57 protein-coding genes, 2 tRNA genes, 1 rRNA gene, 1 pseudogene and 2 riboswitches are annotated in these 57216 nt (G+C 41.2%); of the genes and pseudogenes, 53 read left to right on the top strand and 8 right to left on the bottom strand.

Annotated features, from left to right (window positions below):
* Positions 1 to 217: 217 nt before the first annotated feature.
* Positions 218 to 1972 (bottom strand): IS1634 family transposase, encoded by a 1755-nt coding sequence (locus tag JQM81_RS09355; protein ID WP_235233246.1) that lies wholly within the window; start codon positions 1970 to 1972, stop codon positions 218 to 220.
* Between the two features lie 302 nt (positions 1973 to 2274).
* Here JQM81_RS09355 and JQM81_RS09350 point away from each other — a divergent pair, with 302 nt between their 5' ends.
* From JQM81_RS09350 to JQM81_RS09305, 10 genes are all read left to right on the top strand, one after another.
* A complete protein-coding gene (locus JQM81_RS09350) occupies positions 2275 to 3435 on the top strand; it encodes a double-cubane-cluster-containing anaerobic reductase (RefSeq protein WP_235233245.1) in 1161 nt (386 codons plus the stop codon).
* 244 nt (positions 3436 to 3679) lie between these two features.
* Entirely contained in the window at positions 3680 to 4681 is a 1002-nt protein-coding gene (locus tag JQM81_RS09345) for a methionine ABC transporter ATP-binding protein (RefSeq protein ID WP_235233244.1), read from the top strand.
* Positions 4681 to 5349, top strand: coding sequence for a methionine ABC transporter permease (locus JQM81_RS09340; protein WP_235233243.1), 669 nt, complete (start codon positions 4681 to 4683; stop codon positions 5347 to 5349). The genes JQM81_RS09345 and JQM81_RS09340 overlap by 1 nt, the downstream gene beginning before the upstream one ends.
* A 74-nt stretch (positions 5350 to 5423) precedes the next feature.
* A complete protein-coding gene (locus tag JQM81_RS09335; protein WP_235233242.1) occupies positions 5424 to 6257 on the top strand; it encodes a MetQ/NlpA family ABC transporter substrate-binding protein in 834 nt (277 codons plus the stop codon).
* A gap of 111 nt (positions 6258 to 6368) precedes the next feature.
* The gene (locus JQM81_RS09330; protein ID WP_235233241.1) at positions 6369 to 7286 is read left to right on the top strand and encodes an AEC family transporter; all 918 of its coding nucleotides are present in this window, start codon (positions 6369 to 6371) and stop codon (positions 7284 to 7286) included.
* Positions 7287 to 7298: 12 nt separating this feature from the next.
* Entirely contained in the window at positions 7299 to 8384 is a 1086-nt protein-coding gene (locus tag JQM81_RS09325) for a uroporphyrinogen decarboxylase family protein (protein WP_235233240.1), read from the top strand.
* 68 nt (positions 8385 to 8452) lie between these two features.
* A riboswitch (cobalamin riboswitch) is annotated at positions 8453 to 8629 on the top strand.
* 82 nt (positions 8630 to 8711) lie between these two features.
* The gene (locus JQM81_RS09320; protein ID WP_235233239.1) at positions 8712 to 9647 is read left to right on the top strand and encodes a CobW family GTP-binding protein; all 936 of its coding nucleotides are present in this window, start codon (positions 8712 to 8714) and stop codon (positions 9645 to 9647) included.
* Between the two features lie 17 nt (positions 9648 to 9664).
* On the top strand, positions 9665 to 10315 hold the full coding sequence (locus JQM81_RS09315; protein ID WP_235233238.1) for a corrinoid protein: 651 nt from the start codon (positions 9665 to 9667) through the stop codon (positions 10313 to 10315).
* Between the two features lie 14 nt (positions 10316 to 10329).
* Positions 10330 to 11355 (top strand): uroporphyrinogen decarboxylase family protein, encoded by a 1026-nt coding sequence (locus JQM81_RS09310; RefSeq protein ID WP_235233237.1) that lies wholly within the window; start codon positions 10330 to 10332, stop codon positions 11353 to 11355.
* Positions 11356 to 11365: 10 nt separating this feature from the next.
* Positions 11366 to 12235, top strand: coding sequence for a uroporphyrinogen decarboxylase family protein (locus JQM81_RS09305; RefSeq protein ID WP_235233236.1), 870 nt, complete (start codon positions 11366 to 11368; stop codon positions 12233 to 12235).
* 94 nt (positions 12236 to 12329) lie between these two features.
* Here JQM81_RS09305 and JQM81_RS09300 read toward each other — a convergent pair whose 3' ends face one another.
* Positions 12330 to 12941, bottom strand: a complete 612-nt coding sequence (locus JQM81_RS09300) for a peptidylprolyl isomerase (RefSeq protein WP_235233235.1) — start codon at positions 12939 to 12941, stop codon at positions 12330 to 12332.
* A gap of 189 nt (positions 12942 to 13130) precedes the next feature.
* Between JQM81_RS09300 and JQM81_RS09295 the strand changes: the two genes are divergently transcribed.
* The 14 genes from JQM81_RS09295 to JQM81_RS09230 all read left to right on the top strand — a co-directional run bounded on the left by JQM81_RS09295 (position 13131) and on the right by JQM81_RS09230 (position 28343).
* The gene (locus JQM81_RS09295; RefSeq protein WP_235233234.1) at positions 13131 to 14180 is read left to right on the top strand and encodes a uroporphyrinogen decarboxylase family protein; all 1050 of its coding nucleotides are present in this window, start codon (positions 13131 to 13133) and stop codon (positions 14178 to 14180) included.
* Positions 14181 to 14284: 104 nt separating this feature from the next.
* Positions 14285 to 15586, top strand: a complete 1302-nt coding sequence (locus JQM81_RS09290) for an ABC transporter substrate-binding protein (protein WP_235233233.1) — start codon at positions 14285 to 14287, stop codon at positions 15584 to 15586.
* A 49-nt stretch (positions 15587 to 15635) separates the two neighbouring features.
* The gene (locus tag JQM81_RS09285; RefSeq protein WP_235233232.1) at positions 15636 to 16523 is read left to right on the top strand and encodes a carbohydrate ABC transporter permease; all 888 of its coding nucleotides are present in this window, start codon (positions 15636 to 15638) and stop codon (positions 16521 to 16523) included.
* A 10-nt stretch (positions 16524 to 16533) separates the two neighbouring features.
* Positions 16534 to 17355, top strand: a complete 822-nt coding sequence (locus tag JQM81_RS09280; RefSeq protein WP_235233231.1) for a carbohydrate ABC transporter permease — start codon at positions 16534 to 16536, stop codon at positions 17353 to 17355.
* A gap of 23 nt (positions 17356 to 17378) precedes the next feature.
* Positions 17379 to 19046, top strand: coding sequence for a DUF4091 domain-containing protein (locus JQM81_RS09275; RefSeq protein ID WP_235233230.1), 1668 nt, complete (start codon positions 17379 to 17381; stop codon positions 19044 to 19046).
* A gap of 15 nt (positions 19047 to 19061) precedes the next feature.
* Positions 19062 to 21134 (top strand): molybdopterin-containing oxidoreductase family protein, encoded by a 2073-nt coding sequence (locus JQM81_RS09270; RefSeq protein WP_235233229.1) that lies wholly within the window; start codon positions 19062 to 19064, stop codon positions 21132 to 21134.
* The gene (locus JQM81_RS09265; RefSeq protein ID WP_235233228.1) at positions 21131 to 21547 is read left to right on the top strand and encodes a 4Fe-4S dicluster domain-containing protein; all 417 of its coding nucleotides are present in this window, start codon (positions 21131 to 21133) and stop codon (positions 21545 to 21547) included. Before JQM81_RS09270 ends, JQM81_RS09265 begins: the two co-directional genes overlap by 4 nt.
* A gap of 60 nt (positions 21548 to 21607) precedes the next feature.
* Positions 21608 to 22195, top strand: coding sequence for a molybdenum cofactor guanylyltransferase (gene mobA / locus JQM81_RS09260; protein WP_235233227.1), 588 nt, complete (start codon positions 21608 to 21610; stop codon positions 22193 to 22195).
* On the top strand, positions 22188 to 23393 hold the full coding sequence (gene glp / locus JQM81_RS09255; RefSeq protein WP_235233226.1) for a gephyrin-like molybdotransferase Glp: 1206 nt from the start codon (positions 22188 to 22190) through the stop codon (positions 23391 to 23393). Before mobA ends, glp begins: the two co-directional genes overlap by 8 nt.
* Complete coding sequence (mobB, locus tag JQM81_RS09250) at positions 23375 to 23902, top strand: molybdopterin-guanine dinucleotide biosynthesis protein B (protein WP_235233225.1); 528 nt, start codon at positions 23375 to 23377, stop codon at positions 23900 to 23902. Before glp ends, mobB begins: the two co-directional genes overlap by 19 nt.
* Positions 23883 to 24356 (top strand): cyclic pyranopterin monophosphate synthase MoaC, encoded by a 474-nt coding sequence (gene moaC, locus JQM81_RS09245; protein WP_235233224.1) that lies wholly within the window; start codon positions 23883 to 23885, stop codon positions 24354 to 24356. Before mobB ends, moaC begins: the two co-directional genes overlap by 20 nt.
* A gap of 36 nt (positions 24357 to 24392) precedes the next feature.
* Positions 24393 to 25325, top strand: a complete 933-nt coding sequence (locus tag JQM81_RS09240) for an MOSC domain-containing protein (RefSeq protein WP_235233223.1) — start codon at positions 24393 to 24395, stop codon at positions 25323 to 25325.
* 14 nt (positions 25326 to 25339) lie between these two features.
* The gene (gene mutY, locus JQM81_RS09235; protein ID WP_235233222.1) at positions 25340 to 27085 is read left to right on the top strand and encodes an A/G-specific adenine glycosylase; all 1746 of its coding nucleotides are present in this window, start codon (positions 25340 to 25342) and stop codon (positions 27083 to 27085) included.
* Positions 27086 to 27191: 106 nt separating this feature from the next.
* Positions 27192 to 28343 carry a double-cubane-cluster-containing anaerobic reductase gene (locus tag JQM81_RS09230; protein ID WP_235233221.1) on the top strand — a complete coding sequence of 384 codons (1152 nt, stop codon included), beginning with the start codon at positions 27192 to 27194 and terminating at the stop codon, positions 28341 to 28343.
* Positions 28344 to 28401: 58 nt separating this feature from the next.
* Here the strand turns inward: JQM81_RS09230 and JQM81_RS09225 are convergent, their stop codons facing one another.
* From JQM81_RS09225 to JQM81_RS09210, 4 genes are all read right to left on the bottom strand, one after another.
* Entirely contained in the window at positions 28402 to 29070 is a 669-nt protein-coding gene (locus JQM81_RS09225; protein ID WP_235233220.1) for a phosphatase PAP2 family protein, read from the bottom strand.
* A 99-nt stretch (positions 29071 to 29169) separates the two neighbouring features.
* The gene (locus JQM81_RS09220; RefSeq protein WP_331473117.1) at positions 29170 to 29904 is read right to left on the bottom strand and encodes a glycerophosphodiester phosphodiesterase; all 735 of its coding nucleotides are present in this window, start codon (positions 29902 to 29904) and stop codon (positions 29170 to 29172) included.
* Between the two features lie 105 nt (positions 29905 to 30009).
* The gene (locus tag JQM81_RS09215) at positions 30010 to 30930 is read right to left on the bottom strand and encodes a diacylglycerol/lipid kinase family protein (RefSeq protein ID WP_235233219.1); all 921 of its coding nucleotides are present in this window, start codon (positions 30928 to 30930) and stop codon (positions 30010 to 30012) included.
* Positions 30931 to 31123: 193 nt separating this feature from the next.
* Positions 31124 to 31726 carry a TetR/AcrR family transcriptional regulator gene (locus tag JQM81_RS09210; protein ID WP_235233218.1) on the bottom strand — a complete coding sequence of 201 codons (603 nt, stop codon included), beginning with the start codon at positions 31724 to 31726 and terminating at the stop codon, positions 31124 to 31126.
* Positions 31727 to 31905: 179 nt separating this feature from the next.
* On the opposite strand from JQM81_RS09210, the gene JQM81_RS09205 reads away from it, so the two are divergent.
* The 9 genes and pseudogenes from JQM81_RS09205 to JQM81_RS13810 all read left to right on the top strand — a co-directional run.
* Complete coding sequence (locus JQM81_RS09205; RefSeq protein ID WP_235233217.1) at positions 31906 to 34062, top strand: Tex family protein; 2157 nt, start codon at positions 31906 to 31908, stop codon at positions 34060 to 34062.
* 27 nt (positions 34063 to 34089) lie between these two features.
* The gene (locus JQM81_RS09200; protein WP_235233216.1) at positions 34090 to 34971 is read left to right on the top strand and encodes a YitT family protein; all 882 of its coding nucleotides are present in this window, start codon (positions 34090 to 34092) and stop codon (positions 34969 to 34971) included.
* A gap of 50 nt (positions 34972 to 35021) precedes the next feature.
* The gene (locus JQM81_RS09195; protein ID WP_235233215.1) at positions 35022 to 36770 is read left to right on the top strand and encodes an ABC transporter ATP-binding protein; all 1749 of its coding nucleotides are present in this window, start codon (positions 35022 to 35024) and stop codon (positions 36768 to 36770) included.
* 3 nt (positions 36771 to 36773) lie between these two features.
* Complete coding sequence (locus JQM81_RS09190; RefSeq protein ID WP_235233214.1) at positions 36774 to 38678, top strand: ABC transporter ATP-binding protein; 1905 nt, start codon at positions 36774 to 36776, stop codon at positions 38676 to 38678.
* Between the two features lie 90 nt (positions 38679 to 38768).
* Positions 38769 to 40046 carry a serine dehydratase subunit alpha family protein gene (locus JQM81_RS09185; protein WP_235233213.1) on the top strand — a complete coding sequence of 426 codons (1278 nt, stop codon included), beginning with the start codon at positions 38769 to 38771 and terminating at the stop codon, positions 40044 to 40046.
* A gap of 417 nt (positions 40047 to 40463) precedes the next feature.
* Positions 40464 to 40601 carry a hypothetical protein gene (locus JQM81_RS09180; protein WP_235233212.1) on the top strand — a complete coding sequence of 46 codons (138 nt, stop codon included), beginning with the start codon at positions 40464 to 40466 and terminating at the stop codon, positions 40599 to 40601.
* A 58-nt stretch (positions 40602 to 40659) separates the two neighbouring features.
* Positions 40660 to 41658 (top strand): helix-turn-helix transcriptional regulator, encoded by a 999-nt coding sequence (locus tag JQM81_RS09175; RefSeq protein ID WP_235233211.1) that lies wholly within the window; start codon positions 40660 to 40662, stop codon positions 41656 to 41658.
* 310 nt (positions 41659 to 41968) lie between these two features.
* On the top strand, positions 41969 to 43180 hold the full coding sequence (locus JQM81_RS09170) for an ATP-binding protein (protein WP_235233210.1): 1212 nt from the start codon (positions 41969 to 41971) through the stop codon (positions 43178 to 43180).
* 8 nt (positions 43181 to 43188) lie between these two features.
* Positions 43189 to 43296: pseudogene (locus JQM81_RS13810) on the top strand (site-specific integrase); the annotation flags it as partial.
* Here the strand turns inward: JQM81_RS13810 and JQM81_RS09165 are convergent.
* Positions 43267 to 43524, bottom strand: a complete 258-nt coding sequence (locus tag JQM81_RS09165; protein ID WP_235233247.1) for a hypothetical protein — start codon at positions 43522 to 43524, stop codon at positions 43267 to 43269. The pseudogene JQM81_RS13810 and the gene JQM81_RS09165 overlap by 30 nt on opposite strands.
* 513 nt (positions 43525 to 44037) lie before the next feature.
* On the opposite strand from JQM81_RS09165, the gene JQM81_RS09160 reads away from it, so the two are divergent.
* The 8 genes from JQM81_RS09160 (at position 44038) to JQM81_RS09125 (ending at position 49432) form a co-directional block, all read left to right on the top strand.
* A complete protein-coding gene (locus JQM81_RS09160; RefSeq protein WP_235233209.1) occupies positions 44038 to 44946 on the top strand; it encodes an Abi family protein in 909 nt (302 codons plus the stop codon).
* Between the two features lie 152 nt (positions 44947 to 45098).
* Positions 45099 to 45314, top strand: a complete 216-nt coding sequence (locus JQM81_RS09155; RefSeq protein ID WP_235233208.1) for an AAA family ATPase — start codon at positions 45099 to 45101, stop codon at positions 45312 to 45314.
* A 219-nt stretch (positions 45315 to 45533) separates the two neighbouring features.
* Entirely contained in the window at positions 45534 to 46121 is a 588-nt protein-coding gene (locus tag JQM81_RS09150) for a type IV toxin-antitoxin system AbiEi family antitoxin domain-containing protein (RefSeq protein WP_235233207.1), read from the top strand.
* The gene (locus JQM81_RS09145; protein ID WP_235233206.1) at positions 46118 to 46357 is read left to right on the top strand and encodes an Abortive infection protein AbiEii; all 240 of its coding nucleotides are present in this window, start codon (positions 46118 to 46120) and stop codon (positions 46355 to 46357) included. The genes JQM81_RS09150 and JQM81_RS09145 overlap by 4 nt, the downstream gene beginning before the upstream one ends.
* 17 nt (positions 46358 to 46374) lie before the next feature.
* On the top strand, positions 46375 to 46590 hold the full coding sequence (locus tag JQM81_RS09140; protein ID WP_328282610.1) for a nucleotidyl transferase AbiEii/AbiGii toxin family protein: 216 nt from the start codon (positions 46375 to 46377) through the stop codon (positions 46588 to 46590).
* A gap of 372 nt (positions 46591 to 46962) precedes the next feature.
* On the top strand, positions 46963 to 47484 hold the full coding sequence (locus JQM81_RS09135; protein ID WP_235233204.1) for a nitroreductase: 522 nt from the start codon (positions 46963 to 46965) through the stop codon (positions 47482 to 47484).
* A 49-nt stretch (positions 47485 to 47533) separates the two neighbouring features.
* A complete protein-coding gene (locus JQM81_RS09130) occupies positions 47534 to 48472 on the top strand; it encodes a radical SAM protein (protein WP_235233203.1) in 939 nt (312 codons plus the stop codon).
* Positions 48473 to 48527: 55 nt separating this feature from the next.
* A riboswitch (FMN riboswitch) is annotated at positions 48528 to 48653 on the top strand.
* A gap of 149 nt (positions 48654 to 48802) precedes the next feature.
* Positions 48803 to 49432, top strand: coding sequence for an ECF transporter S component (locus JQM81_RS09125; RefSeq protein WP_235233202.1), 630 nt, complete (start codon positions 48803 to 48805; stop codon positions 49430 to 49432).
* A gap of 80 nt (positions 49433 to 49512) precedes the next feature.
* Here JQM81_RS09125 and JQM81_RS09120 read toward each other — a convergent pair whose 3' ends face one another.
* Positions 49513 to 49881, bottom strand: coding sequence for a VOC family protein (locus JQM81_RS09120; protein WP_235233201.1), 369 nt, complete (start codon positions 49879 to 49881; stop codon positions 49513 to 49515).
* A gap of 120 nt (positions 49882 to 50001) precedes the next feature.
* On the opposite strand from JQM81_RS09120, the gene JQM81_RS09115 reads away from it, so the two are divergent.
* The 12 genes from JQM81_RS09115 to JQM81_RS09060 form a co-directional block, all read left to right on the top strand.
* Positions 50002 to 50517 (top strand): YcxB family protein, encoded by a 516-nt coding sequence (locus tag JQM81_RS09115; RefSeq protein WP_235233200.1) that lies wholly within the window; start codon positions 50002 to 50004, stop codon positions 50515 to 50517.
* Between the two features lie 14 nt (positions 50518 to 50531).
* Positions 50532 to 50957, top strand: a complete 426-nt coding sequence (gene tsaE / locus JQM81_RS09110) for a tRNA (adenosine(37)-N6)-threonylcarbamoyltransferase complex ATPase subunit type 1 TsaE (RefSeq protein ID WP_235233199.1) — start codon at positions 50532 to 50534, stop codon at positions 50955 to 50957.
* Positions 50945 to 51670 (top strand): tRNA (adenosine(37)-N6)-threonylcarbamoyltransferase complex dimerization subunit type 1 TsaB, encoded by a 726-nt coding sequence (gene tsaB / locus JQM81_RS09105; protein ID WP_235233198.1) that lies wholly within the window; start codon positions 50945 to 50947, stop codon positions 51668 to 51670. Before tsaE ends, tsaB begins: the two co-directional genes overlap by 13 nt.
* Positions 51663 to 52697 carry a threonine aldolase family protein gene (locus tag JQM81_RS09100; protein ID WP_235233197.1) on the top strand — a complete coding sequence of 345 codons (1035 nt, stop codon included), beginning with the start codon at positions 51663 to 51665 and terminating at the stop codon, positions 52695 to 52697. Before tsaB ends, JQM81_RS09100 begins: the two co-directional genes overlap by 8 nt.
* Position 52698: 1 nt before the next feature.
* Positions 52699 to 53142 (top strand): ribosomal protein S18-alanine N-acetyltransferase, encoded by a 444-nt coding sequence (gene rimI / locus JQM81_RS09095; protein WP_235233196.1) that lies wholly within the window; start codon positions 52699 to 52701, stop codon positions 53140 to 53142.
* A gap of 106 nt (positions 53143 to 53248) precedes the next feature.
* Positions 53249 to 53482, top strand: a complete 234-nt coding sequence (locus tag JQM81_RS09090; protein ID WP_235233195.1) for a hypothetical protein — start codon at positions 53249 to 53251, stop codon at positions 53480 to 53482.
* A gap of 8 nt (positions 53483 to 53490) precedes the next feature.
* Entirely contained in the window at positions 53491 to 54399 is a 909-nt protein-coding gene (locus tag JQM81_RS09085) for a ribonuclease Z (RefSeq protein ID WP_235233194.1), read from the top strand.
* Between the two features lie 17 nt (positions 54400 to 54416).
* On the top strand, positions 54417 to 55445 hold the full coding sequence (gene tsaD / locus JQM81_RS09080) for a tRNA (adenosine(37)-N6)-threonylcarbamoyltransferase complex transferase subunit TsaD (protein WP_235233193.1): 1029 nt from the start codon (positions 54417 to 54419) through the stop codon (positions 55443 to 55445).
* Positions 55446 to 55473: 28 nt separating this feature from the next.
* The gene (ispD, locus tag JQM81_RS09075; protein WP_235233192.1) at positions 55474 to 56223 is read left to right on the top strand and encodes a 2-C-methyl-D-erythritol 4-phosphate cytidylyltransferase; all 750 of its coding nucleotides are present in this window, start codon (positions 55474 to 55476) and stop codon (positions 56221 to 56223) included.
* A gap of 65 nt (positions 56224 to 56288) precedes the next feature.
* Positions 56289 to 56374, top strand: a tRNA-Ser gene (locus JQM81_RS09070).
* Between the two features lie 60 nt (positions 56375 to 56434).
* Positions 56435 to 56524: transfer RNA gene (locus tag JQM81_RS09065), tRNA-Ser, on the top strand.
* A 350-nt stretch (positions 56525 to 56874) separates the two neighbouring features.
* A 16S ribosomal RNA gene (locus JQM81_RS09060) occupies positions 56875 to 57216 on the top strand; the annotation flags it as partial.

Genomic DNA, 57216 nt, shown 5'->3' with positions numbered 1-57216 from the left:
GTTGCGATTGAGAGTATAACATAGTGTGAGTGGAAATGCAAGTCCGTTTGATGAATCAGTAAATAGATTCTCTATCATGTCTGAAATTGTCTTCTGCCTTTTAAAACATCCATTATTATGTTATAATCCCATCTTTGACACTTAAAAGAAGAATAAACAGCCATAATACCTGTAATTACGGGCACTGTGGCTGTTTGTTCGTTTGCATCGATATGTACTATATTTTTGATTTTGTGCTATTTATCTTTTTTGTCTTTGAAATAATCCCTCGCATGGAGGCTTTTGATATAAATTCGAGGTCTGTTCTTAATCCAAATGAACTGTGAAGTTCATCTGTTAGTTTTGTTCGTTTGTAAGATGGAATGTAACCACTGTCTTTGCTTAATAGCGTCATATTCATACCACGCAGTGTTTCCAAAATCTGAGAACATGTAAACTCTTCTCCTAGTTTCTTTTCTAATAGTCTATATACTAAGAGACTGATATAACACGTAAGAAAATGTGCTTTGATACGATCGTCTCTCTGCACATAAACCGGTCTGGCTTCGAAATCGGATTTCATGATTCGGAAGTTCTCCTCGATTTCCCAGCGTCGCTTGTTAATCTTTATGATTTCAGCCGGGTTATCTTCAAGGTTTGTTACAACAGCATAAAAACCATCATACATGGATTCTTCATTTATGCGTTCTTCATCCAATTCATAAACATACTTATCTGCGATTTCGCCATCTGATGTAATGGAGGTTTTTTGAATAAAACGTGCAGGGTCGTTTTGATTCTTTCCTCGTCTGCATTTTCCGGGAGACTGTATCATTTTCAGCGCACGGTCAATCTGACGACTACGAATTTTTTGTTGATAAGCTTTATATTTAGGTGAGTACGTAACAATAATTGTTTCATCCATATCTCCGGTCACAAGAGGTACTTCTTTGTAATAAACCGTATGAAATACATCAGGATCCGTTTCATCAAGGGTTCTTAGATCAATCATTTTATTCGAGCCAGGAACTTTAAACTGAGTTGGATTCAAGGCTATTTCACGATCTTCCTGTTTCATTTTTTTCAATGAGTAAGTAATTACATAAGAACGATTCCCAAAGCTATTTAAAAATCTGTTTTTTACGCTTCCTAATCCAGCGTCCGAACAAAAGATAAATTCGCTGCAATCAAAATCTTTAATTACTTTTGTCTCTAATGGTTTTAGTGTAAGCTGTTCGTTTTGATTTCCGGGGAAAATATCGAAAGCAAGAGGGATGCCATCAGCATCCATAAAAAGTCCCATAGTAACGATTGGATTCGGCCTATGTTCTTTATTTTTGCCGTATTTCTTGTCGCCACTTTCTTCTTCGATTTCGAAATAGTAATTCGTGCAATCGTAATACAAGATTTTTGAATTGCGATGATGCACAAAGTTTGAATTTCGATAAAGTTCTTCTTGGATGTAATCCGATTCCTCTGTCATAACAGAGAGAGCACGATAAACATTCTGCAAAGAATATTTAGGAGGTTCCAAAAGAGAATGACAGAAAGAATAGCTGCTCATCTTACTGGAAGGTGAAAGGATTCTTGCATAAATCAAATCTGTGAGAATGGCATGAAAATCGTAAGTAAATTTATGACGGTTACGAATGTTCCTGCAAATGTTATCCAGTCTTAATTCAGAACATAATTGCTGCAAAAAAAGATAACCTACATTGAAAAAACGTTCCTCTTCCAATGGAATGCGAGCTGTTTGAGAGAAAGTGACAGAAACCTGTTTTTTTTGCTGATTATAAAGAGCGGTTTCTTTAGCAGCTTCTGCTTTGGCCCAAGCCATCATTTTTCCTTCGTCGCCTGAAAACTGTTCTAATAAATCATTTAGTTTGCCGAGTTTTCGATAAATCCGTGAAGATGTTTTACCATCTGATTTTCTATAAGATTGTGTTATATATACATCTTTATTGTTTTTGCTACCCGTGATATTAACATACATGATAAATGCTTCCTTTCTACAGAACAAAATGATTTGAAAACAAAACTAACCATTAATCCTATTATAACATAAATGGCACAAAATAGCACTAATATAAACATATAAATTGACAAAAAAATAAGCCGAAAACGGCTTAAATAAAAGATTCTTTATAATATTTTTAAAAATAAGGTGTCAAAGACCCGGAGAGCATGTGATTGTGCAGTTTGCATAATTGAGAGAACGATGTTTGTATGGAGAATAATTGGAATTTTGGGAAGCATATGCTAAGATAAAAGTGATAATGTGTGAGGAGAGTTAATATGAATATTATTAAAGAGCTTCCTGAGATTTTTGAAGAGTTTGCAGAGCAAAAAAAACAGTCTTTTTTAACTATAAAGGAATTTAAAGAAAAGGGAACTCCTATAATAGGAGCGTATTGCTCTTACTTTCCGCGTGAAATAGCAATTGCTATGGGAGCTGTGCCGGTAGGATTATGCTCGTCATCCGAAGAAACGGTTCAGATTGCAGAGAGTATATTGCCGAAAAATATTTGCCCCTTAATTAAATCTAGCTATGGATATGCAATTTCTGACAGATGTCCATATTTTCATTTTTCTGATCTTGTTGTTGGAGAGACGACATGCGACGGAAAGAAAAAGATGTATGAGATGATGGCAGAATTTAAGGATGTCTTTGTGATGGAACTTCCCAATATTCAGTCTGAAAAAGGACTTGAGTTGTGGAAGCAGGAGATTATCCGCCTGAGACATTATTTGGAAGAAAAATTTCAAGTTGTTATTACGGAAGATGATATAAAGCATGCAATTCAGATTGAAAATCGACGAAGGATAGCGTTGAAACGCTTGTATGAAGTCATGAAATTGGATCCAGTTCCAATTATGGGGATGGAATTGCTTGATGTATTATATGGAAGCAAGTATAAGTTGAATCTGGAGAAAGTTCCAAAAGAATTGGACGCTTTGACGAATCAGATCCTGGAAGAGTATGAAGAGAAACCAAAGAAGGAACATCGTCCAAGAATACTGATAACAGGATGTCCAATTGGTGGAGATTCGAAAAAAGTCGTGAAAGCAATTGAGAATAATGGCGGTGTAGTTGTTGCTTTTGAAAATTGTACAGGTGCAAAAGTAATTGATAAATTAGTAGATGAGAATAATCCGGATGTATATGATGCGATCGCAAAAAAGTATTTTTATATTGGGTGTGCGATTATGACGCCAAATGATAATCGTATTGAGTTGTTAGGCCGGATGATCGATGACTTTAAAGTCGATGGAGTTGTGGAGATGATTTTGTCGGGATGTCATTCTGTTCAGATGGAATCAATTAGTGTTCGTAACTTTGTCAATGAAGAAAAGCATATTCCATATCTTGATATTGTTACGGATTATTCGCAAGGGGATATTGGACAGTTGAACACAAGGATGGCGGCATTTATTGAAATGCTCCGTATGAAATAATAATATAATAGATTTGGATGCTCACCATTTCGGTGAGCATTTTTTTCTTTGGGAAATTGTAGCTTATATAGATGATAAAAATAAATAGAAGAATATATAGATTATATAAATAATATAACCAAATATTAATGCGTAAAATTGTGCGCAATGCACAATAGAATGACAAAATATTGGAATTGTAGATGATGAAACTAAAGGCTTATTTCAATAAAATAGTAAGAGTGTTGTACAAGGAGGAAGAAAATTGATTGAAATAAAGAATTTAAAAAAAGTATGGGAAGATGATGGTAGCAGCGTTCTAGAAGATATTAATCTGACAATTGAAGATGGTGATATCTATGCTTTGGTTGGTCGAAGTGGAGCGGGAAAGTCGACATTGTTGCGCTGTATTAATGGACTGACTTCCTATCAGGAAGGAAGCCTTGTAGTAAATGGATGTGAGATTAATCAATTAAAAGAGAAAGAATTGAGAGAATTCCGCAGACATGTAGGAATGATATTTCAGCATTTCTCCTTGTTGGAAAGAGAAACGGTATATCAGAATATAGCGCTTCCGATGCAATGTTGGAAATATTCAAAAGAGGAAATTGATAAAAAAGTAAAAGAATTATTAGAATTAGTTGGATTGACGGATAAGATGAATGCAAAGCCGAGAAACTTAAGCGGAGGTCAGAAGCAGAGGGTTGCTATCGCAAGAGCTTTGACTATGGATCCGCAGATTCTCCTTTGTGATGAAGCAACATCAGCATTAGATCCGAAGACAACCAATTCTATACTGGATCTTTTGATGGAAATTAATCAGAAGATTGGAATTACAATTGTTATTGTTACACATCAGATGGAAGTGGTTAGAAAGGCATGCAATAAAGCTTGTATTTTGGAACATGGTAAGATTGCAGATGAAGGAACAGTAAAAGATATATTTATTAAACAGCCAAAGTCACTTCGCAGACTGTTGGGTGAAGAAAAAGTAAATTTGCCAAAGACTGGGCATAACCTTCAGATTGCACATATGGTCAATGATCTTCATGACGGAGAATTGTTTGGAAAGATGTCTTCTGATTTAGGATATGTATTTCCAATCTTGAATGGGAAAATCCAGGAATATCAAAATGAAAGTATGGGAATCTTCGTTATCAATGTGGATAATGAGCACTTTGAGAAAATCACAGAGTATTTAGATAAGAAACAGATTAACTGGCGTGAATTAGAAGTCGTTGATGAGGAAGAGGAGGAAGAGGAATAATGTCATTAAAAAATTTTACATTTGCACAAATCTGTCAGATGATTATTGTCCCGGCATTTTTTGATACTTTGAAAATGCTTTTGATTTCAGGCTTTATATCAACAATTTTAGGGTTCGTATTTGGAGTTATCTTAATTGTGACTGAAAAAGGTGGATTATATGAAAATGTTGTAATCAACAGGATCCTGGATTTTATCGTGAATACAATACGCTCTTTCCCATTTATTATCTTGATGGTTTCTATCATTCCATTTACAAGACTGATTGTGGGAAGTTCTATAGGAGATACAGCAGCTCTGGTTCCACTTACCGTTGCATGTACACCATTTATGGCAAGAATTTTTCAAAATAGCTTTAAAGAAGTGGATCCTGCTTTAATTGAAGCAGCGCAGTCATTTGGAGCTTCAAAATGGCAGATTGTTATAAAAGTAATGTTAAAAGAATCTGTACCATCTATTATTTCTGGATTGTGCCTTGCGATTATTAATCTGCTTGGAGCAACAGCCATGGCAGGAGCCGTTGGAGCGGGCGGATTAGGAGCAGTGGCGCTTACTTATGGCTATCAGAATTTTAATCAGCAGATTATGTATTCGATTTGTGCAATATTAATTGTTCTGGTTGCAATTATACAATATTTTGGTGACTGGATTTATAAAAAGTTAAAATAAAGATAATGGAATAAAAACAGAATAATAACAGAATAATTCTGTTTTTAGATATATTAATATTTTAGGAGGTAATTATGAAAAAAAGATTATTAAGTGCCATTCTTGTTATAGCTATGGCAGGAGTAATGCTTGCAGGATGCGGAAGCAAAGAGTCTTCAAGTGAAGACACAGCTGCTGAATCTACAGAAAAGAAAGAAGTTGTGAAAATTGGAATTCGTGCTGATATGGTAAATCAGCTGGAAGCTGTAAGAGATGAGATTGAAGCTCTTGGATATACAGTGGAAGAAAGTGTGTTTGATGACAGCATTCAGCCAGATGTAGCACTTGCAGAAGGAAGCCTTGATATGAACTGGTATCAGCATGGCCCTTATCTGGAAAGTTACAATGCAGAAAATGGAACAGATCTTGTTATGATTGAACCAAAAACTTTCTATCCTTTATTTGCAATGTATTCTAATAAATGGGATTCTGTGGAAGAGCTTCCAGATGGAGCAACTATTGGTCTTTGTAATGACGCAACAAATCAGGCACGTGGTCTGAATATGCTTCAAGCGCAAGGATTAATTACATTGGATGATTCTGTTGAAGTTCCTACAATGTACGATGTGAAAGAAAATCCTCATAACTTTAAGTTTATTGAAGCTGAGATGTCTGTGCTTCCACAGTCATTGGGAGATGCTGATGCAATCTGCCTTGCAGCTGGTCATATGGTAAATGCAGGACTTTCTGCAGAAGGATATCTTTGCCAGTCCGATGATAATGATACTTATGCTGTTGGATTTGCTGTAAGAAAAGAAGATAAAGATGCTGAATGGGCAAAAGAGATTGCAGAAGTTGTTCAGTGTGATGACCTGGCTGAGTATTTTAAAACAGAAAAACAGGGAACACAGATTCCATGCTGGGAATAATGAATTTAAATGATGGTAGGAGGAAAGGGGCAGACAGTTATTGGCTGTCCTTTTCGTCTTCCCAGTTAAATACAGGTGTGTTTGCCTGGGAAGGTGAAAAGGAGGAAGGTTGTGGGATTAGCATCGATTACATTATATAAGACATTGGTTATGGTTTTTCTCGCATTAGTGGGGGTATTCAGCTATAAAACAGGAATTGTTGACGAAGAGATTAATAAAAAATTATCGGATCTGGTGCTTACACTTTTTACACCGATTCTGCTATTTACATCATTTCAAAAAGATTTTACAAGGGAATTATCATCAGGATTATGTATTTCTGTTTTGCTGTCGGTGATTGCATTTGGAATTATATGGTGTATATGTAAGGCAGTTGTATGCAAACAAGAGAAAGATTATGCAGCAGTGGAACACATTGCGCTTATGTATTCTAACTGCGGGTTTATTGGAATTCCGATGGCGCAGGGCATTTTTGGCGCAGATGGAGTCTTTTATATGACAGCATATGTGGCATTGGCAAATTTCCTTTTGTGGTCGCATGGAATTATTGTGATGTCTGGGAAAATGAATCTCAGATCAGTGAAAAAGGTATTCACATCACCCACGATTATTGCGATTGTATTGGGCGTAATTTGTTTTGTTATACAGATCAGGATGCCGAAGATTATTGAGGAACCGTTAGAAATGATTGCAAATATGAATACGCCGATGGCTATGATGGTAGCGGGAATTAATATTGCACAGGCAGACTTAAAGCATACATTTCAAAAAAAAAGGTTGTATTGGCTGAGTTTTGTAAAATTAATCATTATGCCGATGTTATTAATTGGACTATTGAAAATGTTTTCGGTGGAAGATACGGTTAAGACGGTTATTGTATTGGCGACTGCCTGCCCAGTGGGAGTGACAGGAAGCCTGTTCGCACTTCGTTACGGAAAAGATGCCATATATGCATCAGAATTATTTGCAATGTCGACGATTATATCAATTGTAACAGTGCCGCTTATGATGCTGTTTTGTGGTGCGTAGGGAGGAATAAAAATGGAATTGATCAAATTAGAAATGACCCCAAAGGAACGTACAATTGCTTATGCACAAGGAGAGGAAGTAGATAGAATCCCGACCTCTCTTAGCGCAAGTGAGACTGTGTCGCCCTTATATGGAATTCCTATTAGTAAATATTATTTTTCGGCAGATTTGATGGTAGAGGTAGAGAGCCGTCTGGCGGAAGATTTCCATGCAGATAATATGGGAATTGGATTAGGACTAAGAACACTGGTAGAGGCATTAGGGACGAAACTAGAGTATCCAAAGCAAAATGTGTCTTATATTTTAGAACCGGCATTAAAAAGCTTTTCAGATGTGGAGAACATGGAGTTGGTGAATGTGGAAAAAGACGGAAGATTCCCCATTATTATTGAAGCGTTTGAACGGCTACAGGAAAGATTCGGATCAGAACGGGTTCTTGGCAGCGGTCTTGCAGGTCCACTTACAACAGCTGCCAGTCTGATTGGAACAGAAACGTTCTTAAAAGCAACAGTGAAAAATAAAGAAGGTGCACATCGACTTCTTCAATATAGCACAGATTGTATTGTGAAGTGCTGCAGAGATATGAATCAGAAACTGGGAATTAAGTTTATGTTATCAGAGCCAATGGCTTCTCGGGATCTTTTAAGTAAAAGACAGTTTAATGAATTCTTTGTGCCTTATCTGAAACAGGCTGTTAAAAGATTGAACGAATTTCAGGGAGCAACGTCTATTCATATTTGTGGACATACAAAAGACCGGTGGCAGGAAGTGGTTGATGCCGGTGTTTCAGGATTCTGGGTAGATAATTGTGAGAGCTTGAAAGAATTGAAAGAGGGTTATGGCAACAGAATTGCTATCAGCGGTAATCTAATGCCGGTAGATGTACTGAGAAATGGGACGGTTAAAGATATTGAAGAACATGTAAAAAAATGTATTGCAGATGCAGGCGATAATCCTTGTGGATATAATCTGTGCCCTGGATGTACAACCCCGGTAGGAACGCCGAAAGAGAATATGATTGCATTCATGAATGCGGCAGCAATCTACGGAAGAGGGGCGAAAAAAGGCTGTATGCCAAAAGGAATGATAGAAATATAATTCATAGGAATTGTCTATAAAACTATTGGAATTATCAATTGGGATGAAAAGATATTTTATGCTACCATATGAGTAGTAACATATATAGTGATGCATAGGCATTGAAAAGGAAATCTGGTGAGAGTCCAGAACAGCCCGCTCTACTGTATGACAGACGATAACCTGAATACCACTCTGGGATAGAGGAAGGCAGGATTAGAGGGAGAAGTTAAGTCAGGAGACCTGCTATATATGAACGAGCTTATCGGTGGGGAGAAAGCGGTGTGTTTACGCTGCTTTTTCTGCACCGTTTTTTTCTGCTATAAAGCATGTCTTAGGGGTGAGTGAATGGAAGTACAGATTGTATCAGGTTTTTTGGGAGCTGGAAAGACAACTTTTTTAAATAAATATCTACCACTTCTGAAGGGAAAAACGGTAGTCATAGAGAATGAGTTTGGGGATGTGGGACTTGATGGAGAATTGATTCAGGAGGATCTTCCGGTTAAAGAATTGTATGCAGGATGTATCTGCTGCAGTCTGGCGCTGGATTTCCAAAAAGGGATTAAAGAACTTGCAGAGCAGTTCCATCCAGACCGGATTGTTATTGAACCCTCTGGTGTGGGAAGGCTTACAGATGTTGTAAAGGCCTGTGATCGGGCAAGAGAAAAGGAAGGGATAGATCTTAGAATTACCAAATTGATTGTAATATCAGATATTACGGAGTTTGAAGATTATATAGATGGATTTGGTGCGTTTTACCTGGATCAGATTCAAAATGCAGGACTTATATTATTGAGTAATCTGGAACAGGTGTCAAAAGAGGAAAAGAATCGATTGATTTCGGAGATTAGAGAGGTAAATCCCGATGCTGTTATATATGAAGATGACTGGCGTAAGATGGAAGGCGCAGCATTGTTAGAGCTTTTGGATATGACAGAAGATTATGAAAATAATCCGGAAGATGATATGGAAGAGATCATGATGTCGCCGGCTTTCGCAGATAAGATATTTTCCAGTATGTCAATAGAAAATGCCAGAGAAATGACTGCTCATGAATTAGAGAAGGCGTTGTATGGATTAAAGGATAAAAAATATGGAAAAGTCCTGCGTGCCAAAGGAATTGTAAAAGCAGGGGATGGAAGAGTGTTGCATTTTGATTTTACACCATCCATTGTGGAAGTGGCAGATATCTCGGATAACGGCAAAGGAACGAAAGTGGATAAGATTATTATTATAGGATGTAATCTGGATGAAACAGCGATTAGGGAGCTGTTTTCTATATAATGCAAGGAGGAAGCAAGATGCAGGCAAAGGAAGAGTTGTTGCAGAAGTTATCGGACTGTGTGTTTGATATGGAGGATGAGGAAGTTGTAGACGTGGTCAAAGAGTATATTGAATGCGGTTATGATCCACAGGAAGGTATGTTGGAAGGACTGGTTGATGGAATGAAGAGAGCCAGTGCCATGTATGAAGAAGGAGAATACTTTGTGCCGGAGCTGATTGTATGTTCTGATGCAATGTATGCCGGAATCGAAGAGTTCCAGAAATATCTGCCAGACACAGAAGACACAAGTATTGGTAAAGTGTTAATCGGTGTTGTAGAAGGAGATACTCATGACATTGGGAAGAATCTTGTGAGAATCATGATGGAGACCGGAGGATTCGATGTACATGATCTGGGACGAGATGTGCCTTTGGATGCATTCGTGGACTATATCAGAGATAATGATGTAGATATCTTATGTATGTCTTCGTTAATGACTACAACAATGCCGGGCATGGCTACAGTTATTGAGAAATTAAAAGAGGCAGGACTTCGTGATAAGGTCAAGATTATGGTCGGCGGAGCACCGGTATCTCCGGCGTTCGCAGAACGTATTGGTGCAGACGGATATACCAGAAGTGCGATTGAAGCAGTTGAGTTTGCAAAGAAGTTGGTCGGAGCAGCATAAGGAGGAAGAATACTATGATGGGAAAAAGAGAAGCGGTAAAGGCAATTTTGGAAGGAAAAGGCGCCGATAGGATTCCCGTAATTATGAATGCATTTTCACTTCCGGTTGCCCGCTATGGATATACAATGCCAGAGGCATTGATGGATCCAGAGAAGCTTACAAAATGTATGGTCGGTACCAGACGTGAACTTGGATATGATGGTTTGTGTGCTGGTGCATATAGTGGAATTGCCCGGATGATGGGTGGCCATCTTCCGAACAGTGAAGGTAAGATTGTCGGAGATGGGGATGATGTCGTACATTCATTAGAAGATATCAAAAAATTGCGTCCCTTTAAAGCTGAAGAGTGTATGGGATTAAAAGGGATATTAAAGACTATTGAGTTGATGCGAAAAGAAGAACCAGACGAGCCTATATTTGTAATCGTACATACACCGACGGCGGTAGCATTTACCTTAATGGGAGCAAAACCGGCATTTAAAGCGATGGTAAAGAATCCGGAATTGTTCCGTGCAATTTCTGATTATGTAGAAGATGCAGTCGTTGAGTCCTGTAAAGTACTTACGGATGCCGGGGTTGATTTCCTGTGGTTCCCGACACCGAATTTCGGCGGATATTGCATTTCAAGAAGATCCTATGAAAAATGTATTTCGGAAAGTAATATTCGTGCATTAAAGAGAATCAAAGACGATGGAGCACCAATCGTGCTGCATACTTGTGGATTATATGATGACAGATTTGATCTGGTGTTAAATGAGTCTGGAGATGCTTGGCATATTTCTGATACCAGTACTAAGAAAATCAAAGAAGAATATGGAGATAAGGTAGCATTAATGGGAAGCATCCCTTGTGTCTCTGTTCTTCTGGAAGGAACAGAAGAAGAAGTGTACCAGTTCTCTTATAAAGAATGTATGGATGCTGCAAAGGATGGGCGGTTTATTTTGAGCGGAGACTGCGACGTACCGCCGTCAACGCCGGATGAGAACATGAGGGCAGCAATCAGAGCTGCAAAGGATGCAGAAAAAGTATTGTTCGGATAGGAGAATTATTATGGGAGACATCAAAGATTTTCACTGTACCTATGATAATTCAGTAGGAATCAGTGGAGAAGTAACCGATGGACTTGACCTTACGTTCCCGGATGCATATATGCACTGGGATACAATGGCAAAACTGTCAAAAGCATTGAAGGAGCATGATAACGCTTCTTTCTGTGAACTGCCATTTTGCCACACCGTTGAGGCAGAAGCAATGGGCGGCATCATTAATTATGGAAATGAGACGACCGGACCACGGGCAAAAGAATATATCTGTACTGCAGTAGAAGAACTGCTGGAACTACCGGAAATTGATTTTTCTCAGGGAAGAATCCATGAGGTTCTGCTTGCTTGTAAAGCACTCCGCGACCAAGGGGAACATATAGTTCTCCAGATATCTGGACCATTTACGATTCTGAATGTTTTGATTGATGCAAAATATGTGTTCAAAGGATGGCGCAAAAAGCCGGAGATTATGAAAGAAGTGTTCTGGAAATTCGGTAATCAGATATTAAAATTCATGGAAGAGGCGAAAAAGTATGATGTAGACCTCATTAGTTATGCAGATTCTTCCGGTGGTGTAAATATTCTGGGGCCGAAGATGGCGGAACAGGTCGTAGAAGAATTTACTTATGAATTTCTGAAAAAAGCAGAAGCACTTGCGGATGATAAGACCTTAATCTTGTTGTGCCCGAAGACAACATTTGCGCTGCTCGGAATGGATAAGGCAGAGTTGGTTGACCGGAAGTTGACTGGGCCGATGTCATATGGAGCGGCCTGCATTGAGATGACCGGTCAGATAAAATTCGCGGGCCAGATGTGTATTAAAAATGTGGGATATCATATGGATAATGGTATCTTTAAAGAAGTGAAATTGAAGTAGAGTAGGTTTAAGGGTGTGAAAGGCTGTCTGGAATCAGGTAAAGAAATGAACGTTCCATTGACAGCCTTTTTGTTATTATCAAATATAGATGCTTTTATTCATGAGAGTTCGTATCGCCGTGACGTTCCCAGAACTGTGCCCATGAAGGAGTCATGACACCTTCGTTTATGCGAATCGGATCTGGATAAGTGATGCCTTTTAGATCTAATTCTACATGGTCGATGATCTCTGGTTCTACAGGAGTATTCACTATAAGACCAGGAATCGGAAAATCGTCAACCGGACGGATTGCGACGTGCTCCAGGCGGAGAATTTCTTCTATTCCAGATATCACTTTCCCGAAGACTGGATAGTGTCCTTTGTGTTCCGGACAAGGACGTAAGGGGAAGAAGAATTCACAGCCTGCCTGACCAAGATCATCATATCCGCCCATGCATACGCATCCGACCTCGGAGTCCAGAGGTGTGAGTTCTGGATGAAGTTCATATTCAAAAGGAATCAGATATTGCCCTTCTTTTTTTCGAAATCCGGTATAACTGATGTCGACCCAGTGTCCGGGAACGATCCGTTCGATTGGGTGGCCGTCAAAGACACCATGGCTGGCAGCATAGATAAAGCTGGATACTGTATTCGGTGCAGTCTCAGGTAAGAGTTCAATGACGATGCGAGATTGGTTTGCCATATATATCGTAGCAGTCGGATTCATGAGTTTATCTCCTTTTTCGTAAATTTTATGGGATTAAGGATTTTCGTCCCTGATATTAATATTATAAAATGTGAAGGTAAATAATGCAAATCAAGACTGTATATTTGCCAATTGCGAATATGTCTAAAATCATCTAGAATAAAGAAGAATGAAGATACAGATCAATATAAATGAAAAGGCGGAGATGAAATGAGAGCGGTAAAACATAGAGCGGATCAGATGACGCCATTGGAAAGAGCGGAAGCAATCGCAGCCGGAAGAGATTGTGACAGAGTTCCCTGTGTTCCTTTTATGGGTGAACTGAAGTGCAGTCTTGCAGGAATTACAGTCTGGGATTTCTGGCATGATCCACAGAAGATGGCAGATGCCGAGGTTATTGCGTTTAACAGATATGGGTATGACCGGATTACGATCGGACCAAATACCAGGGGAATCACGGAAGCGTTGGGAGGGAGATTTGTATATCCGGAAAAGGGACTTCCTTATGCAGATGAGCCTTTTTTGAAGTCATATGATCAATTGGATGATATAGATCCCATAGATGCAAAGAAGAATCCGAGAATCCAGACATTTGCGAAGGAAGCAGATATTCTGCAGAAAGAGGCAGCAGATATTGTGCCGATTGAAGCCAGTATAGGCGGACCATTTACGATTGCATCGAATCTGCGGGGAGTGGAATTGCTTCTTCGTGATTGCCGGAAATGTTCAGAACAGATTGAACGGTTAATGAGAATAATTACCGATAGTCAGAAAAGCTGTATAGACGTGGCTGCCGAATATGGGATGGGAATTGCAATGGCTGATCCAGTTGCCAATCCGGCATTGATCGGACCACGAATGTATGAGAAATTCATCTATCCGTATACGAAAGAATTAACGGATTATGCGTTGAAAAAGACTGGAAGAAAAGTGTCACTTCACATGTGCGGTTCGACATACAGTATCTGGAAATACCTGCGGCAATATGAGTTAAATGAATTGAGTCTGGATAATATTATTGATCTGGAGAGGGCTGTAGAAGAGTTGGGAGAATATATCCCAATTGCAGGAAATGTTGACCCGGTGGAGATTGTGATGAACGGAAACAAAAAAGAGATATTCCAGGCAGTAGAGCATTGTGTGAATATTGGAAAGCTTGCGAAGAAAGGATTTCATCTGGCAACAGGATGTGATATCCCGGAGACTACGGCGCCGGAACAGGTGGATTATTTTATGGAAGCGGCAAGAAATCATATATAGATTTTTTGAATAAATAAACCCATTCATTGAGATAATGAATTTGCGTATGTCTACCCAAAATGCTAGGATTATATTGTACTAACTATACAAGGGAGGATATGTAAATGAAGAAAAAACTAATAAGCGCATTGTTGGTTGTTTCCATGATTGCGACATTATGTGCAGGCTGTGGAAATAACGGCGGAGATTCAAGTGAGTCAGATTCTGCCGAAAAGACTTTGGAAGTATGGGTTCCGCCACTTGATGATGATACTGAGAATAATTGGGGCGGTCTGATGGGAGACTGGGAAGAAGAGAATGACTGCAAAGTCAACATCACAGTTGTTCCATGGGAAAAATATGAAGAGACTTATACAACTGCTCTGAATGCCGGAGAAGGACCGGATGTTGGTTATATGTATAACGAGATGTTCCCTACATATATTGATGCAGGTGCTGTAGAAGATATGTCTGATTATGTAACAGATGAAGATAAAGAAGAGTATAAGTATCTGAGTAATGGATATATGATGGACGGACAATATGGATGGCCATTAGTTACAGGTGTTCCGTTTGTGTTATACTATAATGAAGATATTCTTGCAGAATTGGGCGAAAGCGCTCCGGAGACATGGGAAGATTTTGCACGTATCTGTGAGAAGGCAACACAGGATACAGATGGAGATGGAGAGATTGATCAGTTTGGACTGGCTTGCGGTATGAATACCAGCGATGTCGGCGCAATGCAGATCCTAAATGCATATTATTACTGGGCATTGTGGCAGAATGGCGGACAGATTTACAATGATGATCTGAAATCTGTTTCATTTGCAGACGATGCAGGTGTAGAGGCTATGACTTGGCTGAAAGATATGACTCAGTATATGAATCCAGACTTCATGTCTTATTCTTGGGCAGATGCATTCAGCACAATCTTTGGAGAAGGAAAATCTGCTTTTGGTATCTATCGTTCTTCTCAGACAGATGGAACAACATTTGCAGAGACTTATCCGGAACTGAATTGGGATTTTGTAACCTCCCTTAAAAATGTCGATTTTGGTACCTTTGGTGCTACAGATTGTCTGACATTGATGTCTGCTGCTGATGACAAGGACCTTGCAATGGATTTCATCAAGTATGTAACTGGTTCTGATTTTATGGAACAGTATCATGCAAAATGCCCGGGTGCTGCACTTACAGAGAGTGAGCCATATGTTGGTGATGAAAAGATGGCTAAGATCTACAATGAAGATAAAGATAAGTGGCACGGACTTCAGGTTGGTCCATGTGGTGTTGATATCCTGACACAGTTATCTGCTGATTTCCAGGGAATTATGTCTGGTGAATTAACAGTAGAAGACGGACTAAGTGAAGCAGAAGAATATGCGAATGGTCTGCTGGATGAATATTGGGCAGATAAAGAATAATTGACAGAAATGCCCGCTTGAATGCGGGCATTTCTTTTGAAAGGGAACTATGGAGAAAAAGAAAAGAAGTATAAAAAAGATAGAACCATATTGTTATATCTTGCCGATTGCATTAATTTTGATCACATTCGTAATTGGTTCGGTAATAGTATCCATTGTACTTGGATTTACCAAATACAACATTATGAGTGAACCGGTATTTCGTGGATTCGAAAATTATGCGAAATTAATGTCGGACAGCAAATTCATAAAAGCATTGAAGAATACAATTAAGTTAATGGTTATGATTGTACCGTTACAGACGATATTGAGTATTGTGGTGGCAACATTTCTGGTGGCGAATCGAAAAAAGTTTCTTGGAAAGCTTGCTAATAGTATTATATTTATTCCGGTGCTTTGTTCTAACGCTGTTGTTGGTGTAGTATGGAGAGAATTGTTGAATGGAAAACTTCCAATCATAGAGAAGTTTTTTGGATTATTCGGAATAAAACCTTCGATGTTGCTGGGAGATGCCAAGACGGCATTGACAGTCGTTGCAATGGTGGCGGTGTGGAAGACGTTAGGATATTATGTTGTTATATATTCTTCCGGATTATTAGGAATATCCGACAGCTTTTATGAGGCAGCAAAAGTAGATGGTGCAAGCAAAACGAAGAGCTTTTTCATGATTACGCTCCCTATGCTGAAGCCGACCATCATCATGGGTGTATTTTTATCCATAACCAGTTCCCTGCAGTGCTTTGACTTGATCTTTACATTAACTGGAGGAGGACCAAACAATGCATCGACAACGCTGGTTGTATATGCGTACTCGAAATGCTTTAGTTCGGGTTCGGCAGGATATGCGATGGCGATATCGAATGTTTTGTTTATTGTAATTTTGATTGTGGCATTACTACAGCGTGGTATGATAAAGAGAGAAGCTTCAGAGATATAGCGAGGGAAATATGGAATTAGTAAAAAAAGGATTAAAAAATATAATATCAGACGCACTTTTGATCGTAATTATTATTGTAAGCATATTTCCGTTTGTATATATGTTCATGATGTCTTTTAAATCTACGATCAATGCCTATGATTTTGATTTTTCGCTGGATAAGTTATCATTAATACAGTACCAGAAGATATTCGCAATGAATAACTTTGAAAGGTATATTTTTAACAGTGTGTTTGTAGCGGTTGCCGGAGTGATTCTGACCGTTACAGTATGCTCATTGGCAGGATATGCATTTGCAAAAATGAATTTTAAGGGGAATGATAAGATATTCCTGTTTTTGGTTTTGACATTAGTTGTTCCGTCAGAAGTTATCATTGTCCCCTTGTTTTTGATTACAAAGGGCCTGGGATGGTTGAATACATATAGGGCATTAATCTTGCCGCTTCCTACGGCATTTGGTGTATTTATCATGCGTCAGGCAATTCTGGATGTCCCGGCTGATTTGATTGATGCTGCAAAGATTGACGGGTGTGGCAATCTGAAAATATTCTTTAAAGTGGTCCTGCCGTTAGTAAAGTCTTCAGTTCTTGCGCTGGCGATTTTTACGTTTGTGGGAGCATGGAACAATTTCCTGTGGCCATTGGTTGCATCTACAAAGCAGGAGATGAAGACTTTGCCGTTGGCATTAAGTATGATGAAGACTCAGTTTAATACAGACGTAGGTCTTACGATGGCATGTGCAGTTGTGAACTTTCTGCCGCCATTTATATTCTATCTGTTTATGCAGAGTAAGTTCAAAGAAGGTATCACTTTAAGTGGTATGAAAGGATAGTAAATGAAACGAGGGGAAAAGAGATGCACAGACAAACAGAAATCAAATATGAAATGAAATTACTTAGTTCTTTAGTGAAGGTCTTTCAGGACGAGACTCCGGTATATCGTCCAGAATGCCAGGTGTTAAGTGCACTCTGGGGTGAGACGGTGTCTTTCCAGGTGGCTTACACAGGAGACTTCTTTATGAGAGAGCGCTTGGCAGTTCAAGTTGTGTCACCAATTGCAGAGCATGTGCGTGTGAGAACCGTAGAACAGGTTCCGGTCGGACGTGCGACCAATGGAATTGTAGATGATAATTATCTGAAGACAACCTCTGGCTTGTATCCGGATCTTCTAAGAGACCTGAAAGATGGTAAAGCAATCGTATGTTCCAATCAATGGAGAAGCCTCTGGGTAGATGTCGAGGTGACAGAAGAGATAGAAGCCGGAGAATATGAGATAGAAGTTCAGCTTGTAAAAGAAGGAAAAGTAGTATGCTCCGTTGTGCAAAAACTGACGGTATATGCTGTCACTCTGCCAAAGCAGACCATTATGCATACAGAATGGATGCATGCCGACTGCCTGGCGGATTATTATCAAGTAGAAGTGTTCTCGGAAGAGCATTGGCAGATTTTGGAGAATTATTTTCATGAGTATGTAAAACGTGGCTGTAACATGTTGCTGACGCCCCTTTTTACCTCTCCTCTGGATACTGCGATCGGACTTGAGCGTACAACGACTCAGTTGATCGAGGTAGAAGTAAAAGATGGAGAATATTATTTCGGCTTTGATAAGATGAAGCGTTGGATTGATCTGTGCAAGAAGTGTGGAATCGAGTATTTTGAGATGTCACATTTATTCTCCCAGTGGGGAGCAAAGTATGCACCGAAAGTTGTTGCTATGGTAGATGGCAGGGAAGAGAAGATCTTCGGCTGGCATACACCGGCAGTGGGGGAATATACCCGATTCCTGGAGAGTTTTCTGCCACAACTGATCGCAAAGCTTCGGGAATGGGAGATTGCAGATGTGACGTATTTCCATATCTCAGATGAACCTCGAGAAGAAGATCTGGAAAGCTATAAGGCAGCAAAGGAATCTCTTGGAAATATGCTGGATGGATTCCATACATTTGATGCACTGTCCAGTTATGAATTCTACCGACATGGATTGATTGATAAGCCAATTCCCGGAAATAACGAGATTGAAGAATTCCTGGAGCATGGACTTACAGATATGTGGATCTATTATTGCACCGGACAGTTCTATGAAGTCAGCAACCGGTTTATGTCCATGCCGTCTGCAAGGAACCGGATCTATGGCCTGCAGCTTTATAAGTATGATATTATCGGAATCCTGCACTGGGGTTATAACTTCTACAATAGTCAGTTCTCGATTGAACATATCAATCCATATGAAGTGACAGATGCAGATAATGCATTTCCGGCAGGAGATCCATTTCTGGTATATCCTGGCGCAGATGGTTTCCCAGAAGAATCCATCCGTATGATGGTTCATTATGAGGCTCTTACAGACTTAAGGGCGTTAGAATTGCTGGAATCTCTGACCAGTAAGGAACACGTCATGGAAGTGATAGAAGGGGAATTGGCAGAGCCGTTGACTTTTAAGAAATATCCGAAATCAGATATGTATCTGATTACCTTGCGTAACCGGATAAACCGTGAGATTGCAAAATATACGAGTAAAAAGTAGGAAAGCAGGCGAGATATGTCCGAGATGAAAGTTGTAAAAACAAGTTGTTCTACCTGCGGTAGCTGTTGTGAAGTGGATACCTATGTTGAAGATGGAAAATTGGTATCCGTAGAAGGTGCACGTAATACTCCCATGCAGTCTGGCGGCATGTGCGCCAAAGGGGCTGCAGCTAAGCAATATGTATATAACAAAGACCGCATCTTATACCCGATGAAGCGTGTAGGGAAAAAAGGAGAGGGAAAGTTCGAACGTATATCCTGGGAGGAAGCGTATGAAATGATTGCCGAGAATCTCCTGCGGATCCGTAAGGAATCCGGACCAGAATCGGTTGTATTCTATGCAGGATATCCGAAATGGTACCGGCCAGCGCTATTGCGTCTGGCAAATGCATTCGGCTCTCCTAATTATTGCACGGAATCCAGTACCTGCTTCCAGGCAGCAGCCCTCGCATGGCGTTCACTGTACGGGAACGGAATCTGTGGACCGGATATGAAGAATGCGAAGACACTTTTGGTCTGGAGTTCGAATCTATACCATTCTAATACGCCTATGAGTGGGACTTATCAAGGGCTGAAAAAAAGAGGGGCTAAAATTATTGTAGTGGATCCCAGACATTCTGTGACGGCTCATGATGCAGATATTCACCTGCAGCTTATTCCGGGAACGGATGGCGCGTTGGCCCTTTCCATGGCACAAGTCATCATAGAAGAGGGATTGTATGATAAGGAATTCGTAGAGAATTATGTCTATGGATTTGAAGAATATAGGGAGTATGTACAGAACTTTGTCCCGGAAGAGGCTGAGAAGATTACCGGAGTTCCGGCAGCTCAGGTTCGTCTGGCAGCAAGAACTTATGCCGGAAATGGTCCGGCAAGTGTGATGTTTTCTGCCTCGCCCATCGTGCATCATATAAACGGAGTGCAGAACTACCGTGCGGTATTTTCGCTGATTGCGATTACCGGTAATTATGACGTGGAAGGCGGAAACCGGACACAGCCGGGCCCCTCTTCTTTGGCAAATGAATTTGGCAGGGTCAGACGCTTCGATGGAATCGAAGCAATCGGGCAGAAGGATTTCCCTGTGTGGTTCGACCTGTCCTGTGATGAAGCACAGTGTACAAAGCTCGCGGATTACATATTAGAAGAGAAACCGTATCCAATCAAAGCAGTATTTGCGATGGGGCTGAACCATCGTATGTGGCCGCAGCCGGAACATCTTCAGCGGGCGCTCGAGAAGCTGGATTTCTATGTGAATGTGGAATTATTTATGTCAGAGTCTTCGAATGCCGCGGATCTGGTACTTCCGGCATGTACTTCTTACGAGAGAGAAGAAGTGCACGTTGGAAAAGGAGGAAGATTCTATCTTTCGAATCGGGCCATTGAACCAGTCGGCGAAGCGAAAAATGACATTGAGATCATTATAGATCTGTTGAAGAAAATGGGATTAAAGGATGAAGCCCTGGAGAATGGATATGAGGCATATATGCAGCATATTCTCGAGCCATCCGGCCTTACGCTGGAAGAATTGAAGAATCATCCGCAGGGAATGCAGGGAAAGAATCTGTTCCCGCCAGTGGTGAAGACCTATGAATCAGCACCTCTTCATACCCCGTCCGGAAAAGTGGAGCTGAAGTCGCTGGTATTGGAGAGATACCGGGAAAGTCATGGCTATGAAGGGCTTCCGGTATACCATGATTATCGGGCGGAAACGAAGATAGACAGGAATCAATATCCATTGATTTTAAGCACGGGCAACCGCAAACCACAATTTTTCCATGCAAGAGTCTATCGAATGGCATGGCTTTCGAATATAGAGAAAGCAACACTGGTAGAGATCCATCCTGAGGATGGGGAAAAATATCATATTAAGGACGGAGCAACTGTAAAAGTAGTATCGCCATCTGGAGAGATGGTTGGAATTGCTGCCTATACGATTGCAGGAAAGCCGGGAGTGGTCAATATCTATCATGGCAATCCAAAGGGAGATGCCAATGAATTGATTGGGAAAGATTATCTCGATCCAATATCAGGCTTCCCGGGATACAGAAGTTATTTTTGCAGGATTGAGAGAGTGGAAGAAGAGTCATGAAGATGAGATTGAATCAGGAAAAATGTATTGGCTGCTATGCTTGTTATGTGGCATGTATTGCAGAACATAATCCGCCGGAGGCAGAGGACGCTTATAGTTATAGAACAATTAAGACGAGTGTAAAAGATGGATTGCAGAAGAAAGTCTGCGTGGGATGTATTCAGTGTGGAGCGTGTATGATAGCCTGTCCTTCTGGTGCAATTTATCGAGAGGAAGAATATGATATTGTACTTGTCGATCAGGAGAAATGTATTGGCTGCAGGACTTGTGAATCTGTCTGCCCGAATCAGGCGATACGATACAATGCACATGGCAAGATGGAGAAATGCGACGGCTGTATCGAGCGGCTTCGGCAGGGAAGAGAGCCGGCTTGCGTCAGGGTATGCTGTGCAAAAGCTCTGACAATAGAATAAAGGCCCCAGGAGTTCCGTAAGCGGAACTCCTTATTATTTACAGAGATGGAGGTGATAAAGATGCAGGCTGATGGGTTGATTCTTGCAGGCGGAAAGAGCAGCAGAATGAATGGAATTCATAAAGGAAATCTCATGTATCGGCAAGAGTCCTTTGTAGATCGTCTGGTTAATGAATTTAAGAAAGAGGCCCGGAATATCTGGATTTCTTATGGGAATCAAGTCCATAAAGAATATAAAGGCTGTAAGATTGTGCTAGACAAGTATATGGGGTGTGGTTCGATAGGGGGTCTTCATGCAGGACTTCAAAACAGCAGAAATAAGATTATAATGACGGCGCCTTGTGATATGCCATTGATTGAGATGAAACTATATTATTTTCTGGAACAGTTTCTGAAGCCTCAAAGCTTTGGCGTTGTTCCGTTAACAGAAGGAAAGATGCATCCATTAGCAGCTCTTTATCGGAAAGAGGCGGCAAAGATACTGGAACAACAGATTCAGATTGGGAATTATCGTGTAAAAGATGCGGTAAAACGTATGCCCGTCTATTTTGTAGAAGTATCACAATACCCGGATATAAGAAAGATGCTTCTGAATATTAATACACTTGCGGAATATCGAATGTTGACAAGAGGAGAAGAGTATGAATAGATTAAGTTTGCAGCAGGCACAGGAACTTCTGCTTGAGAGAGTGGAGCAGATTAAGGAGACTGAAAAGATCGTCTTGTGGGATGTCACTGGAAGAGTTCTGGCGGAAGATATCACAGCGACGAGGAATCAGCCGCCGTTTCCACGTTCTCCTTTGGATGGCTATGCAGTCCGAAGTGAAGATCTAAAGGAAGCGACCAGAGAGCATCCGGTATATCTTAAAGTGTTGGAAGAAGTGACTGCAGGGCATGTGGCAAGAGAGTATGTGTCAGAGAACACGGCTGTTCGGATTATGACAGGGGCTTTGATTCCAGAGGGAGCAGATTGTATTGTAGGACAGGAAGATACCGATTATGGTGAAGATGTGGTCGCAGTTTATCAGGAAATCCGTCCTTATGAAAATTATTGCATGGAAGGAGAAGACTATAAAGCAGGGCAGAAACTTTTGTCAGAAGGGACAATGCTTGGCGCGGTAGAAGCAGGAGTTCTGGCAAGCCTTGGCATGGAGCAGATACCCGTTTACAGAAAAGTAAAAGTTGCATTGCTTACGACTGGGGATGAGATCCTGCTCCCGGGTGAAGAATTATCTCCTGGGAAAATCTATGATTCCAATCTCTATACTTTGGGAACCCGATTGTTGTCCTGGGGAATGGATGTCACCTACAGGGAGCGTGTAGGAGATGCCCCCAGACTTGCGGCAAAGAAGATAGAACAGGCAGCAGAGAGAGCGGATATTATCATCACAACAGGTGGAGTATCTGTCGGGAAAAAGGATATTATGCATGAAGTATTGGAAATACTGTCTTGTGAGAAGCTATTCTGGAGAATTGCCATGAAGCCTGGAATGCCGACATTATGTGCGCAGTATCATGGTAAATTATTGATATGCCTGTCTGGAAATCCGTATGGTGCAGCAGCGAATCTCGAACTTCTGGTCCGTCCGGTACTGGCAAAGATGTCTGGAAGGACTGATCTGCAGCTGAAACGAGTACATGCAGTTGCTGAAAATGAATTTCCAAAGAAAAGTAGCGTGACAAGATATGTACGTGCGCATTATAATAATGGATATGTAAGGATTGCGGACGGATCGAATGCCTCTGGAATCTTAAGTTCCATGTGTGGATGTAATTGTATGATTGAGATTCCGGCAGGAACCGAGCGATTGAATAAAGGAGATCGAGTATGGGTCGTGATGTTATAGAAAAGGGACCGATGATTGTTGCAGTGTGCGGAGTGAAGAATTCTGGAAAGACTACACTAATTGTGAAGTTGGTGGAAGAGCTGACAAGACGGAAGATCAAGACCGCCGTTATAAAGCATGACGGGCATGATTTCATAAGTGATGTTCCGGGAACAGACAGCTACCGTTTTCATCAGGCCGGTGCCTATGGAACTGCTGTGTTTTCTGATTATCGGATATCCGTACATAAGGAAGGCTGTGGGGAACAGGAACAAGAATTGATCCGTCAATTCCCAGAAGCCGAAGTAATCTTGATGGAAGGTTTAAAAAACAGCAGCTATCCTAAGATTGAAGTTATTCGAAAAGAGATATCCCATGATCCGGTATCGAATCCAGCAGGGCGCTTTCTGATCGTAACAGATTGGGGGCCGGAGGAATATGCAGAACCAACGGCAGGATTCGAAGAGATTGATCTGATCTTAGAAAAGATGATAGATATGGGGGAAAAAGATGGAACTGACACATTTTGATAAAAAAGGAAATGCCATTATGGTAGATGTAACGGAGAAGAATGTGACGGATCGAGAGGCGGTCGCAAGTGGAAGAATCAAGGTAAGTCCGGAAGCATATGCAGAGATTGTCAATGGAACTGCCAAAAAAGGAGATGTATTAGGAGTTGCCAGAGTTGCAGGAATCATGGCAACAAAGCAGACATCGAATCTGATTCCGTTATGCCATGTGCTCCCGATTACAAAGTCCGAGATTGACTTTCATATGCTCAGAGACAGCTATGAGGTGGAGGCTGTCTGTACGGTAAGAGTATCAGGAAAGACAGGGGTTGAGATGGAGGCATTGACAGGAGTCAGTGTGGCGCTTCTGACAATCTATGATATGTGCAAAGCGATTGATAAACGTATGGAAATCGGGGACATTCATCTGTGTAAGAAGACAGGAGGCAAGAGTGGTGACATCCATATCTTATAATAAAGCAGAGGAATGTCTGAGATTAGGAGGAGAGGCATGGGAATCGTAAGAGCGGTCTGCATCAGCGACCGAAGAGGAATTCAAAAAGTAAATGTGGAAACTGCACAGTTTGAAGAGGGATTTGGAATCTGTGGGGATGCCCATGGGGGCAATTGGCATAGACAGGTAAGTCTGCTTTCCGCAGAGAAGATAGATGAATTTAATCAAAGAGGGGCGGATGTAGAATCTGGTGCGTTTGGAGAGAATCTGGTGGTCGAAGGATTTGATTTTAGAGAATTACCGGTAGGAACTACCTTCCAGTGTAATGATGTGATACTGGAGATGACCCAGATTGGAAAGGAATGCCATACGCATTGTCAGATCTATCAGAAGATGGGAGAGTGTATCATGCCGACGCAGGGAGTGTTCGCCCAAGTAATTCGTGGCGGTACCATCTCTGTCGGAGACGAGATGAAGATCATAGAAAGGGCGGACACACGTTACACAGTGGCAGTTGTTACGTTGAGTGACAAGGGTGCGCAGGGAGAGCGTGAGGATACGAGCGGGCCTCTGATCTGTGAGATGGTAGAAGATGCCGGATACCGCGTGGTGGAACGACTGCTTCTTCCAGATGAGCAGAAACAGATTGAGCAGGAATTAATTCGGCTGGCAGATGGAAGACAGGTGAACCTGATATTGACCACCGGAGGGACAGGTTTCTCCGAGAGGGACAGGACACCAGAGGCTACTATGGCAGTGGCGACTAGAAATGCACCTGGAATCGCAGATGCAATCCGTATGTATTCTTTGTCGATTACTGGAAGAGCAATGCTGGGAAGAGGAGCATCCGTCATTCGGAATAAGACGGTGATTGTGAATCTCCCGGGAAGTAAAAAGGCAGTCAGAGAGAGCCTGGAATATATCTTGCCACATCTGAAGCATGGGATACAGATTCTATTGGGCGATACTTCAGATTGTGGAGGGAAGTAAGGAGTAGAGTACAGATGATATATGATCGTATGGTACCAGGGACGTTCTTAGAACGTCCCAATCGTTTTATTGCATATGTAGAGATAGAAGGAAGGAAAGAGACGGTCCATGTGAAGAATACCGGACGCTGTGCGGAGTTACTTCAGACAGGGGTAAGAGTATATTTACAGGAATCAGAGAATCCTGGCCGGAAGACGAAATGGGATCTGATCGCGGTAGAGAAAGGCAGCCGGATGGTCAATATGGATTCCCAGATTCCGAATAAGGTAGTAAAAGAATGGCTGGAAGCAGGTCATTTGTTTGAAAATATTACCAGAATACAGCCGGAGTTTACGTATGGCAATTCTCGGTTCGATTTGTATGTCGAGGCAGATGGAAAACGGATTTTTATAGAAGTAAAGGGCGTGACGCTGGAGCAAGATGGTGTTGTACGTTTTCCGGATGCGCCGAGTGACCGGGCGGTGAAACATGTGGAAGAGTTGAAGGCGGCAGTCAAAGAAGGATACGAAGCTTACGTGTTCTTCGTGATTCAGATGAAGGATGTCCGGTATTTTACGCCGAATATGGACACACATCCGGCGTTTGGAGAGGCGCTTCGAGATGCCGCCAGGGCAGGAGTACATGTGTTGGCATATGACTGTGAGGTCTCCAGTGACCGAATTGCTATTGCGGATAAAGTTCCGGTAGTATTAGAAAATCCTGCGTTATATGAGATGGTATCTCCAATTGTCACATGGTTTCAGAAGAATAAGCGTGATCTTCCCTGGAGAAATCATCCGGATGCTTACCGCGTGTGGGTATCAGAGATTATGCTTCAGCAGACGCGGGTTGAGGCAGTAAAGCCTTATTATGAACGCTTTTTAAGAGAACTGCCAACGGTGAAGGATCTGGCTGAAGCAAAAGAAGATCAGTTATTAAAACTCTGGGAAGGACTGGGCTACTATAATCGTGTGAGAAATATGCAGAAGGCTGCACAGCAGATTATGATAGACTATCAGGGACAGTTCCCAGACACCTTTGAAGAGATTCGTTCTCTGAAAGGTATTGGAAATTATACGGCAGGTGCTATCAGTGCATTTGCCTTTGGACTTCCAAAACCCGCAGTAGATGGCAATGTATTGAGAGTCATTTCCCGACTGATGGGCAGCAGAGAAGATATTATGAAGCAAAGCGTACGAAGTAAGATAGAAGAGAAACTGGAACATGTGATTCCAGAGGGGGCAGCCAGCGATTTTGATCAGGGATTGATTGAACTGGGTGCACTTGTCTGTGTGCCTAATGGGGAACCAAAATGTACCGAATGCCCAGTCGCACATCTATGTGAGGCAAGAAAACAGGGGATGATAGCGGAGATTCCGGTAAAAAGCAAAGGAAAGGCACGTAAGATGGAAGACAAGACAGTACTTATATTCAAGGACGGAGAAAAGCTTGCCATTCAAAAAAGACCTTCCAAAGGTCTCCTCGCCGGACTCTATGAATTCCCGAACCAAGAAGGCCACCTGACGATGGAGGAAGTGACGGCCTACAGTAAAAAGATTGGTCTCATGCCAGTTCGGATAAAGAAGCTGGAAGATGCAAAGCATATTTTCAGTCATATAGAATGGCATATGTCAGGATATGAGATTGTTGTAGATGAGTTAGAGAAAACCAATGAGAAAGCATTTTTATTTATTCATCCAGAAGAGATAGAGAAGAAATATTCCATTCCATCTGCATTTGAAGCATATACCCGTTATGCGGGCATAAAAAAAGATATATAGAAAACAACTATATATAAATGCTGTTATCAATATTTTCGATTTTAGCTTGTTTTGTGGAAGTGGTATGATAATAGTAGTTTTGAGTGATGATTAAGGAGGAAATGTAATGGAAGTTATCAAAGATTTACCAGAGGTATTCGAAGAATTTGCAGAACAGAGAAAGAATTCTTTTCTGGCAGTAAAGAAGTTAAAAGATCAGGGAGTTCCGGTAGTAGGAGCTTATTGCACGTATTTTCCACAAGAGATTGCAATGGCTATGGGGGCTGCTACTGTAGGCTTATGCTCCACTTCAGATGAGACAATTCCTGATGCAGAGAAGGATCTGCCGAAGAATCTATGTCCATTGATCAAGTCTAGCTATGGATTTGCCAAGACGGATAAATGTCCTTTCTTCCATTTTTCAGATGTTGTAGTCGGAGAGACAACCTGTGACGGTAAGAAGAAGATGTATGAGTATATGTCTGAGTTCAAGGATATATTTATTATGGAGTTGCCGAATACTCAAAGTGAAGAATCATTAAAATTATGGAAGAGTGAGATTATTCGTTTCAAAGAATACTTGGAGAAAAAATTCGATGTTACAATTACGGAGGATGATGTAAGAGAGGCCATTAAAGTCAATAACGAAGTCCGCAGATCTCTGAAGCGACTGTATGAAGTGATGAGACATGATCCGGCTCCAATCACGGGACATGACCTGTTTAAAGTATTGTACGGAAGTGGATTCAAGTTTGACAGAAAAGCAATTCCGGCAGAGACAGATGCTTTGGTTGAAAAGATTGAAAAAGAGTATGCAGAAGGAAAGATGCTGGAGAAAAAACCACGTATCGTCATTACAGGATGCCCAATCGGTGGAGCTACAGAAAAGGTTATCCGTGCAGTGGAAGATAATGGCGGTGTCGTTGTTGCTTTTGAGAACTGCAGCGGTGCAAAATCTATTGATAAACTGGTAGACGAAGAGAACCCAGATGTATATGATGCATTGGCAAGACGTTATCTGAATATTGGATGTTCTGTTATGACTCCAAATCCGAACCGTCTGGATCTTCTCGGAAGACTGATTGACGAGTACAAAGCTGACGGCGTTGTGGAGATGACACTTCAGGCTTGTCATACATACAATGTGGAGACCCTGGCAATCCGCAGATTTGTCAATGAAAAGAAGGGAATTCCTTATATCAATGTAGAGACAGACTATTCCCAGGCAGACATTGGTCAGTTGAATACAAGAATTGCAGCATTTATCGAGATGCTCTAAGATATGAAAAATGCCAGCTGCTGCATGATGCAGGGCTGGCATTTTATTATACATATATTTAGATCGGCTGATGAGAAAGCTTTGGTACTTTCCTTTCCTGTGTCGCATATACAAATGGATATATAATGCATGCCATCGCGATGGCAGCGATTACATCCGTTACAGAATGCTGCTTCAAGAATACTGTTGACAGAATGATCAGAACAGCAAGGATATAAGCAGCCCATTGAATCGGACGATGCTTCTTCAAACGTTCATCATAAGCAATTGCAATACATGCGCCAATGGAGTTGAATACATGGATGCTTGGCAGTACATTCGTTGAAGTATCTTTTGAGTAGACATATTTTACAAGATCAACAAAGATGCTATCTCTTGCAAATGTAGTCGGACGCAAGTGCTGACCATTTGGAAATACTGTGCAGATAATCAGGAAAAGCGTCATACCGGTAATTAAAAATGCGGCAAAGCGATAGAATCCTTTTTTATCTGTAAAAAACAGGTATGTGGCAGTTGCAATAATAAACATGAACCATAACAGGTATGGAACGACAAAATATTCTACAAAAGGAATATAGTCATCCAGTGGTGAATGAATCCAAAAGTAATCGACTCCGGTTCTATTTTCCAAATACAAAAACCAAGGCATATAGATGAATGCATATAAAAGTACCCATGCATGACTATATTTCTTGGCTGTTTTTTTTATCCTCTCTATGGCTTTCATAAACACGACCCCTTTGTAAGCCTCTTAACATATCATATTCCTGGTTCAACAGGGATTATAACATGAAAAAATTGAATCAACAACCTTGTTCACGGTTTGTTAATAATTTTCACATGGTTTTTCGAAAATCTGAATGTCAAAATGCTGTTTTCCGCGGCTTAACATCTTTGGTGTTCGAAGTGTCCATACGGCAATCGGAATATGAAAGAGATTCTTTAGTATCCATACATTGGCGACCGGAAGATCACTGAGCTTATAAGAGATGAAGTCCGGGCGGCCGAGAAAGTTAGCGAGCAGATGCTTTACCACAAAACGGAAGAACCAGAATTCTTCCTGGTTGTCAGCGGTCAGATTAGAAGAAAGCTGGCCTCTTAAAACCTGTGGTGCGTGAAGTCGGAACCATCGAATTCCCATAGTGTTAAAAGATTGAATGAGATATCTTCCGTGATACCCTTGTAATTGACGGAGCGTTTCTTCGCAGATCTGCATGGAAGAGGTAGGAATCTTCAATTCAATCAGCAAAGGGACTTTTCCATCTACAAGAGATAGTACATCTCTGAAGAGAGGGATTGTCTCTGAAGTTCCCAGAAGGTGACAGGATTTTAGCTCATGTGAAGTTAGATTTTCAATGGTATCCGGACGGCTGCACATCCTTTTTAGTGTATCGTCATGGAATACAACAAGTTCTCCGTCTTTGGTCAGATGAAGGTCAAGCTCGATTCCGTATCCATTTGCCAGTGCAGCTCGAAATGCCATCATGGAATTCTCCGGAATCCCCTTTTCCTTGCAATGATATCCGCGGTGAGCGAACATCGTATGTCGATAGTGAGTCATATCTTTCTTTCGTGAAAGGCGGGGACATATTGCATAGATATAAAGAAGTATGAATACAACAAATAATAAAACAATAAGCCCAATCATCATAAAGTCCTCCGTAACTTAAGGTGCACTGATCAGCCGTATTTTTTCGGGTTCCAGATAAGCCTGAATATGTTTCCGCTGAAAGACAGGTTCTCCGTCCGTGTGGATAGGAAGTGAGACTTCACTTACGATGTCAATCTTTCGGCAGGAATCAATATGTATACCTTTGAAATGTGTATGCCAACCCTTAAAAGCCGTAGGAAGTAAAGCGAGTATCTTTAACTTTGGCATGTCTGATACAACGATAATATCCAGCAGATCATCATTTGGACGGGCTTTTGGACAGAATTTAAAACCGCCGCCCTCGTAAGCCAGATTCATGGCTGTGGCAAAATATACCTTCTCAAATTCAATTTTCCGTTCGTCATCCAGTGTGATCGTCATTTTTTTTGGTGATATTGTAAGGATTCTGTGAAGTGCAACTCCGGCATAGGTTAGTTTGCCAAGTTTGAGTTTGTTCAATAGTATTTTTAATTTGGACACCATGACTTCATGGCAGACTCCGGCGTCAAATCCAATCCCGGTGCTTACTGCAAAGCGTCGTTTCTTGTCTTCGTATTCGAGAACTCCGATGTTGAGTGGTGTATAGTGTGAGGGGGCAAGAATATTTTCTAAAGCCCTGGCAGGATCGGTTGGAAGATTCAGACCGCGGGCAAAGTCGTTACTAGAGCCGATTGGTATGTAGCCAAGAGTAACCTTTGCCAGATCGACGATTCCAGAGATTACTTCGTTAATCGTTCCATCGCCTCCAAGTACAATAATCGTATGCGGTTCGTGATCAGCGGTAATCTGGCGGACAATCTTGGTAGCATGGTGCTGATATTTGGTGAAAAAAACTTCGTATAATATGTTCTTTTCTTTTAAGACGAGTTCAATGCTTTTCCACATCTGAATTCCCAAGCCAGAACGGGCATTGGGATTGGTTATGAACGTATACATAATGGTTCTCCTATAGATATTATCAATAAGTAAAAAGCTCATATTAAAATAAGCAATTGGCATTATTTGAAGGGTAGCGTTATAATACAGTTACAAGATATTATTGTTAAATGGTTTCACTACCATATTCCCTTCTAGAAAATCCTTTAAGTCCGCTTGCTTGAAGGATTTTTTTTGCATAGAATGAAAGATATTAAAATAATCCATTCAGATAAGTTTCAAGAGAACGTTTCATATTTCCCTCAAAATCTGTATCCCCACTTTTCAGACACCACTCAAATACATTGCCGATTACGATCATACGGATATCGGTGGTGATATCTTCCAGCGCCAGAGAAGGATGGATGATATTCGCATCTATTACTTTTTGCAGATAGTTTGATACCGTAATGATTGGATAGGGCCGCTCTGTTCGAATCAAAGGATTGAGTGACTGGTTCTTGGGGGTATAGTAATTGGACATAAATTCTACACCAAGTTCTTGACAATAATGAACGTAGTTTAAATATACATAGATAATGGTCTGTTTTGCTTCTTCGGCATTTTCCGGAAGATCCAGAAGATCTGGATTAATGCTTGGTTGTTCTTCGATATAATAAGATAACAGGTCATCCTTAGTCTTGAAATGGTGATAAAAGCTTCCGTTTGATACGCCAGCCTCTTCGCAGATGTTTTTGATAGATAACTGATCGTATCCTTTTTTCTGCAGGATATGCTTGGCGGCACGAAAGATCTTGTCCTTGGTTTCTTTGGATTTTAACTGTTGTTTGGATAGTTCTTGTGTTACTTGCTGCATGTTTATACTCCCTCTGGAAATAATTATTTTGCTTTTGTCATTATAGCATGGGAGATATGAATTTTCAAGAAAACAGAGTGAACTCGGTATTGCGTATGCCATTGCGGTTTCCAGGGAATTCCGCTATAATAATTACTAATGCGCATATGAGATTTAAATGCAGCGGAAAGGGTTACAGTATGGATATTAATCAGAAGATTACAGAAGAATTAAATGTAAAGAGATGGCAGGTAGATGCTGCAGTCAAATTGATTGATGAAGGCAATACCATTCCATTTATTGCCAGATATAGAAAAGAGGCTACGGGAACACTGGATGATGAGCAGCTTCGTAAATTATACGAAAGATTGAATTATCTGCGTAATCTGGAAGAGAAAAAAGAACAGGTATTATCCAGTATTGAAGAACAAGGAAAATTAACAGAAGAGCTGAAGAAGCAGATTCTGGCAGCTGAGACATTGGTCGTAGTAGAAGACTTGTATCGCCCGTATCGTCCGAAGAGAAGAACGAGGGCGACGATTGCTAAGGAAAAAGGATTGGAACATCTGGCGGCGGTGATCACTCTTCAGAAGATGAGCCGACCGGTGGAAGAAGAGGCAAAAGCATATGTGAATCCTGAAAAAGAGGTCAATACTGTTGCAGAAGCGATTGCGGGAGCAAGAGATATCATTGCAGAGAGTATCTCTGATGAAGCGGATTACCGAAGCTGGATTCGTAAGATTACGATGCAGAAAGGCCGCCTCATCTCAACAGCGAAGGATGAGAAGGCTGAATCTGTCTATGAGATGTATTATGACTTTGAAGAGCCGGTGAATCGATTGGCAGGTCATCGTGTGCTGGCATTGAATCGTGGAGAGAAGGAGAAGTTCCTGACGGTGAAGATTGAAGCTCCCGAGGAAGATATTATTCGATATCTCGAGAAGAAGACGATTCATGGAGACAATGCTTATACAACTTTGGTCTTAAAAGAAGCAATAGAAGACAGTTACAAACGTCTGATTGCACCTGCAATTGAACGGGAGATCCGCAATGATCTTACGGAAAAGGCAGAAGATGGAGCAATCGAAGTGTTCAAGAAGAACCTGGAACAGCTTCTGATGCAGCCACCGATCGTAGGGCAGACTGTTCTTGGATGGGACCCGGCTTTTCGTACCGGCTGTAAGCTCGCGGTGGTAGATCCGACCGGTAAGGTCATTGGGACAACGGTCATCTATCCAACGGCGCCAACGACACCACAGAAGATACAGGCATCCAAGGATCTGTTAAAGAAGATTATCAAGAAATATAACATTACGCTTATCTCAGTGGGAAATGGTACGGCTTCCCGGGAATCAGAGATGTTCATCGTAGAATTATTAAAAGAGATTCCAGAGAAGGTTCAATATGTAATTGTTAACGAAGCTGGAGCATCCGTATACTCTGCCAGCAAGCTGGCGTCGGAGGAATTCCCGAAGTTCGATGTGGGACAGAGAAGTGCGACATCCATCGCCAGACGACTTCAGGATCCTCTGGCAGAACTGGTGAAGATTGATCCAAAATCCATCGGTGTAGGACAGTATCAGCATGACATGAATCAGAAAAAACTTAGTGAAGCGTTGTCCGGTGTAGTAGAAGATTGTGTTAACAGAGTCGGCGTGGATTTGAATACAGCGTCGGCACCACTTTTGGCATATATTTCCGGTATCTCAGGAACCATAGCTAAGAATATCGTAACCTACCGCGAGGAAAATGGACGTTTCACTGACCGGAAGCAGCTTTTGAAGGTTGCTAAGCTTGGACCAAAAGCTTTTGAGCAATGTGCCGGTTTCATGCGGATCCAGGGAGGGGACAACCCGTTAGATGGCACCAGTGTACATCCAGAATCTTATGAGGCGGCAGAAAAGCTGTTGAAAAAGCAGGGATTTGCAGTAGAAGACATCAGCGGTGGAAAGCTTGTGGGCTTGTCACTGACAATCAAAGACTACAAGAAACTTGCAAAGGAATTGGGAGTTGGCGAGATTACTCTGCGGGATATTGTAAAGGAACTGGAAAAACCAGCGCGAGATCCGCGTGATGAGATGCCAAAACCGATTCTTCGGACAGATGTCCTGGAGATGAAAGATCTGACGGAAGGTATGGTGTTAAAAGGAACTGTCAGAAATGTAATTGACTTTGGTGTGTTTGTGGATATCGGAGTCCATCAGGATGGACTGGTGCATATTTCCGAGATCACGGATAAAAAATATATCAAGCATCCACTGGAAGTAGTGAGTGTGGGAGATATTGTAGATGTTAAGGTGCTGAGTGTAGATCTGAAGAAGAAGAGGATTCAGCTGACAATGAAAGGTATTTCATAGATTTTCGAAAGAGAGGTTGATGAAATCATGAAAAATTGGAAGAAAAGCTTGTTCACTCTGGCAGGAGTACTGATAGGAAATGTAATTCTTGCGTTGGCAGTTGGGGCGTTTATTGTGCCGCACGGAATTATCATGGGCGGTGCGACCGGTATCGGTCTTACCATTACTCATTATATACCTGTCAATTTGTCAGTAATCGTATTTATTATTAATGCAGTTCTGTTTATATTGGGTACTTTTGTGTTGGGAAAAAAGTTCGCGCTTACGACCATCATCAGTACCATTGTGTATCCGGTATTCTTGTCGATTGTGCAGGCAATCCCGGGAATTGACACTTTGACTGACAATATTATGCTGGCAACGATCTATGCAGGTGCGTTGCTGGGAATAGGAATCGGACTTGTAGTACGTGTGGGAGCATCTACTGGAGGAACAGATATCCTTGCGTTGGTATTGAATAAATGGTTCCACGTATCGATTGCAGTTATGATGTATGTGGTGGATTTTATCGTCTTGGGATTCCAGGTGCTCTTTTCAAATTCTGAGCAGATTTTGTATGGTATTCTTGCACTTGTTCTCACGACGTTGGTTATGAACCGTGTCATACTGATGGGACAGTCTCAGATTCAACTCTTTGTTATCACTGAGAAATACGAAGAGGTTAAGGAAAGAATGTTGAAAGAGATTGATGCCGGAGTAACCATGGTTCATATAGAGACTGGTTATGGGGAAAAACAACAGAAAGGTGTGCTGTGTGTTATCCCGAACCGAAAATTATATTCTGTAAATCAGATGGTCCAGGCTGTTGATCCAAAGGCGTTTATTACGATTACCCAGATTAACGAGGTACGTGGACGGGGATTTACAATGGAAAAAGTACGTTACGGAGAGGAAGAAGAGACTCAATAAGCATATACTTGATGAACAGACAGAAGAAGCAGGCAGAAAGGAGGAGCCCGATGGTACGGACTTTATTAAAAGAAGTAAAAGAGTATAAATTTGTATCTATCATCACCCCGTTATTTATGATCTTGGAAGTTCTGATGGAGATGCTGATTCCATTTTTAATGGCTTCGATTATTGATGATGGTGTCAATGCGGGAAATATCCAGCATATTTATAAAGTCGGCGGAATTATGATCGTGGCAGCAGTGGTTGGCCTTTTTGCCGGAATGGCAGGCGGAAAATTCGGTGCAAAGGCTTCTGCCGGATTTGCGAAAAATCTAAGAGAAGCTATGTTTAACCATATTCAGACATTTTCATTTTCAAATATTGATAAATACAGTACTGCTGGTCTTGTTACACGTCTGACAACGGATGTGACGAATATCCAGAATGCTTACCAGATGGTACTTAGGATGTTTACCAGAGCTCCGGCCAGCCTGATCTGTGCGATGATTATGGCATTTCGCATCAATGCGCGACTTTCAAATATTTATCTGATTGCGGTACTTTTGTTGGGAACAATTCTTGTGCTGATCATGAGCCATGCTACACGTTATTTTCAACAGGCATTTCCAAAATATGATGAACTGAATGCATCTGTACAGGAAAATGTCTCTGCGGTCCGTGTTGTTAAGGCGTATGTCAGAGAAGAACAAGAGACGAATAAGTTCAAAAAAGCCAGTGAGAATATCTATCGGATCTTCGTAAAAGCAGAATGTAACCTGGTGTATAATGCACCATTAATGCAGTTGACAGTCTATTCCTGTATCCTTCTGATCAGCTGGATCGGTGCAAAGATGATTGTGGCGACTACTCTGACAACGGGAGAACTTATGAGTCTTCTCGCGTATTGCATGAACATATTGATGAGTCTGATGATGATGTCCATGGTATTTGTCATGGTATCCATGAGTACAGCCAGTATTCGTCGTATCTCAGAAATCCTGAATGAAACCAGTGATCTTAAGAACCCTGAGAATCCATTGTTGGAAGTGGAAGATGGAAGTATTGAGTTTTCACATGTGTATTTTTCTTATAAAAAGGACAGTGAGGAACCTGTCCTGAAGGATATTAATCTGAAGATTCGCTCTGGTGAGACAATAGGAATTATCGGAGGAACCGGAAGTGCCAAGACCAGCCTTGTGAATCTGGTAAGCCGTCTCTATGATGTGACGGAAGGAGAGATCCTGGTAGGAGGACACAATGTTAAAGATTACGATATGGAAGCATTGCGTAATCAGGTATCCGTAGTGCTGCAGAATAATGTGTTATTCTCTGGTTCGATTCTGGATAACCTGCGATGGGGTGATAAAGAAGCAACGGAAGAAGAGTGCCGGAATGCCTGCGTGCTTGCCTGTGCGGATGAATTTATTCAGAGATTCCCGGATGGATATCAGACGCATATTGAACAGGGAGGAAGTAATGTGTCTGGTGGGCAGAAGCAGCGTCTGTGTATCGCCAGAGCACTTCTTAAGAAACCGAAGATATTGATCTTGGATGACAGTACCAGCGCGGTGGATACAGCTACGGATGCCAAGATCCGCAGGGCGTTCCGGGAAGAGATTCCGGATACGACGAAGCTGATTATTGCGCAGAGGATCTCCAGTGTGCAGGATGCAGACCGCATTATTGTTATGGAGGAAGGAAAGATCAATGGATTTGGAACGCATGAAGAATTAGTTGCGAATAATGAGATCTACCGAGAGGTCTATGAATCACAGACCCAAGGCGGCGGAGACTTCGATGAAAAGGCAGGTGAGTAGCAGATGACAGGTCCAATGGGAAGAGCACCGCGAGGTGTCAAATCGAACGTAAAAAATCCGGGGAAATTATTCAAAAGGTTGATGAGCTATGTATTCCGCAATTATAAATACCATTGTGCTGCAGTTCTGATACTCATATTCCTTGGTGTCATTGCAAATGTGCAGGGAACTATGTTCATGAAGAATCTGATCGATGATTATATTACGCCATTTTTGCTGACAGATCAGCCAAATTTTGCGCCGCTTGCCAAAGCAATCGGAAGAGTTGCATGCTTTTATGCAGTCGGCATTATCTCAACCTATCTGTATAATCGGATCATGGTCAATGTAACTCAGGGTACATTGCGGGATATGAGGGATGACCTTTTTGAACATATGCAGAAGCTGCCGATCAAATACTTCGATACGCATTCACATGGTGATATCATGTCTGTATATACAAATGATATTGACACTTTGCGTCAGATGATCAGTCAGAGTATACCGCAGGTTATCAACAGTGGATTTACGATTATCAGTGTATTTGTCAGCATGCTGATCTTGAATATTCCGTTGACAATCGTAACACTGATTATGGTCGGAATTATGATTACCTGTTCCAAAGCCGCTGCCGGAAGGAGTGGAAAGTACTTCCTGGAGCAGCAGCGTAATCTTGGAGCAGTGAATGGACACATTGAAGAGATGATGAATGGGCAGAAAGTAGTCAAAGTGTTCTGTCATGAAGAAGAAAGCAAAGAAGAATTTAAAGAATTAAATGACAGACTCTTTCATAGCGCTGATAAGGCTAATACATTTGCCAATATTCTGGGTCCGATTAATGCACAGATTGGAAATGTCAGTTATGTAGTCTGTGCCATTGTGGGTGGTATACTTGCACTCAATAAAGTAGGCGGCTTTACGCTGGGGGGTCTGGCAAGTTTTCTGACCTTTAATAAGAGCTTTAGTATGCCGATCAACCAGGTAAGCCAGCAGTTAAATGCAATCGTAATGGCCATGGCGGGAGCAGAACGAATCTTCAAGCTGATGGATGAGGAACCGGAAGTGGATAATGGTTACGTAACACTGGTCAATGTAAAAGAGAAGAATGGGACATTGGTGGAGTGCCCGGAGCGAACCGGAAAATGGGCATGGAAACATATTCACCAGGCAGATGGAAGTATAGATTATGTCGAAGTCAAAGGCCATGTGGTCTTCAATGGAGTTGATTTTGGATACAATGATGATAAGATTGTACTTCATGATGTAAAATTGTATGCAGAACCGGGGCAGAAGATTGCATTCGTTGGATCTACCGGAGCTGGTAAGACAACGATTACCAATCTGATCAATCGTTTTTATGATATTCAGGATGGGAAGATCCGTTATGATGGAATTAATATAAATAAGATAAAAAAAGCGGATTTACGGCATTCTCTCGGTATTGTTCTGCAGGATACGCATTTATTTACCGGGACGGTAAAAGAAAATATCCGTTTTGGAAGACTGGATGCTACAGATGAAGAGGTTGTGGCAGCGGCCAGATTAGCCAATGCGGATGGATTTATCCGTAGGTTGCCGGAAGGATACGATACCGTGCTGACGGGGGATGGCGCGAATTTAAGTCAGGGACAGCGACAGCTTCTGGCAATTGCCCGTGCAGCAATTGCAGATCCACCGGTATTAATTCTGGATGAGGCGACCAGTTCCATTGATACCCGAACTGAGCGAATCGTACAAGATGGTATGGATAAACTGATGCATGGAAGAACAACCTTCGTCATTGCTCACAGATTATCTACTGTACGTAATTCCGACTGTATCATGGTACTGGAACAGGGAAGAATCATTGAGCGAGGGACGCATGATCAGCTGATTGAAGAAAAAGGAAGATATTATCAGTTGTATACTGGAAATTCCATCAGTGCATAATTGCACAACTATTGCAACGAAGTTGAAACTTTCTTATAATAAAAATAGAGTTAAAGTTCGTGATAACAAAAATATAAAGGAGTGACAATTGTGCAGAAAACAGATGAAAAATATCAGGCATATGTTCAGATATTGAAGGAAGAACTGGTTCCGGCAATGGGGTGCACGGAGCCAATTGCACTTGCCTATGCAGCGGCAAAAGCAAGAGAAGTATTGGGATGCATTCCTGATAAAGTAAAAATTGGTGCAAGTGGAAGTATCATTAAGAATGTGAAGAGTGTAATCGTTCCGAACACGAATCATCTGAAAGGAATTCCGGCAGCAGCAACCGCCGGAATCATCGCCGGAAGACCGGAGAAAGAGTTGGAAGTTATTGCAGAAGTATCGGAAGACCAGATTCAGCAGATGATCTCATTTCTGCAGGAAACATCGATTGAAGTAGAACATATTGACAATGGAATTACCTTTGATATTGTGGTTACAGTCTGCAAAGACGATAACTATGCAAAAGTCAGAATTGCCAACTATCATACGAATATCGTGCTTATTGAAAAGAATGGAGAAGAGATTTTGTCTGTCCCGGTAGAAGGCGAAAGTGAAGAGGGCCTGACAGACAGAAGCTGCCTGGATATGGAAAGTATCTGGGACTTCATTAACACCGTAGATATAGAAGACATCCGGGAAGTGATCGGACGGCAGATAGAGTACAATACGGCAATTGCAGAAGAAGGATTACGAGGTGATTATGGCGCCAATATCGGGACTGTACTGTTAAAGACTTACGGAGATGATGTGAGAACCCGTGCAAAAGCAATGGCAGCCGCTGGCTCCGATGCACGTATGAATGGATGTGAACTTCCAGTTATTATCAATGCCGGAAGCGGGAATCAGGGCATGACCTGTTCACTTCCTGTTCTGGAATATGCCAAAGACCGAGGGGCAGACGAAGATAAGACCTATCGTGCACTGGCATTATCCAATTTGGTGGCGATTCATCAGAAGACCGGAATTGGAAGATTGTCTGCGTATTGTGGAGCTGTCAGTGCGGGTGCGGCAGCAGGCGCAGGAATCGCATATCTCTGTGGCGGCGGTTATCAGGAGATCATCCACACCGTTGTTAATGCACTGGCAATCGTATCCGGTATGGTCTGCGATGGAGCAAAGGCTTCCTGTGCGGCCAAGATTGCAGCATCCGTTGATGCCGGAATCCTTGGATACAATATGTTCCTTAACGGTCAGCAATTCTACGCCGGAGATGGTATCGTGACCAAAGGTGTTGAGGCTACTATCAGTAATATCGGACGCCTCGGCAAAGAAGGAATGCGAGAGACGAACGAAGAGATCATCAAGATGATGATTGGAGAATAGAGATTAATCATAAAAGACGGAGGAATTATTGTTTCCTCCGTCTTTTATCTCTTCAATTCTTCTTGAATCTTTTTCCGTTGTCTGCGTTCGTGGGCAAGCTCTTCCTGAATCATTTTTTCAACTGTATCAGTTTATCAGATTTTTCTCATATAAGTCAAAGAGAAAATTTAAATTTTAACAATAAATATTTGATAGTTGGGGGATCGTATAAGTCCAGATTTCGACCCTTTTAATTTGCTAAACTAATGATAACGAAGAAAAGCAAACGAGTTTATCATATGAATGGAGGTCGGAAATCAATGAAGGGATATGCTACACAGGCTGGTTACATGGGATATGTAGAAGGAAGATATATGTTATTTGCAAGCGAAGAAGAGTACAGAGAATTCATGGAAGATTAGAGATTCTGAGAGGAAGATGAAGGTAAATCTGGTCAAAGAGTCTGATAACGAGGCAGATAAGGAAGCAATTAAAGTAGAACTTCCGGGGTTTGGTATAACTGCAATAAGTCCTGAAGATGGGACTTATTACACCCACATTCCTTTGTATTCGTGATACAATAGATTTATCAGAAATGAAGTTATCAGTTTGAATATAAAGGAGGATGCATTTTATGGCAGAAGGGAATAATCAGAAATTAAAGATTCTATATCTTTTGAAGATATTGATGGAGAAAACAGATGAGACCCATAGAATCACCATGCCGGAAATTATTGAATCATTAAAGGCATACAATGTGAGCGCAGAACGTAAAAGCCTATACAATGATCTTGAAAATCTGCGGATTTTTGGAGTGGATGTTATCGGGGAGAAGGAAAATAAGACCTATTATTACTATATCGGAAATCGACAGTTCGAGCTGGCAGAATTAAAGCTTCTGGTGGATTCTGTACAATCGGCAAAATTTATCACTGCGAAGAAGTCCAATGAACTGATCAAAAAAATTGAGGGACTTGCCAGTCAATATGAAGCCTCTCAGCTTCATCGCCAGGTCTATGTAACAGAACGGGTCAAGACGATTAATGAAGGAATCTATTATAACGTGGATCAGATTCATCAGGCAATTGCAGCCAATGTGCAGATTACATTTCAATACTTTAACTGGAACGTGGATAAGGAGCAGGTTCTTCGAAAAGATGGGGCTTTATATCAGGTTAGCCCTTGGGCACTGTCCTGGGATGATGATAATTATTATCTTGTGGCATTCGACAGTCAGGAAGATAAAATCAAGCATTTCCGAGTAGATAAGATGCTCCACATCGAATTAACCAAAGAGAAACGAGAAGGAAGCAAGCGGTTCGAACAATTTGACATCGGCGCTTATTCAAGAAAATTATTTGGAATGTTCGATGGTGAAGAAGAGACTGTCCAGATTGAATGCGAAAACTATCTGGCCGGCGTTATGATCGACCGATTCGGAAAAGAAGTCATGATGCGGAAAGAAGATGAAGATCACTTCGTTGTAAGCGTCCGAGTAGCCGTCAGCAGACAATTCCTCTCTTGGGTTATGTCCCTGGGTGAAGGAGCGAAGATCGTGGGGCCGGAGAAAGTGGTCGGGCAAGTGAAAGAAGAGATTCAGAGATTGATGCGGCAGTATGGGAGTGAAGAATGAAAGAGAACCAGTATTTATAACGGTTTCAGCCATCTGAGCAGATGAATTTCCCATTTACTGTGGTAGGTGGGAGTTTTTCTATTATTTTAGATATGGTTATTTTGGGCTACAATATAGTAAGAGAAATGATTTGGATTTTAGCCAAGTATAATTTACTAAAGTACAGTTGACTAAATTGCGAGTACAAAACTAATAATATATTTTAAATCGAATTAAATTATTCATTTTGCAATAGTTTCTGGTTATAACCGCAAAACTTATTGAAAATATGGGTTAATTGCGGTAATATAATGATATGGAGGTGGTAGATATGATTAACAGACCGCTTTATACAGAGAAAATCATGGTTTACACAGACACGCCATTTGTAAAAGTACTCACTGGTGTTCGCCGTTGTGGAAAATCCACAATATTGAAAATGATTATGGAAAAGCTGCAGAATGAAAGAGGAATCTCGGAAGACCAAATTGTATCCATGCGATTTGATTCCATGGAATATGAGGATATGACTGCAAAGCAGATGTTTGAAGCTGTGAAAGCAAAGTTTAGTGAAAACAAAAAGACCTACCTCTTTCTTGATGAAGTACAGGAAATTGAAGGGTGGGAAAAGGTTGTGGATTCGTTGGCCAGTGATTACGATGTGGATCTGTATGTAACTGGATCCAACTCTCGTATGATGTCTTCGGAAATTTCAACTTATCTTACGGGACGATATGTTTCTTTTCGTATTTTCCCTCTTTCCTTTGAAGAGTATCTGACTTTCCGGAAAGAGTATACAGAAGTAAAAGATGTTCATGCGGAACTTGCAGATTATATTCGTCTTGGAGGCTTCCCGGCAACACATCTGCGTGATTATTCACAGGATGAGGTTTATACTATCGTTCGCGATATTTACAATTCGACAATCTTTTCTGATATTGTAAGGAAAAACCAGATTCGTAAAGTTGATCAGTTGGAGCGAGTGGTTAAATACACATTTTCTAATGTGGGAAATACTTTTTCTGCAAAATCCATTTCAGACTATTTGAAATCAGAGCATAGAAAGATAGATAATGAGACTGTATACAGTTATTTGGAAAAACTGGAAAAGGCATATCTACTACATCGTTGCTCCAGATATGATCTGCAGGGGAAAGAGATTCTGAAGACACAGGAAAAATTTTATCTTGCAGATACTGCGCTTCGATATAGTGTTCTGGGGTATCATCCGGACAGCGTTGCTTCCAGTTTGGAAAATGTTGTCTATCTAGAACTTTGCAGGCGAGGATACGAGGTTAATATAGGTAAGACAGCAGATGGTGAGGTTGATTTTGTCGCGCAGCGTCAAGGTGAAAAACTGTATGTGCAGGTTACTCAGGAAATACGATCTGAGAAAACCGAGCGAAGAGAGTATGATCGTCTACTTGAAATAAAAGATAACTATCCGAAATACGTTCTTCGAACTGACGAATTTGCCGGAGGTAATTATGAAGGCATTAAGAGTATGCATGTTGCGGATTTCCTTTTGAGTAGGGAATACTAATGTGGATGATACCAGAAGTGACACCTCATGTATGCCACCATACTTACTGCAGCAACATGGCAAAGACAGGAATCAATCCAAAGTCATTACAGTATCTGATGTTCCGTAATTCCATAGACAAGGACGAGATAAATATCTTTCCTGGAAGCAGTGATCTGCACTTTTACATGGGAAAGATAAGCATCATGTATTTTGCCTTTGTAAAACAGAGGAAGTTTTACCTTGCCTTTCCTGCGGTTACGCAGCTCCGTAGCAAATACCCACTTATTGTGATATAGGAACTTACGCTTTGCAGTCAGACGAATGATATAATCCTGCCTCATGGAATCCAGCTTCAGGAACATCTTGTTATCATCATAACCTCGATCCATGACAAAGGTTGCTTTTTCGAATAAAGCAGCTGCACGTTCCATTGCAGAGAACGTGATATCGTTGATGGCTGGGACACCATTTTCTGACCAGCGTCAGATAAGTCTTAAGAGCAGCTTTCGGAGTCCCTTTTGGAAGGTTTCTGGAAATTTTATTGGAAAAAGATAAAATTTCCCGTTTCATTTGATACGTATTTGATGTAAAATTAACCACAGGGAATCCTCCTTCTTTTTGTTTAGTACGGTTATTTTGTGGTGATTTAATTTTACATCAAAAAGGAACAGGATTCCTTATATTTTGGGCATTTTTTTAAAGTTGTGGATAGACAATGCCGTAGAGCGGGCTTCAGGTAGATAAGACTGCGGAAACTCAAGAAAAAGGAATCTTGACAGTCACAATAAAAGTTGTATAATGATAGTAACAGAACCCACCACGCCTCTGATTTTCATGCGCAACCCGGTGGGACTTTTTCATTTATGGGGTGTTTTATGTATCAATATCCAAAACAAATATTAACAATAGCACATCAGGTACAATCATATATTGATGCAGGAATGGTAATTACTTCTCGTGCGGACGTAGAAAAGGCATTAAAGGCAGTTGGGTTTTATCGTTTGCGTGGATACTCTTTCCACTTATATGATAATGTTACAAAGAAGTATGTTCCAGGAACAAAGTTTGAAGATATTTTAAAGTTGTATCAGTTTGATCAGGAATTATCTGCTTTGATTTTTTCAATGATTTCTAAGATTGAGGTGGCTTTGAGAGTACAATTAGTGGAATCGTTACTTATACACGGAGAACCACTTATTTTGCAGGATTCATCGATTTTTAAAGAGAAAAAACTGTATTGGCAGAATATGTCTACAGTAGCGTCAGAAATTGCTCGTTCTAATGATGTGTTTATCAAATATAATTTTGATAATCATGATGGAGAGGTGCCTGTATGGGCAGCTGTTGAAGTTCTTTCATTTGGTACGTTATCGAAGATAATTAAAAATTTGAAAACAGGTACTGGAAGCTCATATTCTATATTGGCAGCTAATTATCAGTATAAATCGAAAAAAGGAAATTTGGTAAATCCATCACAGAAAATGTTTGCTTCATGGATACAGGGTGTTTCAGTATTGCGCAATATGTGTGCTCATAATTCCAGAATTTACAACCGCACAATACATACGACACCGGAAATTCTGGATGCAGATAAAGTTACACCACCACCGGCACATAACGGTTTGTATCAAATCTTACTGGCGATGAAGTATCTGCGTTCATCCGATGAGGAGTGGACAGTATTTGTGAATGCCTTTGATAAGCTGATTCAAAATAATATTGGTGTAATCAGTCTTACAGCGATGAATCTTCCGACAGATTGGAAAGCACATCTAAGTGTATAAACGCAGTAGAACTGCATAAAATAGTAAAGCAGACCTAACCAAGCATTTTATGCTCAAACCGGTTAGGCTTTCGGCGAAGTGTTACGATAAGCACTTCGCCATTTTTTATAGTATACTATTCTGGAAGAATTAAGTTGATTCAGGAGAAGCCTATGAAAATTTCACGATTAATCATAAAAAATTATAGAAATCTGAAAGATGTAGATATTTGTCTGGGAGAGACTGTTGTTTTTATAGGTGAAAACAATAGCGGAAAAAGTAATCTGTTACGAGCAGTGACTTTACCATTTCTAACAGATGAATCAAGTTTCTCAGGAAAGAGCCTATCTTGGATAGATATAAATGATGCTGCGAAGGAAAAATATTAGGGGCTATCAAAATCTCTACAGACCTATCTTCTATAGAACGGCGGGTGAGTGCTGCGTGTGCAGTCGCGAAATGAAAGATGGGGTAGCTCACTGAAAATCCATTGACAAAGCGTGAAATAATTACTATAATTTTAATTAAATTCGGCAAAGTAATAAAGTGCCGAAAATTATTTAAATAATTATCACGAATTTGGATATACTGGAATTGAGGTGAGAAAGATGACAAAGACGGCACAGATTTCCAATGACCAAATGATTTTTTCGGTTCAAGAGCTGAAAGATAAAGGTTTTTCATATTATAAAATCAATCAGATGGTTGACCAGGGGATCCTGATAAAACTGAATAAAAAGTATTATGAAAATGCAAATTTTGATGGTAAGGGATCAGATTTCTACTATGCCTATGCATTTGTACCAGACGGAGTAGTTTGTCTGCTGAGTGCAGCCGTGTATTATAAACTGTCTACTTATCGCCCGGATGCCATTGATGTAGCAATTCCGAGAAAAGCAAAGGTATCAACACTACCGGATTGGCCGGAACTGAATGTACGCTATTTTACAGATGACCGGTTTGGTATTGGCATCGAGACCGTAGAAGATGGAAATAACAGATTTCGCATTTACGATATCGAGAAAACTGTTGTTGATATTGTTTTCTACAGGGAAAAAATTGGAATTGAGGAAACAAAGGAAGTTCTTACAACTTATCTGCATCGGAGTGACCGTAATCTGAATAGGCTAATCAGATATGCAGAGATGCTCAAATGTGGAGAGGTAATGAAAATGTATCTGGAGGTGCTGGTATGAAAAATGCTGTATCCGTAAAGGACAGATTAAAGAAACTGGCGATAGAAGATGGAAAGACTATGCAGGATAAGTTGGTCACATATGGTTTGGAGAGAACAATATATAGATTATCTGTTTCAAATTATGTAGAGAGATTTACACTAAAGGGTGGTATTTTTTTGTATGCACTATTTGATGGAGAGTATGCCCGTGCAACAATGGATACCTGGACAGAACCAAGGTTCCGGTATCAATAGATATTGGTTTTGGTGATGTGGTGTATCCAGAAAGAATGAAAATGGAGTTCCCGGTTCTGCTGGATATGGAAGTTCCGGAGGTATATGCCTATTCGATTTATTCCGTCATAGCAGAAAAGTTTGAGGCTTTTGTTTCTTTGGGCCTTGCAAATGGTAGATATAAGGATTTCTATGATATCTATGTTTTGGCTGACAGATATGATCTTAATGGTGTAGAATTGAAGATTTATTAGAATAAGTGTGAATGAGATTATATGCGAGAATAGATTGTACCCACTTCCCTTTTCTATCGTTAAAAGGTTCAAAAATCGCGGTAGTCTGCCTCCCTTTACAGACTACTATACTTGGTCTAGAACTGCCGTATTTTGCCATTTTTGCCACAGTTTCCGGAAAACTGTAAGTCTTGAAGAAAACCAAAAAAGTGCGTAAAATAGGACAAAACGAGGCATCTCAGGAGGAAAAATATAATGATAAAAGTACTATTCATCTGCCACGGCAACATCTGCTGTTTACATTTTTGTTAAAACGGTCACACCTCTTGCCAACCCATCCCCATAGTGCTATTTTATTTCTATAGAAATCATAACAACAGGAGGGCTATCATTATGAACGAAAGCATCAAGAACATGATAGAGCGAAGAAGTATTCGTGCTTACAAACCTGACATGGTAAAAAAGGAAGATATAGAAGAGATTGTCAAAGCCGGCACATATGCTGCAACGGGAATGAATCGCCAGTCTCCGGTTATTATTGCTGTAACTGATCAGGAGACAAGGGATAAGCTGTCCGCTATGAATGCGGCAATTATGGGAACGGATACAGATCCATTTTATGGTGCGCCGGTAGTTTTGATTGTACTGGCTGATAAGAGCAGACCGACTTACCTCTATGATGGAAGCCTTGTAATGGGAAATATGATGAATGCGGCACATTCTCTGGGACTTGGAAGTTGTTGGATCCATCGTGCAAAAGAAGAATTTGAATCTGAAGATGGGAAAGAACTTCTGAAGAAATGGGGAGTAGAAGGAGATTACGAAGGAATTGGTCATTGTGTGATTGGATATGTAGAAGGGGATTACCCGGAGACGAAACCTCGCAAAGAGGATTATGTCTATTACGTGGAGTAATAATCGAACCGACAGTTCCTGGCATATGAAATGACAAGGAGGAAGATGAATGGATTACGAAGGTCAGATATGCCGTGCGCCCATGGAACGCTCCTCCTTTATGCTTCCGGTTATGGTGGGGTGTTCTTATAATAGATGTAAATTCTGTAATCTGTTCCGCCATCTAAAGTATCGGGAGCTTCCCATGGAGCAGATTGAGGATGAACTTAGACGAGTTAAGAATCTAGGTGGGATGCCTAAGAAGATATTTTTGGGAGACGGCAATGCATTTGGACTTAAGACGGAACAGTTATTGAAGATTCTTGAAAAAATACATAATTATTTCCCAGAATGTCAGTGCATCAATATGGATACAACGGTAACCAGCATCCGTGTGAAGACAGATGAGGAGCTTCGGATTTTGTATGAACAAGGTGTGCGACATCTGTATCTTGGAATTGAAAGCGGTTTGGATGATGTGCTGAATTTTATGGAGAAGGATCATGATCTTGACCAGGCTTATACGGAGATCAAGAGACTTCAAGACGCGGGGCTGATTTATGATGCGCATATTATGACGGGTGTAGCCGGGCACGGAAGAGGCCAGGAGAATGCAGAGGCAATGGCAGAATTCCTGGGTCGGACACATCCGAAGCATGTGGTGAATTTTTCTATGTTCCTACATAAAGAAGTACCTCTTTACAAAGAAGTGGAGGCAGGACGATTCGTTCCGGCAGACGAGTTGGAGAATCTAAGAGAAGAGAGGACATTGATTGAACGACTGAATGTCAGAGAAGAGCAGAGTATTTTGTATGATGGCTTTCATGATTTTATAGAATTTCGTGTTCGGGGAACCTTGCCACATGACAGAGAGAAGATGCTTGCGAAACTGGACAAGGCGATTCAGAGATACGAAGAAGAGTCGCCGATCTATTCGTTGGTCTATGGAGAGTGCCCGAATCTTGAGCGGTGTGAAGATCATATGCCGGTTTGGGAGATGAATAAATAGTAAAAATGTATTGCAACATCGTGTATGTAGCGCTATAATAATTTTGAACTGATAAGAAATTCTTCGGGGTCGGGTGCAAGTCCCAACCGGCGGTATAGTCCGCGACCTGATGTATTATGGCATCAGCTGATCTGGTGAGATTCCAGAACCGACAGTAAAGTCTGGATGAGAGAAGGATTGTGTAATATATGGATATATCAACAGACCCCGATACGAAAGTGTCGGGGATTTCTTAATTTATAGAATATTAATTCTGCTGTGGTTACATGATTCCAAGAAGATTTTCTTTCTTGACAGTTTCTAATATTTATTAAAAGGAGAGAAAGACAGATGAGTACAGATGCAGTAGTGAAAACAAAAGGAAATTCAGGAACAAAAGTAAGAATGATGGCGCAGATGGGAATGCTTTCCGCCATTGCGGTGGTTTTGATGCTATTTGAGATCCCTCTTCCTTTTGCACCATCGTTTTATGAGATTGATTTTAGTGAAGTGCCGGTATTGATTGGATGTTTTACTATGGGACCACTTGCCGGAGCGATTATTGAATTGCTTAAAATTCTTTTAAACTTTGCAATCAACGGGACAGCTACGGCTGGTGTCGGAGAAGTTGCTAATTTCCTGATTGGTTGTGCATTTGTTATACCGGCAGCAGTGATTTATAAGAAGAAACGTACCAGAACAGGTGCAATCATAGGAATGGTAACAGGTACTTTGTTTATGACATTTATTGGCTGTTTTCTGAATGCGTTCGTATTACTGCCGACTTATGCAAAAGCATTTGGCATGCCAATTGATGCACTGGTAGGAATGGGAACCGCAGTAAATAGCCATATTACCAGTCTTACAACATTTGTGATCTTCGCAGTGGCACCATTTAATCTGTTGAAAGGATTTCTGGTATCTTTGATTGTATTTTTGATTTATAAGAAAATCAGCCCGATTCTGAAGGCAAGAATCTAAAATGAAAAATGACTAGAATATATCAGCGCCAAAGAAATCTCTTTGGCGCTCTTTGATATTGGGAGTAATGTCATAATAGACTATTCGGCCGGACAGATCTCAATCCAATATCCATCGGGGTCATTGATAAAATATACACCCATCTTCAGATTTTCAAAACATACACAGTTCATGTCTTTGTGATGTGCCAGTGCAGCATCCATGTCATCTACCCGCATTGCCAGGTGAAATTCATTGTCTCCAAGATTGTAAGGTCTGTCCATATCACGAAGCCAGGTCAGTTCTAGAAGATGTGGAGTGGTGTTGTCTCCCATAAACACAAGTTTGAAACTGCCATCTTCCGCTTCTTTTTCACGAGTAATGGAAAGCCCCAGAGCCTCTTCATAGAATTTTACAGACTTTTCCAGATCCAATACATTGATGTTGTTATGATAAAATGTAAACTTCATAGATCATCCTCCTGTTACATATTTTCAAATACAAAATAAGTATAACATCAGTAGCCGAAGAAAAAAAGATGTGTTATACTTATCTCCACAGAGTATTAATAATGAAGGGGGGATGGGAATATGTCAGTGAAGGTAGAAGTGAAGATGGATGTTCAATCGATGGTAGATTTTATGACATATCACATTTATTCTGGGGCAGTTGGTATAGGTTCCTTTATTTTGGGAGGTATTAATATCGGCTTGACGATGGCATTCGCTATGAAGGGAAAGTACCTTTTTATGGGACTTTTCTTAATATTTGCATTGATAATATTCTTTATATTTCCTTATATTATCAAGAGAAAAGTGGAACGTCAGATGCAGAATTCGAGGAGGCTGGATATACCGGTCACTTATGAATTCGATGATTATGGAATAGAGACTACAACTCCGGATGACAGTGGGAAAGCTTCCTGGAGTAAGTTTAAACGTGCAGTATCCAAAAAAAGGATTATTATATTATATGATGCCCAGAAACGTGCAATTATTCTTCCGGTAGATCAGATGGCAGAAGAATATACAGCGGTTGTAGATATGATATATGCACATATGCCGGCACCGGCGGTGAGAATCCGCCGACTGGATAAGAAGAGATAGAAAGGATTTTTCTTATGATAATTGAGACGAATAGTGAGAAAGAGACTTATGAACTTGGATTTAAGATGGGTCAGTCTGTCAAAGCAGGGCAGGTCTATACGCTGGTTGGAGATCTGGGAGTCGGTAAGACTGTTTTTACAAAAGGGTTGGCAGCAGGACTTGGTATTGAAGAACCTGTCAGCAGTCCTACATTTACCATTGTACAGATATATGAAGAAGGGCGCCTGCCCTTCTATCATTTTGATGTGTATCGGATTGGTGATGTAGAAGAGATGGATGAGATTGGATATGAAGATTACATCTATGGAGAAGGAGTAAGTCTGATTGAGTGGGCAAATCTGATAGAAGAGATTCTTCCGGAACATTATACGGAGATTAAGATAGAGAAGGATTTGGAAAAGGGATTTGATTATCGGAGGGTTAGCGTATGCGAATATTAGCATTAGACAGTTCTGGCCTTGTGGCCAGTGTAGCAATTGTGGAAGCGGGACCGGTGGAACAGGAGACAATAGCAGAATATACGGTGAATTATAAGAAGACTCATTCTCAGACTCTGCTTCCAATGTTGGACGAAGTGGCAAAGATGATAGAATTGGATATGGAGAGTATCGATGCCATAGCAGTGGCAGCGGGACCGGGATCATTTACCGGATTGCGAATTGGATCGGCGACCGCGAAGGGACTTGGACTGGCACTGAAAAAACCATTGATTCATATACCGACATTGGAAGGATTAGCTTATAATCTGTGTGGTACGGATAAGATTGTGTGCCCGATTATGGATGCCAGAAGAGGCCAGGTCTATACAGGAATCTATGAATTTGACGGAGATGAATTGGTGATCCTGGAAGATCAGATGGCAATCAGTGTTGAGGAATTGGGTGAGAAGCTTCAGAATGTAGAAAAAGAGATTATATTTCTTGGAGATGGAGTTCCGGTATTTCGTGATGTTCTTGAGAATCGTATTATGTCTGGAAAGAAGGTCTCTTTTGCACCGGCGAATATGAATCGACAGAGAGCGGCATCTGTGGGAGCTCTTGCGGTTGCATATTATCGTGCGGGCAAGATAGAAACTGCCGCGGAACATCAGCCGGATTATCTGCGTGTATCGCAGGCAGAACGTGAGAGAAAGGAGAGACTTGGACATGATTAGATTTGAATGTGATTATCTGGAGGGAGCTCATCCTCGGATTTTAGAGAAATTAGAAGAAACGAATTTTGAACAGACGGCAGGTTATGGAGAGGATCCCCATTGCGAGAATGCAAGAAAGCTGATCTGCAGGGCCTGCGGGCGGGATGATGTGGATGTGCATTTTCTCGTGGGCGGGACACAGACGAACTTTACAGTGATCAGTTCCATCCTTCGTCCGCATCAAGGGGTCGTTGCGGCGGTGACCGGACATATTAATGTACATGAGACAGGTGCGATTGAAGCGACTGGACATAAAGTGCTGCCGCTTCCAAGTGAAGATGGTAAGATTACCGCTGCTCAGGTTCGCGAGATGTATGATGCTCATTGGAATGATGATACCCATGAGCATATGGTACAGCCGGGAATGGTATATATCTCCCAGCCAACGGAGAATGGAACATTGTATAGTAAAGAAGAATTGCGGGCACTGCACGAGACTTGTGAGGAGCTGGGACTTCCATTGTTTTTGGATGGAGCGAGAATGGGATATGGCCTGATGTCTGAGGAGAATGCGCTTGCATTAGAAGATATTGCTGCTTTGACAGATGTGTTTTATATTGGTGGAACGAAGGTAGGGGCATTGTTTGGCGAGGCGGTTGTTATTGTGAATCCAGCGCTTAAGAAGGATTTTCGATATCTTATCAAACAACATGGCGGTATGCTTGCAAAAGGAAGATTGCTCGGCATTCAGTTTGAGACGTTGTTCGAAGATGGACTGTATTTTGAAATTGCAGAATATGCAGATCAATTAGCCATGCGGTTGAAAGAAGCGTTTGTGAAGAAGGGATATCCACTAAGATATGATTCGTATACGAATCAACAGTTTCCGATTATGCCAAATGAGCATATAGATGCAATAAAAGATAAATATTCATTTTCCTTTTGGGAGGCTGTAGATGCTTCTCATAGCGCTGTGCGATTTTGTACAAGCTGGGCAACCAAGAAGGAAGCAGTAGATCAGTTGATTAAGGATATCGAGGCGTTATAATATGTTAGAAGTTCGTAAGATTGACGAAAATGACATTAATAAGATAGCTGCTTTGGAACGGGAAATATTTTCAGATTCATGGTCGGCGAATGCTATAGGTGAAACATTATCCCAGAAGAATACAGTGCTTCTGGGGGCGTGGCAGAATGAACATCTGGCAGGTTACCTGATTGTATATTATGTGTTGGATGAGGGAGAGATTGCCAGAATTGCTGTGGATGCATCTTGCAGGCGACAAGGGGTGGCTGGTCATATGATGTTGGCGCTAGAAAACTTCTGTGAAGAAAAAGGGATCGTGAATCTGATGCTGGATGTTAGAGAGAGCAATGAGGCGGCGATTGCCTTTTATAAGGGCTGTGGCTTTGTCGAAGATGGAATTCGCAAGGACTTTTATACAGACCCAAAAGAAGATGCAATATTAATGAGCAGACAACTTGGGAAATAGCTGGCAGTTATGACAGCAGTTCCCACTGGAAAGCAAGGCTGACAGTAGATATAATGTAGGCGTAACAAGAAAGAAGAAGTGACAGGATACTCACAGGAGGAATTGTATGCGCCAGTTTAGAACAGAATTAGAAGAAAAAAATAAAGTTGAAAAAATCATATGCAATAAATGTGGCAAAGAGATTTGGGTTCGTGGAGGGATTCCCCAGGAGGATGTGTTAGAAGTCGAAAAACGCTGGGGGTATCATTCAAGAAAAGATAATCAGGTGGATCGATTTGACCTTTGCGAGGACTGCTATGATGAATTGGTGGAAAGTTTTCAAATCAAAATAGAAAATTGAGGTAAAATATGTTAGATGTATGTTTGTTAGGAACCGGAGGGATGATGCCGTTGCCGTATCGTTGGCTGACAGCTCTTATGGTGCGGTATAATGGCAGCAGTATATTGATCGATTGTGGGGAAGGAACTCAGATTGCAATCAAGGAAAAGGGATGGAGCTTTAAACCCATTGATGTCATCTGTTTTACCCATTATCATGGAGATCATATCAGCGGACTCCCAGGAATGCTTCTTACGATGGGAAATGCGGACCGGACGGAACCGCTGACATTAATTGGACCTAAGGGGCTGGAACGTGTAGTGAATGCACTTCGTGTTATTGCACCAGAGCTTCCGTTTGCTATTAAATATATAGAAGTCAATGAGCCGGAGAAGACATTCGAGATGAATGGCTACCGGCTAAAAGCATTTCGTGTTAATCATAATGTGACATGCTATGGTTATACTATGGAGATCGACCGTGCCGGAAAGTTCGATGTGGAGCGTGCAAATGCTGCTCAGATTCCACAACGGTATTGGGGGACTCTGCAAAAAGGAGAGACGGTCAATACCGGTGAGCAGATCTATACACCGGATATGGTGCTTGGCCCTGCAAGAAAGGGAATTAAGCTGACCTATTGTACAGATACCCGACCAACAGAATCCATTAAGACAAATGCAGCTGGTTCGGACTTGTTTATCTGTGAAGGAATGTATGGAGAAAAGGATAAACTGAAAAAAGCAAAAGAATACAAGCATATGACGTTTTACGAAGCTGCACAGCTTGCCAAAGAAGCGGATGTAAAAGAGATGTGGCTGACGCATTATAGTCCATCATTGACAAGGCCAGAAGATTATATGGATGCAGTAAGGGAGATATTCCCAAGAGCAATCGCAGCAAAAGATAAGCGTTCTGTGGAACTTGTATTTTCTGATTAGTAGGGAAAGGTATAGTTATGAGCGAAAAGAAAGATGTATTAATTCTGGCAATTGAGAGCTCCTGCGATGAGACGGCAGCAGCAGTAGTGAAAAATGGACGGGAAGTCTTATCGAATATCATATCTTCACAGATTGCACTTCACACATTATATGGGGGTGTGGTTCCTGAGATTGCGTCCAGAAAGCATATTGAAAAAATAAATCAGGTCATAGAGACGGCATTGGAAGAGGCGCATGTGACGCTGGATGATATTGATGCGATTGGCGTTACTTATGGTCCGGGACTGGTGGGAGCGCTCCTGGTGGGGGTGGCAGAGGCAAAAGCTATTGCATATGCAACGAAGAAACCATTGGTAGGTGTGCATCATATTGAAGGCCATATTGCAGCTAATTTTATTGAACACAAAGATCTGGAACCGCCATTCTTTTCTCTGGTTGTTTCGGGTGGACATACCCATCTGGTTCGTGTCAAGGACTATGGAAAGTTTGATATTATCGGGCGAACCCGAGATGATGCGGCGGGAGAAGCTTTTGATAAAGTGGCAAGGGCAATTGGGCTAGGCTATCCCGGGGGTCCTAAGATTGATAAAGTATCGAAAGAAGGGAATCCAGAAGCAATTATATTTCCGCGGGCACATGTAGAAGATGCCCCATATGATTTTAGCTTCAGTGGCGTAAAATCTTCAGTGTTGAATTATATCAATGGCTGCCAGATGAAAGGGCAGGAGTATAACCAGGCAGATATTGCTGCTTCTTTTCAGAAAGCAGTTACTGATGTCCTTGTAGCAAATGCAATGCATGCGGTAGAAGAGTATCATGTAGATAAGTTTGCGATTGCTGGCGGTGTGGCATCAAACAGTGCGCTTAGGTCCGCTATGAAAACAGCGTGTGAGGAACGAGGTGTGAAATTCTATTATCCGTCACCGATTTATTGTACAGATAATGCGGCAATGATCGGGGTAGCGGCTTATTATGAGTATATGAATGGAACCAGACATGGATGGGATCTGAATGCGGTTCCGAATCTGAAGCTCGGGGAACGATAATAAGATTCAAAAAAACGGAGTAATGGATATGAAGATTCAAGGTAAAAAAAGATGTACAGCAATTGTACTGGCAGCAGGTCAGGGAAAGAGAATGGGGACGTCGGTCCAGAAGCAATATATTGAATTAGATGGAAAACCATTAATCTATTATACGCTGGAAAGCTTTGAAAAATCAGAAATCATAGATGATATTATTCTGGTGGTGGGCGAAGGTCAGGAGAAGTATGCCCAGAATCAGATTGTAGAAAAATATGGCTTCGCAAAGATTCGTGCCATTGTGGCGGGAGGAAAAGAACGATTCGATTCTGTCTGGCAGGGCCTTGGGATGATTGCAGGAGAAGAATGTTATGTTTATATCCACGATGGTGCGAGAATGTTTGTCGATGAAGAGATTTTGGAACGTGCATATTACACTGTAGAACAATACAAGGCTTGTGTTGCTGGTGTGCCGAGTAAAGATACTATAAAATTAGTAGATGACGATACATTTGCGGTGAATACACCGGAGAGAAAGTATGTATGGGCGGTTCAGACGCCGCAAGTATTTGAAAATTCGTTGATTCAAGAGGCATATTCTCAGCTGATGAAGAAAGAATGCATTAATGTAACGGATGATGCCATGGTTGTTGAACAGACAATGAATCGACCGGTCAAATTATTCGAAGGTTCATACAAAAATATTAAGATTACGACACCGGAAGATCTGGAAATTGCGAAAGTTTTCTTGGAAGAAAGAAAAGCTGAGAGAAAAAATAAAAAAATGGAAATTAGCTATTGACGAAGAATCCTTTGTGTGCTAGAATAATCACTGTCGCTGAGGTAAACGACGTCAATTAAATATGTGGAGAGGTATCGAAGTGGTCATAACGAGGCGGTCTTGAAAACCGTTTGTCCGAGAGGGCGCGTGGGTTCGAATCCCACCCTCTCCGCTTGAAAAACTACCAACCGGTTAGCTGGTAGTTTTTTATATGAAAAAATCGAGCAGATTTGGAGAAATACCCAAGCTGGCCGAAGGGGCTCCCCTGGAAAGGGAGTAGGTCGTTAATAGCGGCGCGAGGGTTCAAATCCCTCTTTCTCCGTTTGTCTGGCGGGCCTAAATCTTGTGGTTTGTAAGCAGGAAAACATGCATATGTTGAATGTGGAAAAAGATGTTGAAAAAAATCAAAAAAAGTTGAAAAAATATCTTGACAAACTAAAGAGACGCATGATATTATGTTTAGGCTGACTCGTGAGAGACAGACAAAGACAAAAAAGAACCTTGATAATTAAACAATAGACAACAACCCTGAAGATTTCTTAAAGAGAAAAATTCAGAACGAGACATTTAAATGTCGACCTTAAAACAGTAAAAGGGATAAGAAAGCTAGTAGTTTTCTTGACCCAGAACGAACTTGATTCTAAAGTCTGTGTAAAAACGGATTTCAGATTTTTTAACGAGAGTTTGATCCTGGCTCAGGATGAACGCTGGCGGCGTGCTTAACACATGCAAGTCGAGCGAAGCACTTAAGTTTGATTCTTCGGATGAAGACTTAATTGACTGAGCGGCGGACGGGTGAGTAACGCGTGGGTAACCTGCCTCATACAGGGGGATAACAGTTAGAAATGGCTGCTAATACCGCATAAGACCACGGTACCGCATGGTATAGTGGTAAAAACTCCGGTGGTATGAGATGGACCCGCGTCTGATTAGGTAGTTGGTGGGGTAACGGCCTACCAAGCCGACGATCAGTAGCCGACCTGAGAGGGTGACCGGCCACATTGGGACTGAGAC

This window comes from Faecalicatena contorta, assembly GCF_021531895.1.
Lineage (GTDB): Bacteria > Bacillota > Clostridia > Lachnospirales > Lachnospiraceae > JAFBIX01.
Note: the sequence above shows the minus strand (reverse complement) of the source record. Positions and strands in the feature narration are given on the sequence as shown.

Bases quoted from the DNA above. Each gene is read 5' to 3' on its own strand.
- JQM81_RS09355 (WP_235233246.1), bottom strand. From the start codon at position 1,972: ATGTATGTTAATATCACGGGTAGCAAAAACAATAAAGATGTATATATA.
- JQM81_RS09350 (WP_235233245.1), top strand. From the start codon at position 2,275: ATGAATATTATTAAAGAGCTTCCTGAGATTTTTGAAGAGTTTGCAGAG.
- JQM81_RS09340 (WP_235233243.1), top strand. From the start codon at position 4,681: ATGTCATTAAAAAATTTTACATTTGCACAAATCTGTCAGATGATTATT.
- JQM81_RS09335 (WP_235233242.1), top strand. From the start codon at position 5,424: ATGAAAAAAAGATTATTAAGTGCCATTCTTGTTATAGCTATGGCAGGA.
- JQM81_RS09325 (WP_235233240.1), top strand. From the start codon at position 7,299: ATGGAATTGATCAAATTAGAAATGACCCCAAAGGAACGTACAATTGCT.
- JQM81_RS09320 (WP_235233239.1), top strand. From the start codon at position 8,712: ATGGAAGTACAGATTGTATCAGGTTTTTTGGGAGCTGGAAAGACAACT.
- JQM81_RS09315 (WP_235233238.1), top strand. From the start codon at position 9,665: ATGCAGGCAAAGGAAGAGTTGTTGCAGAAGTTATCGGACTGTGTGTTT.
- JQM81_RS09310 (WP_235233237.1), top strand. From the start codon at position 10,330: ATGATGGGAAAAAGAGAAGCGGTAAAGGCAATTTTGGAAGGAAAAGGC.
- JQM81_RS09305 (WP_235233236.1), top strand. From the start codon at position 11,366: ATGGGAGACATCAAAGATTTTCACTGTACCTATGATAATTCAGTAGGA.
- JQM81_RS09300 (WP_235233235.1), bottom strand. From the start codon at position 12,941: ATGAATCCGACTGCTACGATATATATGGCAAACCAATCTCGCATCGTC.
- JQM81_RS09295 (WP_235233234.1), top strand. From the start codon at position 13,131: ATGAGAGCGGTAAAACATAGAGCGGATCAGATGACGCCATTGGAAAGA.
- JQM81_RS09290 (WP_235233233.1), top strand. From the start codon at position 14,285: ATGAAGAAAAAACTAATAAGCGCATTGTTGGTTGTTTCCATGATTGCG.
- JQM81_RS09285 (WP_235233232.1), top strand. From the start codon at position 15,636: ATGGAGAAAAAGAAAAGAAGTATAAAAAAGATAGAACCATATTGTTAT.
- JQM81_RS09280 (WP_235233231.1), top strand. From the start codon at position 16,534: ATGGAATTAGTAAAAAAAGGATTAAAAAATATAATATCAGACGCACTT.
- JQM81_RS09275 (WP_235233230.1), top strand. From the start codon at position 17,379: ATGCACAGACAAACAGAAATCAAATATGAAATGAAATTACTTAGTTCT.
- JQM81_RS09270 (WP_235233229.1), top strand. From the start codon at position 19,062: ATGTCCGAGATGAAAGTTGTAAAAACAAGTTGTTCTACCTGCGGTAGC.
- JQM81_RS09265 (WP_235233228.1), top strand. From the start codon at position 21,131: ATGAAGATGAGATTGAATCAGGAAAAATGTATTGGCTGCTATGCTTGT.
- mobA (WP_235233227.1), top strand. From the start codon at position 21,608: ATGCAGGCTGATGGGTTGATTCTTGCAGGCGGAAAGAGCAGCAGAATG.
- glp (WP_235233226.1), top strand. From the start codon at position 22,188: ATGAATAGATTAAGTTTGCAGCAGGCACAGGAACTTCTGCTTGAGAGA.
- mobB (WP_235233225.1), top strand. From the start codon at position 23,375: ATGGGTCGTGATGTTATAGAAAAGGGACCGATGATTGTTGCAGTGTGC.
- moaC (WP_235233224.1), top strand. From the start codon at position 23,883: ATGGAACTGACACATTTTGATAAAAAAGGAAATGCCATTATGGTAGAT.
- JQM81_RS09240 (WP_235233223.1), top strand. From the start codon at position 24,393: ATGGGAATCGTAAGAGCGGTCTGCATCAGCGACCGAAGAGGAATTCAA.
- mutY (WP_235233222.1), top strand. From the start codon at position 25,340: ATGATATATGATCGTATGGTACCAGGGACGTTCTTAGAACGTCCCAAT.
- JQM81_RS09230 (WP_235233221.1), top strand. From the start codon at position 27,192: ATGGAAGTTATCAAAGATTTACCAGAGGTATTCGAAGAATTTGCAGAA.
- JQM81_RS09225 (WP_235233220.1), bottom strand. From the start codon at position 29,070: ATGAAAGCCATAGAGAGGATAAAAAAAACAGCCAAGAAATATAGTCAT.
- JQM81_RS09220 (WP_331473117.1), bottom strand. From the start codon at position 29,904: ATGACTCACTATCGACATACGATGTTCGCTCACCGCGGATATCATTGC.
- JQM81_RS09215 (WP_235233219.1), bottom strand. From the start codon at position 30,930: ATGTATACGTTCATAACCAATCCCAATGCCCGTTCTGGCTTGGGAATT.
- JQM81_RS09210 (WP_235233218.1), bottom strand. From the start codon at position 31,726: ATGCAGCAAGTAACACAAGAACTATCCAAACAACAGTTAAAATCCAAA.
- JQM81_RS09205 (WP_235233217.1), top strand. From the start codon at position 31,906: ATGGATATTAATCAGAAGATTACAGAAGAATTAAATGTAAAGAGATGG.
- JQM81_RS09200 (WP_235233216.1), top strand. From the start codon at position 34,090: ATGAAAAATTGGAAGAAAAGCTTGTTCACTCTGGCAGGAGTACTGATA.
- JQM81_RS09195 (WP_235233215.1), top strand. From the start codon at position 35,022: ATGGTACGGACTTTATTAAAAGAAGTAAAAGAGTATAAATTTGTATCT.
- JQM81_RS09190 (WP_235233214.1), top strand. From the start codon at position 36,774: ATGACAGGTCCAATGGGAAGAGCACCGCGAGGTGTCAAATCGAACGTA.
- JQM81_RS09180 (WP_235233212.1), top strand. From the start codon at position 40,464: ATGAAGGTAAATCTGGTCAAAGAGTCTGATAACGAGGCAGATAAGGAA.
- JQM81_RS09175 (WP_235233211.1), top strand. From the start codon at position 40,660: ATGGCAGAAGGGAATAATCAGAAATTAAAGATTCTATATCTTTTGAAG.
- JQM81_RS09170 (WP_235233210.1), top strand. From the start codon at position 41,969: ATGATTAACAGACCGCTTTATACAGAGAAAATCATGGTTTACACAGAC.
- JQM81_RS09165 (WP_235233247.1), bottom strand. From the start codon at position 43,524: ATGTTCCTGAAGCTGGATTCCATGAGGCAGGATTATATCATTCGTCTG.
- JQM81_RS09160 (WP_235233209.1), top strand. From the start codon at position 44,038: ATGTATCAATATCCAAAACAAATATTAACAATAGCACATCAGGTACAA.
- JQM81_RS09155 (WP_235233208.1), top strand. From the start codon at position 45,099: ATGAAAATTTCACGATTAATCATAAAAAATTATAGAAATCTGAAAGAT.
- JQM81_RS09150 (WP_235233207.1), top strand. From the start codon at position 45,534: ATGACAAAGACGGCACAGATTTCCAATGACCAAATGATTTTTTCGGTT.
- JQM81_RS09145 (WP_235233206.1), top strand. From the start codon at position 46,118: ATGAAAAATGCTGTATCCGTAAAGGACAGATTAAAGAAACTGGCGATA.
- JQM81_RS09135 (WP_235233204.1), top strand. From the start codon at position 46,963: ATGAACGAAAGCATCAAGAACATGATAGAGCGAAGAAGTATTCGTGCT.
- JQM81_RS09130 (WP_235233203.1), top strand. From the start codon at position 47,534: ATGGATTACGAAGGTCAGATATGCCGTGCGCCCATGGAACGCTCCTCC.
- JQM81_RS09125 (WP_235233202.1), top strand. From the start codon at position 48,803: ATGAGTACAGATGCAGTAGTGAAAACAAAAGGAAATTCAGGAACAAAA.
- JQM81_RS09120 (WP_235233201.1), bottom strand. From the start codon at position 49,881: ATGAAGTTTACATTTTATCATAACAACATCAATGTATTGGATCTGGAA.
- JQM81_RS09115 (WP_235233200.1), top strand. From the start codon at position 50,002: ATGTCAGTGAAGGTAGAAGTGAAGATGGATGTTCAATCGATGGTAGAT.
- tsaE (WP_235233199.1), top strand. From the start codon at position 50,532: ATGATAATTGAGACGAATAGTGAGAAAGAGACTTATGAACTTGGATTT.
- tsaB (WP_235233198.1), top strand. From the start codon at position 50,945: ATGCGAATATTAGCATTAGACAGTTCTGGCCTTGTGGCCAGTGTAGCA.
- JQM81_RS09100 (WP_235233197.1), top strand. From the start codon at position 51,663: ATGATTAGATTTGAATGTGATTATCTGGAGGGAGCTCATCCTCGGATT.
- rimI (WP_235233196.1), top strand. From the start codon at position 52,699: ATGTTAGAAGTTCGTAAGATTGACGAAAATGACATTAATAAGATAGCT.
- JQM81_RS09090 (WP_235233195.1), top strand. From the start codon at position 53,249: ATGCGCCAGTTTAGAACAGAATTAGAAGAAAAAAATAAAGTTGAAAAA.
- JQM81_RS09085 (WP_235233194.1), top strand. From the start codon at position 53,491: ATGTTAGATGTATGTTTGTTAGGAACCGGAGGGATGATGCCGTTGCCG.
- tsaD (WP_235233193.1), top strand. From the start codon at position 54,417: ATGAGCGAAAAGAAAGATGTATTAATTCTGGCAATTGAGAGCTCCTGC.
- ispD (WP_235233192.1), top strand. From the start codon at position 55,474: ATGAAGATTCAAGGTAAAAAAAGATGTACAGCAATTGTACTGGCAGCA.